The organism is Kribbella pratensis, from assembly GCF_004366075.1.
Classification (GTDB): Bacteria; Actinomycetota; Actinomycetes; order Propionibacteriales; family Kribbellaceae; genus Kribbella; species Kribbella pratensis.
Map to the genome: position 1 here is coordinate 1353091 of NZ_SODU01000003.1, position 57671 is coordinate 1410761.

47 protein-coding genes (2 of these 47 only partly in view) are annotated in these 57671 nt (G+C 68.1%); 20 read left to right on the plus strand and 27 right to left on the minus strand.

What is annotated here, in order from left to right:
- Nucleotides 1-1840, plus strand: partial view of a glycoside hydrolase family 3 N-terminal domain-containing protein gene (locus tag EV137_RS30760; RefSeq protein WP_238175652.1) — the 3' portion only. Its footprint begins 1280 nt before the window's first position; 1840 of the gene's 3120 nt are visible here — the last part of the coding sequence; its start codon lies beyond the left edge, outside the window; the stop codon is at nt 1838-1840.
- Between the two features lie 99 nt (nt 1841-1939).
- On the opposite strand, the gene EV137_RS30765 is transcribed toward EV137_RS30760, so the two are convergent.
- The 3 genes from EV137_RS30765 to EV137_RS30775 all read right to left on the minus strand — a co-directional run bounded on the left by EV137_RS30765 (nt 1940) and on the right by EV137_RS30775 (nt 4187).
- A complete protein-coding gene (locus tag EV137_RS30765; RefSeq protein WP_134131695.1) occupies nt 1940-2599 on the minus strand; it encodes a hypothetical protein in 660 nt (219 codons plus the stop codon).
- Between the two features lie 66 nt (nt 2600-2665).
- Nucleotides 2666-3583 (minus strand): GlxA family transcriptional regulator, encoded by a 918-nt coding sequence (locus EV137_RS30770; RefSeq protein ID WP_134131696.1) that lies wholly within the window; start codon nt 3581-3583, stop codon nt 2666-2668.
- 4 nt (nt 3584-3587) lie between these two features.
- Complete coding sequence (locus tag EV137_RS30775; protein WP_202871202.1) at nt 3588-4187, minus strand: isochorismatase family protein; 600 nt, start codon at nt 4185-4187, stop codon at nt 3588-3590.
- 191 nt (nt 4188-4378) lie between these two features.
- Between EV137_RS30775 and EV137_RS30780 the strand changes: the two genes are divergently transcribed.
- The 6 genes from EV137_RS30780 to EV137_RS30805 all read left to right on the plus strand — a co-directional run bounded on the left by EV137_RS30780 (nt 4379) and on the right by EV137_RS30805 (nt 11090).
- Nucleotides 4379-5611: an aldose epimerase family protein gene (locus EV137_RS30780; RefSeq protein WP_134131697.1), complete on the plus strand. Its 1233-nt coding sequence runs from the start codon at nt 4379-4381 to the stop codon at nt 5609-5611.
- Between the two features lie 154 nt (nt 5612-5765).
- Complete coding sequence (locus tag EV137_RS30785; RefSeq protein WP_134131698.1) at nt 5766-7502, plus strand: histidine kinase; 1737 nt, start codon at nt 5766-5768, stop codon at nt 7500-7502.
- Complete coding sequence (locus EV137_RS30790; RefSeq protein ID WP_134007971.1) at nt 7493-8137, plus strand: response regulator transcription factor; 645 nt, start codon at nt 7493-7495, stop codon at nt 8135-8137. Before EV137_RS30785 ends, EV137_RS30790 begins: the two co-directional genes overlap by 10 nt.
- 195 nt (nt 8138-8332) lie before the next feature.
- The gene (locus EV137_RS30795) at nt 8333-9115 is read left to right on the plus strand and encodes a CPBP family intramembrane glutamic endopeptidase (protein ID WP_134131699.1); all 783 of its coding nucleotides are present in this window, start codon (nt 8333-8335) and stop codon (nt 9113-9115) included.
- Nucleotides 9112-9819, plus strand: a complete 708-nt coding sequence (locus EV137_RS30800; protein ID WP_134131700.1) for a hypothetical protein — start codon at nt 9112-9114, stop codon at nt 9817-9819. Before EV137_RS30795 ends, EV137_RS30800 begins: the two co-directional genes overlap by 4 nt.
- Before the next feature lie 53 nt (nt 9820-9872).
- Nucleotides 9873-11090, plus strand: a complete 1218-nt coding sequence (locus EV137_RS30805) for a cytochrome P450 (protein ID WP_134131701.1) — start codon at nt 9873-9875, stop codon at nt 11088-11090.
- Here EV137_RS30805 and EV137_RS30810 read toward each other — a convergent pair whose 3' ends face one another.
- Nucleotides 11091-12479 (minus strand): hypothetical protein, encoded by a 1389-nt coding sequence (locus tag EV137_RS30810; RefSeq protein ID WP_134131702.1) that lies wholly within the window; start codon nt 12477-12479, stop codon nt 11091-11093. It abuts the gene before it with no gap.
- Between the two features lie 215 nt (nt 12480-12694).
- Between EV137_RS30810 and EV137_RS30815 the strand changes: the two genes are divergently transcribed.
- Both EV137_RS30815 and EV137_RS30820 read left to right on the plus strand, forming a co-directional pair.
- Nucleotides 12695-13615, plus strand: a complete 921-nt coding sequence (locus EV137_RS30815; RefSeq protein ID WP_134131703.1) for a phosphotransferase enzyme family protein — start codon at nt 12695-12697, stop codon at nt 13613-13615.
- 64 nt (nt 13616-13679) lie between these two features.
- Entirely contained in the window at nt 13680-15077 is a 1398-nt protein-coding gene (locus EV137_RS30820) for a sensor histidine kinase (protein ID WP_134131704.1), read from the plus strand.
- Nucleotides 15078-15302: 225 nt separating this feature from the next.
- Here EV137_RS30820 and EV137_RS30825 read toward each other — a convergent pair whose 3' ends face one another.
- From EV137_RS30825 to EV137_RS30845, 5 genes are read right to left on the minus strand one after another with little or no spacing between them, the layout of a single operon-like run.
- Nucleotides 15303-16214 carry a DUF6807 domain-containing protein gene (locus EV137_RS30825; protein ID WP_134131705.1) on the minus strand — a complete coding sequence of 304 codons (912 nt, stop codon included), beginning with the start codon at nt 16212-16214 and terminating at the stop codon, nt 15303-15305.
- Nucleotides 16214-17311 carry a Gfo/Idh/MocA family protein gene (locus tag EV137_RS30830; protein ID WP_238175653.1) on the minus strand — a complete coding sequence of 366 codons (1098 nt, stop codon included), beginning with the start codon at nt 17309-17311 and terminating at the stop codon, nt 16214-16216. The genes EV137_RS30825 and EV137_RS30830 overlap by 1 nt, the downstream gene beginning before the upstream one ends.
- 40 nt (nt 17312-17351) lie before the next feature.
- A complete protein-coding gene (locus EV137_RS30835) occupies nt 17352-18680 on the minus strand; it encodes an ABC transporter substrate-binding protein (protein ID WP_166680054.1) in 1329 nt (442 codons plus the stop codon).
- A 19-nt stretch (nt 18681-18699) separates the two neighbouring features.
- Nucleotides 18700-19584 carry a carbohydrate ABC transporter permease gene (locus tag EV137_RS30840; protein ID WP_134007953.1) on the minus strand — a complete coding sequence of 295 codons (885 nt, stop codon included), beginning with the start codon at nt 19582-19584 and terminating at the stop codon, nt 18700-18702.
- Entirely contained in the window at nt 19574-20497 is a 924-nt protein-coding gene (locus tag EV137_RS30845) for a carbohydrate ABC transporter permease (protein ID WP_134131707.1), read from the minus strand. Before EV137_RS30845 ends, EV137_RS30840 begins: the two co-directional genes overlap by 11 nt.
- A 214-nt stretch (nt 20498-20711) precedes the next feature.
- On the opposite strand from EV137_RS30845, the gene EV137_RS30850 reads away from it, so the two are divergent.
- Complete coding sequence (locus EV137_RS30850; protein WP_134131708.1) at nt 20712-22460, plus strand: hypothetical protein; 1749 nt, start codon at nt 20712-20714, stop codon at nt 22458-22460.
- On the opposite strand, the gene EV137_RS30855 is transcribed toward EV137_RS30850, so the two are convergent.
- From EV137_RS30855 to EV137_RS30865, 3 genes are read right to left on the minus strand one after another with little or no spacing between them, the layout of a single operon-like run.
- Nucleotides 22461-24335, minus strand: a complete 1875-nt coding sequence (locus EV137_RS30855) for a hypothetical protein (protein WP_134131709.1) — start codon at nt 24333-24335, stop codon at nt 22461-22463.
- 43 nt (nt 24336-24378) lie between these two features.
- Nucleotides 24379-25326: a glycoside hydrolase family 26 protein gene (locus EV137_RS30860; RefSeq protein WP_202871203.1), complete on the minus strand. Its 948-nt coding sequence runs from the start codon at nt 25324-25326 to the stop codon at nt 24379-24381.
- Nucleotides 25323-27458, minus strand: coding sequence for a glycosyl hydrolase family 28-related protein (locus EV137_RS30865; RefSeq protein ID WP_134131710.1), 2136 nt, complete (start codon nt 27456-27458; stop codon nt 25323-25325). Before EV137_RS30865 ends, EV137_RS30860 begins: the two co-directional genes overlap by 4 nt.
- 172 nt (nt 27459-27630) lie before the next feature.
- On the opposite strand from EV137_RS30865, the gene EV137_RS30870 reads away from it, so the two are divergent.
- The 3 genes from EV137_RS30870 to EV137_RS30880 are packed head-to-tail and all read left to right on the plus strand — an operon-like array spanning nt 27631 to nt 31523.
- On the plus strand, nt 27631-28659 hold the full coding sequence (locus EV137_RS30870; RefSeq protein ID WP_134007941.1) for a LacI family DNA-binding transcriptional regulator: 1029 nt from the start codon (nt 27631-27633) through the stop codon (nt 28657-28659).
- Nucleotides 28660-30255 (plus strand): FAD-dependent oxidoreductase, encoded by a 1596-nt coding sequence (locus EV137_RS30875; RefSeq protein WP_134131711.1) that lies wholly within the window; start codon nt 28660-28662, stop codon nt 30253-30255.
- A 14-nt stretch (nt 30256-30269) separates the two neighbouring features.
- Nucleotides 30270-31523, plus strand: coding sequence for an ABC transporter substrate-binding protein (locus EV137_RS30880; RefSeq protein WP_134131712.1), 1254 nt, complete (start codon nt 30270-30272; stop codon nt 31521-31523).
- 36 nt (nt 31524-31559) lie between these two features.
- Here the strand turns inward: EV137_RS30880 and EV137_RS30885 are convergent, their stop codons facing one another.
- Complete coding sequence (locus EV137_RS30885) at nt 31560-32756, minus strand: RNA-guided endonuclease InsQ/TnpB family protein (RefSeq protein ID WP_134131713.1); 1197 nt, start codon at nt 32754-32756, stop codon at nt 31560-31562.
- Between the two features lie 76 nt (nt 32757-32832).
- On the opposite strand from EV137_RS30885, the gene EV137_RS30890 reads away from it, so the two are divergent.
- Nucleotides 32833-33777 carry a carbohydrate ABC transporter permease gene (locus tag EV137_RS30890; RefSeq protein WP_134131714.1) on the plus strand — a complete coding sequence of 315 codons (945 nt, stop codon included), beginning with the start codon at nt 32833-32835 and terminating at the stop codon, nt 33775-33777.
- Nucleotides 33767-34591 carry a carbohydrate ABC transporter permease gene (locus EV137_RS30895; protein ID WP_134131715.1) on the plus strand — a complete coding sequence of 275 codons (825 nt, stop codon included), beginning with the start codon at nt 33767-33769 and terminating at the stop codon, nt 34589-34591. Before EV137_RS30890 ends, EV137_RS30895 begins: the two co-directional genes overlap by 11 nt.
- A gap of 16 nt (nt 34592-34607) precedes the next feature.
- Here the strand turns inward: EV137_RS30895 and EV137_RS40815 are convergent, their stop codons facing one another.
- The 6 genes from EV137_RS40815 to EV137_RS30925 all read right to left on the minus strand — a co-directional run bounded on the left by EV137_RS40815 (nt 34608) and on the right by EV137_RS30925 (nt 43344).
- Complete coding sequence (locus EV137_RS40815; RefSeq protein WP_166680055.1) at nt 34608-36614, minus strand: putative phage tail protein; 2007 nt, start codon at nt 36612-36614, stop codon at nt 34608-34610.
- 94 nt (nt 36615-36708) lie between these two features.
- Nucleotides 36709-37590, minus strand: coding sequence for a carbohydrate ABC transporter permease (locus tag EV137_RS30905; protein WP_134007929.1), 882 nt, complete (start codon nt 37588-37590; stop codon nt 36709-36711).
- The gene (locus EV137_RS30910; protein ID WP_238175654.1) at nt 37584-38546 is read right to left on the minus strand and encodes an ABC transporter permease; all 963 of its coding nucleotides are present in this window, start codon (nt 38544-38546) and stop codon (nt 37584-37586) included. Before EV137_RS30910 ends, EV137_RS30905 begins: the two co-directional genes overlap by 7 nt.
- Nucleotides 38543-40147 (minus strand): extracellular solute-binding protein, encoded by a 1605-nt coding sequence (locus tag EV137_RS30915; protein WP_134131716.1) that lies wholly within the window; start codon nt 40145-40147, stop codon nt 38543-38545. Before EV137_RS30915 ends, EV137_RS30910 begins: the two co-directional genes overlap by 4 nt.
- A gap of 10 nt (nt 40148-40157) precedes the next feature.
- A complete protein-coding gene (locus EV137_RS30920; protein ID WP_166680056.1) occupies nt 40158-41690 on the minus strand; it encodes an FAD-dependent oxidoreductase in 1533 nt (510 codons plus the stop codon).
- A 1-nt stretch (nt 41691) separates the two neighbouring features.
- Nucleotides 41692-43344 carry an FAD-dependent oxidoreductase gene (locus tag EV137_RS30925; RefSeq protein WP_202871204.1) on the minus strand — a complete coding sequence of 551 codons (1653 nt, stop codon included), beginning with the start codon at nt 43342-43344 and terminating at the stop codon, nt 41692-41694.
- Between the two features lie 164 nt (nt 43345-43508).
- On the opposite strand from EV137_RS30925, the gene EV137_RS30930 reads away from it, so the two are divergent.
- Genes EV137_RS30930 through EV137_RS30940 form a run of 3 tightly spaced genes read left to right on the plus strand, consistent with a single transcriptional unit; the run spans nt 43509 to nt 46640 of the window.
- Nucleotides 43509-45062: an FAD-dependent oxidoreductase gene (locus tag EV137_RS30930; RefSeq protein ID WP_134131718.1), complete on the plus strand. Its 1554-nt coding sequence runs from the start codon at nt 43509-43511 to the stop codon at nt 45060-45062.
- Nucleotides 45059-46093, plus strand: coding sequence for a LacI family DNA-binding transcriptional regulator (locus EV137_RS30935; RefSeq protein ID WP_134131719.1), 1035 nt, complete (start codon nt 45059-45061; stop codon nt 46091-46093). Before EV137_RS30930 ends, EV137_RS30935 begins: the two co-directional genes overlap by 4 nt.
- A 13-nt stretch (nt 46094-46106) precedes the next feature.
- A complete protein-coding gene (locus EV137_RS30940; RefSeq protein WP_238175655.1) occupies nt 46107-46640 on the plus strand; it encodes a dihydrofolate reductase family protein in 534 nt (177 codons plus the stop codon).
- Here the strand turns inward: EV137_RS30940 and hemB are convergent, their stop codons facing one another.
- From hemB to EV137_RS30975, 7 genes are all read right to left on the minus strand, one after another.
- Complete coding sequence (gene hemB / locus EV137_RS30945) at nt 46641-47624, minus strand: porphobilinogen synthase (protein ID WP_134131721.1); 984 nt, start codon at nt 47622-47624, stop codon at nt 46641-46643.
- 2 nt (nt 47625-47626) lie between these two features.
- Entirely contained in the window at nt 47627-49366 is a 1740-nt protein-coding gene (locus EV137_RS30950) for a bifunctional uroporphyrinogen-III C-methyltransferase/uroporphyrinogen-III synthase (RefSeq protein ID WP_134131722.1), read from the minus strand.
- A complete protein-coding gene (hemC, locus tag EV137_RS30955) occupies nt 49363-50244 on the minus strand; it encodes a hydroxymethylbilane synthase (RefSeq protein ID WP_134007913.1) in 882 nt (293 codons plus the stop codon). Before hemC ends, EV137_RS30950 begins: the two co-directional genes overlap by 4 nt.
- The gene (locus tag EV137_RS30960; RefSeq protein WP_134131723.1) at nt 50241-51563 is read right to left on the minus strand and encodes a glutamyl-tRNA reductase; all 1323 of its coding nucleotides are present in this window, start codon (nt 51561-51563) and stop codon (nt 50241-50243) included. The genes hemC and EV137_RS30960 overlap by 4 nt, the downstream gene beginning before the upstream one ends.
- Entirely contained in the window at nt 51560-52315 is a 756-nt protein-coding gene (locus tag EV137_RS30965) for a redox-sensing transcriptional repressor Rex (RefSeq protein ID WP_133789650.1), read from the minus strand. The genes EV137_RS30960 and EV137_RS30965 overlap by 4 nt, the downstream gene beginning before the upstream one ends.
- Before the next feature lie 100 nt (nt 52316-52415).
- A complete protein-coding gene (locus EV137_RS30970) occupies nt 52416-52694 on the minus strand; it encodes a glutaredoxin family protein (protein WP_311136388.1) in 279 nt (92 codons plus the stop codon).
- Entirely contained in the window at nt 52691-54139 is a 1449-nt protein-coding gene (locus EV137_RS30975) for a class I adenylate-forming enzyme family protein (protein WP_134131724.1), read from the minus strand. The genes EV137_RS30970 and EV137_RS30975 overlap by 4 nt, the downstream gene beginning before the upstream one ends.
- Nucleotides 54140-54532: 393 nt before the next feature.
- On the opposite strand from EV137_RS30975, the gene EV137_RS30980 reads away from it, so the two are divergent.
- Together EV137_RS30980 and EV137_RS30985 are read left to right on the plus strand one after the other, a co-directional pair.
- Nucleotides 54533-55075 (plus strand): sigma-70 family RNA polymerase sigma factor, encoded by a 543-nt coding sequence (locus EV137_RS30980; RefSeq protein WP_130384882.1) that lies wholly within the window; start codon nt 54533-54535, stop codon nt 55073-55075.
- A 217-nt stretch (nt 55076-55292) separates the two neighbouring features.
- A complete protein-coding gene (locus EV137_RS30985; protein WP_238175656.1) occupies nt 55293-56402 on the plus strand; it encodes a DUF5667 domain-containing protein in 1110 nt (369 codons plus the stop codon).
- Nucleotides 56403-57486: 1084 nt separating this feature from the next.
- On the opposite strand, the gene EV137_RS30995 is transcribed toward EV137_RS30985, so the two are convergent.
- A protein-coding gene (locus tag EV137_RS30995; protein WP_134131727.1) for a lysophospholipid acyltransferase family protein crosses the window boundary here: on the minus strand, nt 57487-57671 show its 3' portion. The gene runs 973 nt beyond the window's last position; 185 of the gene's 1158 nt are visible here — the last part of the coding sequence; the start codon falls outside the window, past its right edge; the stop codon is at nt 57487-57489.

Genomic DNA, 57671 nt, shown 5'->3' on the forward strand with positions numbered 1-57671 from the left:
CAACGTGATCGGCGCGACGATCCTGCCGCACAACATCGGGATCGGCGCCACCCGCGATCCGTCGATCGCGCACAAGACCGGTGAGGTGACCGCGACCGAGGTCCGCGCCACCGGCATCCCGTGGGACTTCGCGCCGTGCGTGTGCGTGGTCCGAGACGACCGGTGGGGCCGCGCGTACGAGGGGTACGGCGAGGATCCGGCGCTCGTGCAGTCGATGGCGACCGTGATCACCGGTCTGCAGGGCAAGGCCGACGGCAGTCAGCTCGCGCGCAACAACCACGTCCTCGCCACCGCGAAGCACTTCGCCGGCGACGGCGGTACGACGTACGGCAGCTCGACGACCGGCTCGTACAAGATCGACCAGGGCATCACGCAGGTGACCCGGCAGCAGCTGGAGACCATCCACCTCGCGCCGTTCAAGACGGCTGTCGACCTCGGCATCGGCACCGTGATGCCCTCGTACTCGAGCATGTCGGTCGACGGTGCCGCGCCGGTCAAGATGCACGGGGACGGTGAGCTGATCAACGGCGTGCTGAAGCAGCGGATGGGCTTCGACGGATTCGTGATCAGCGACTGGCAGGCGATCGACCAGTTGCCGGGCGACTACGCGAGCGACATCCGTACGTCGATCAACGCCGGCCTGGACATGATCATGGTGCCGACGAACTACCAGGGCTTCACCCAGGGCCTGACCGCGGAGATCGGCGGCGGCCGGATCCCGATGACCCGGATCGACGACGCGGTCCGCAGGATCCTGACGGAGAAGTTCAAGCTCGGCCTGTTCGAGCACCCGTACGCCGACACGACCAACGCCGCGACAGTCGGATCGGCCGCACACCGAGCCGTCGGTCGCCAGGCGGCGGCGAAATCCCAGGTGTTGCTGAAGAACGACGGCAATCTGTTGCCACTGGCATCGACTGCCAAGGTGTACGTCGCCGGAAGCAACGCGAACGACCTCGGCAACCAGATGGGCGGCTGGAGCATCAGCTGGCAAGGCGGATCCGGTGCGACGACAACGGGTACGACGATCCTCGACGGGATCAAGCAGGTGGCGCCGGATGCGACATTCAGCGCCGACGCGTCAGCACCGCTCGACGGTCACGACGTCGGCGTGGTCGTGGTCGGCGAACGCCCGTACGCCGAAGGAATCGGGGATGTCGGCAACGGTCACGACCTGCTGCTCTCGGCTGCCGACAAGGCCGCCGTGGACAAGGTCTGCGGCGCGATGAAGTGCGTCGTGCTGATCGTGTCCGGCCGCCCGCAGGTGATCGCGGACCAGCTCGGCAAGATCAACGCACTGGTCGCGTCATGGCTACCGGGGACCGAGGGTGCCGGCGTTGCGGATGTGCTGTTCGGCAAGGTCCCGTTCAGCGGCCGCCTGCCGGTCAGCTGGCCGCGCGCAGAGGACCAGCAGCCGTTGAACGTCGGCGATGCGTCCTACAACCCGCAGTACCCGTTCGGATGGGGCCTCACGACCCAAGCCGCAGCCCGTGCCGCACTGACAGAGACCCGCAACACCCTGCTGAGCAAGCACGATCCTTACGCGGTCGCGGCTGGGATCGCGGCGGGTGTCGCACTCCAGGTCCGCGACTGGTCAGGGCCGCAGGCAACCATCGCATTGGCCGCGGCCGCGCAGTCCGCCAAGTTCCTGGAGCGCACCAAGGCCGACACCTTCGCCGAGGACGATGCGGTCGTCGGCGTCGCGCGCTGGATCGCGCAGAACCACGTCGGCCAGAACCTGAACGAGCCGGCGTCGAAGCTCATCTCCGACGCCGACCACGCCCTCCTCAGCGGGCAGCTGAGCACCGCGGTCACGAAGCTGACTGCAGCTTCCAGGTAAGACAAGCGTTGGCCGGGACGGTGACCCCTCACCCGTCCCGGCCAACACCCCCCAGGCTCGCTCCCCCCGCACGCAGTCCCCGTGCCTCCTGCGCGACGTTCAGCGGCTGATCTTCGCCGCCGCCTGGCGCGCGAGCTTGTCGAAGTTCGGCGCGGGCATACCCGGACCCATCTCGCTGAACGCCAGCACCGAGACGTTGCGTCCCTTCAGCGTGACGGCGTACGGGAAGCCGCCCGCCTCGCTGCCCGGGTCGTTCGGCTTCGGGTAGTCGTACCAGCGGATCACCTGCGTGAGGTCGCCCGAGGCGCCCTTGACCATGCGGTTCTCAGTGATCTTCCGTGCGTGCGTCGGCGCCGGCTTGCTGTACGTGCAGCTCTTCAGCGTCGCGATGATCGAGTTGTACGCCGCCCGCGCGGTCGCCGCGTTCGCGTACTGGCTGACGTACTGCCCGCCGTACGCGTCCATCTCGTCGGTGAACCCGCGGGCCATCCGCGCGGAGACCCGCTTGCCCTCGGTCGACGCCGGGCCGCAGTAGGTCTTCGGCAGAATCCCCCTGTCGACCTGCCGGATCCAGTCCCGCCGTGCATCGGCCTTCTTCACCTCGCCGATCGTCAGCATCTGCGACCGGCTGAGCGCGGTGGCCGACGTCGTACCGGCGTCCGCGCCCTGCGTTGCCAGGGTGGTGAGTCCCACGGCCAGCACTCCTGTCGCCACACCCGTCGCAACCACACCTCGGCGCATGCCCCCAGCAAACTTCATGTTCCGTCCCCTCGTCGGTTGGTTGTACGAGTAGACGTGCGACCCGCGGGAAAGGTTGGTTCTGGTCTAGACGGAAGTTCGGCCGCGGAGGCGGCGGAGCATGCGGGCGTCCTCGAAGCCGACGGTGCGAGCGGCGGACTCGACCGTGGTGCCGTGGCCGATGAGGTGTTCGGCTCGTTCCAGGCGGAGGAGCTGCTGGTACCGGAGCGGGGTGAGGCCGGTGGCGGCCGTGAAGATGCGGGTGAGTGTGCGTTCGCTGACACCGACCTGCCCGGCCAGATCCGTCAGCGGCAACCGGTCGGCGTACCGCGCGTCGATGACGTCCTGGACGCGGTGCGCGAGGTCGTTGAGATGACCCCGGTGGCGGAGCATCGCGGACTCCTGCAGCTCGTCGCCGTTGCGGCGGGCGTAGACGACCATCTCGCGCGCCACCCGGGCCGCCGCCTCAGCGCCGCGGCCGACCGCGACGAGATGCAGCGCGAGGTCGATACCGCTCGCGATCCCGGCGGAGGTGATGACGCGATCGTCCTCGACGTACAACACGTCTCGCACGATGATCGCCCGCGGGTACCGGGTCGCCAGCTCGTCGGTCAGGTCGTGATGGGTCGTGAAGCGCCGCCCGTCGAGCAGGCCCGCCCACCCGAGGGCGTCGGCCCCCGAGCAGACACTCGCAACCGACCCACCGCGCGCGTGGTGGGCACGCAATCGCTCCCGGAAGTCCGGCCCGATCGGCGGCTCCGGCGACAATCGCGGCGACCGCCAGCCCGGTACGACGACCAGGTCCCCGGCATCGAGCTCCGGCCACTGCAGCTGGGCCCGCAACGGCACGCCCTGAGCGGTCGCGATCTCCTCGGATTCGGCGACGTACGACACCTCGTAGCCGTACCCGAAGTCGTTCGCCGTCGTGAACACCTGTGCCGGCCCGGCGAGATCCAGCAAATGGAGCCGCGGCACCAGTACGAAGACGACGCGAGTGGGACGCATCCGGTCAGGATGACACGGGTACGCCCGTGAACTCGTCGAGCGTCCGGATCGTGGCGAACCGGCCGGCCAGCGCGTACTCCGTGCGCTCGACGACCTGCTCCGCGGTCAGGGTCCGCGGGTCGGCGAGGATCTCATCGACTCCCGCCTCGTCGCGGATCGACCAGTGGGCCAACGCCATCGTTGCGGTCGCGTCGGCGACAAACACGACGTCGTACCCGAGATCGGACGCGACGCGTGCGGTGGTCTCGCAGCACTGCTCGGTACGGATGCCGGAGACAACGATCTCGCCGACGCCGTGCTGGGTCAGCAATTGCTGCAGATTCGTTGTGGTGAAAGCGTTGTGCGAGGTCTTGGTGAGGATCGGCTCACCCGGCAACGGTTCGAGACCGTCGATCAGCCGGACGTGGCCGTTGACCGGGTCGAACGCGCCACCGGTCCCCGGCTCGGTGTGCAGCACCCAGACGACGAGGTCGCCCTTGTCGCGGGCCGTGCGCACCAGTCGGTCCACGCGTTCGGCGATGTCGGGGTGGTTCACCAGCTGCCAGTTCGGGCGGACCCGGAACGATTCCTGGACGTCGATCACGATCAGTGCGGTTCGGCTCATGACCTCATCCTCGCCCGCGGTCGGCGTACCGCTGAAGGCTCGATCGGGCCCCGGACCGGACCGATCTGGTCACGAGGACGACCAGGTCGCAGAGATCGGACGAATTCACACCGTTCCGAACTGTTCCAAACACTGGTCCAGCGTGCTTATCGTGCCCAGGTCTGGTTTCTACAACGATTGAGGGAGTTGCGATGCCCGATCACCTGCCCCGCCGCCAGGTCCTGCGGACCGCCGGCGCACTGGGCCTCGGTGCCGCCGCCGCGGGCGCGCTCAGCACCACCGCTGACGCCAGTACCCAGGCCAGTTCGGCCGCTGGTACGCCGGATAAGTTGAGGACCATGGGCGCACACCACGGCAAGCTCGAGATCCGCAAGGACCCGTTCGGCACCACTCCGGACGGTCAGAAGGTGGACGTCTACACGTTCACCAACGGCCGGGTGACGATCTCGATGCTCACCTGGGGCGCGACCATCCAGAAGGTCGAGACGCCGGACCGCCGCGGCAGAACCACGAACATCAGCCTCGGCTTCGACAACCTGCCGGACTACGCCAAGCTCAGCCCGTACTTCGGCGCCACCATCGGGCGGTACGGGAACCGGATCGCCAAGGGCAAGTTCACGCTGGACGGGACGACGTACCAGATCCCGGTCAACAACGGTGAGAACGCGCTGCACGGCGGCCCCCTCGGCTTCGACAAGAAGGTCTGGAAGGCCAAGGTCGTCCAGACGGACAAGGCCGTTGGCGTCGCGTTCACCTACATCAGCCCGGACGGCGAGATGGGCTTCCCCGGTGAGCTCACCAGCACCGTCACGTACACGCTGGACAAGCGTGACGACCTGCGGATCGACTACCACGCGACCGTGGCCGGCAAGGCGACGATCGTGAACCTGACCAACCACGTGTACTTCAACCTGCTCGGCGAGGGCAACGGCACCATCTACGACCACGTGCTGGAGCTGAACGCGCCGAAGTACACGCCGGTCGACGCGACGCTGATCCCGACCGGCGAGATCGCCCCGGTCGCCGGTACGCCGTTCGACTTCAGCAAGCCGACCGCGATCGGCAAGCGGCTCCGTGGCGACCACGAGCAGTTGGTTTTCGGCCGCGGGTACGACCACAACTTCGTGCTCGGCGGGCAGCCGGACAGCAACGGCCTGCGGCTCGCGGGGCGCTTCTGGGAGCCGGAGCACGGCCGCACGATCGAGGTGCTCACCGACCAGCCGGGCGTCCAGTTCTACAGCGGCAACTTCCTCGACGGCACGTTCCTCGGCATCGGCAACAAGGCCTACCGCCAGGGCGACGCGTTCGCCTTCGAGACCCAGCACTTCCCCGACTCCCCCAACCACCCCAACTTCCCGTCCACGGTTCTGCGCCCCGACCAGACCTACAAGAGCACCACCATCTATTCCTTCGGCACCAAGTAGCGCCAAGGACAGGAGGTAGTCGGCCCGCACCGGGCCGGCCGAGCGTGCATACGGCGAGGTGGTCCCGTCCCGGCGGGACCACCTCCTGTCGTTCCGCGCCCTTGCCTGACCTTTGCAACGGGCGCACGCTGGGCAGGGGTGGGGGTGACAGGTGGTGGCACCGGCGATCGCACGCGCCCGCGGTCCCGGGCCGTGGGCGCTGTGGGCCGCCGTCGTACTGGGTCTGGGCACGCTGCTGGCCTCGATCGCGCTCGCGATGGCCGGCGACGAACTGGTCCGGCCCGGTCTGCAGGCGCTCCTGTTCAACTGGATCACCATCCCGTACCTGATCAGCGGAACGCTCGCGTGGTGGCGGCGGCCGGAGAGCCGCCTCGGTCCGCTGATGATCGCCGCCGCCTTCGTGATGGCCCTGACCGCTCTGCAATGGTCCTCGCTGCCCGCGTTGCACTCGCTCGGCAACCTCCTCGACATGGTGCCGTCCGCCATGTTCCTGCACGTATTCCTCGCCTATCCGACCGGACAGCTGGCGACCCGGCCGCGCCAGGTCGTCGTCATCGCCGGCTACGTGAACGTCGCGGTTCTCCAACTGGCGAAGATCCTGCTCGGCAGCAATCCGGACAGCCTGCTCGCAATCACCGCACAACCGGCGGTCGCGAGCCGCATCGAGCAGTTCCAGCTGATCGCGATGAGCGCCCTGCTGCTGATCGGCACCGCTCTGCTTCTGGTACGCCGGCCAAGCCCGAGCCGCGCGCAGCGACGCCCGGTGACGCTGCTGGTCGACACCTTCGGACTGGCGCTCGTCATGCTCGCCCTCCTGTACGTCGCAGGCCTGCGAGGCTGGCCGCAGATCGAGACGGTCCGGCACATCACGTTCGCCGCCCTCGGCCTCGCGCCGGCCGCCTTCCTGCTCGGCCTGCTGGACGCCCGGCTGGCCCGCACCGACGTCGGCACGCTGTTGATGGAGTTGCGCGCGCACCCGACCAGCGATCTGCGCGAACCCCTGGCGCGTGCCCTGCACGACCCGTCTCTGACCCTCGCCTATTGGCTACCGCAGTACGGCACCTGGGCCGATCCGGATGGTCGTGCCGTCACGCTGCGGGGCGCCGACGCGGGACGTGCGACCCGGGTCATCCACCGCGACCACGAACCGATCATCGCCCTGGAATTCGACCGATCGCTCGAGGACGAACGCGAACTGCTCGACGCCGTCGCAGCAGCGGCCGGAATCGCCTTGGAGAACAACCGGCTGCAGGTGGAGCTCCGCGCCCGTCTGCAGGAACTGCAAGGTTCGCGGGCCCGGGTCGTCGACGCCGAACAGAAGGAACGCCAGCGGCTCGAACGGAACCTGCACGACGGCGCGCAGCAACGCCTCGTGGCCTTGGCGCTCGAACTCGGACTGCTCGCCAACAGCTCCACGGACAGCAGCGAAACCGCGGCACGCCTGCTGCAGGCCAAGCGCGAGGTCGCCGTCTCTCTCGACGAGTTGCGGGATGTGGCGCGCGGCATCCACCCCGCGGTGCTCACCGGACACGGGCTGGCGGTCGCGCTCGAGTCCCTCGCCGTACAAGCCGGCGTACCCGTCGAGCTCGACGTCGCGATCGACGGACGGCTGCCCGAACGCGTCGAGGTCGCCGCGTACTACGTCGTCAGCGAGAGCCTGACGAACATCGGCAAGCACGCCGAGGCGACCACCGCCTCGGTCCGCGTCACCCGGTCGGCGGACGCGATCGTCGTCGCGGTCGTCGACAACGGAATCGGCGGCGCGGACACCGAGCGCGGGACCGGGCTGCGCGGTCTCGCCGACCGGGTCGAGGCCGTCGGCGGTCAGTTGCGAATCTGGAGTCCGGCGGGCCACGGGACCCGGCTGGAGGCGGAGTTCCCGTGCGAGTAGCGATCGCCGAGGACAGCGTCCTGCTGCGCGAGGGGCTCACCCGGATCCTCGCGAGCGCCGGCCTGGAAGTTGCTGCGGCGTACGACAACGCCGACGACCTGCTGCGGTACGTCCGCAGCTTCCCGCCGCAGGTCGCGATCCTCGACATCAGGTTGCCTCCGACCCACAACGACGAGGGCATGCGCGCCGCCCTACGGATCCGCGAGCAGCATCCGGACGTCGGCGTCCTGGTGCTGTCGCAGTACCTCGAACTCGGCCTGGCGATGCAACTGCTGTCGGAGTCCGCCGAAGGAGTCGGCTATCTGCTGAAGGACCGGATCAGCGACGTGGACGACTTCGTCGGCGCCGTACGGCGGGTGGCCGGTGGCGGCTCGGCCGTGGATCCGAAGATCGTCTCCACCTTGCTGAAACGACGGCGTGGCGACGATCCGCTCGCCGTACTGACTCCGCGCGAGCGGGAAGCCCTCGAACTGATGGCGACCGGCGCCTCCAACCAGGGCATCGCCGACGCGCTGACGATCACACTGCGGGCCGCGGAGAAGTACGTCTCCGGCATCTTCACCAAGCTCGGCATCCCGTCCACCCGCAGCGAATCCCGCCGGGTGCTGGCCGTGCTGCTGTACCTGCGCGCCTGACACACCAGAAACCCGAACCCTCCCTCCACCGGTCGCCCGGTCTCCCGAACGCGGCCGGGAACGCGAGTCTCGACGTAGACCCCGTCCCTGGAGGAACCAGTGCACAAGTCCCGCGTGATGCAGAACGAACCCGACCCGCCGCGGCCGGACCGTGCACCGAGTCCCCAGCCACCCGCGATTCCGAGGAGATCCGTCATGACCTTCGTCCGCAATCATCCCGTCGTCAGCTTCTTCGTCCTGGCCTATGCGCTGGCCTGGGCAGGCGTCCCGTTCGGGAGCTTCTACGCTCCCGGCGCCCTGGTCGCCGCACTCGTCGTCGTCTACCTGACCGAAGGCTTCGCCGGCCTGCGCTCCATGGGCGCCCGGCTGATCCGCTGGCGGGTCCGCTGGATCTGGTACGTCGCCGCGATCGCCGTGCCGCTGGCCGTGCACCTCGTGACGATGTCGCTCAACCAGGCCCTCGGCGCACCGGCTCCGAACACCGGGCAGTTCACGCCCTGGTACGGCCTAGCGGTCGTCGTCGGCATGATCATGATCGACCCGACCGGCGGCCCGTTCAGCGAGGAACCGAGCTTCCGCGGCTACGCACAGCCCAAGCTCCAGTCACGCCGTACTCCGCTCGTCTCGACCGCGATCCTGGCCGTGGCGATCACCGGCTGGCACCTGCCGCTGTTCTTCATCTCTTCGTTCGGCCTCCAGCCCTTCGAAGCGCTGACCACGGTCGGCGTCACCTTCTGGTACGCGTGGCTGTTCAACCACGCCTCCGGCAGCGTCCTCATCACTCTCATCGCGCATGCCACCGAAGGCAGCATCAACACGAGCGACCTCTGGCCCGCCGGTTCGGACCTCACCCGAGAGACCTGGCTGTACGTCGCGGTGTGGTGGGCGGTCGCCATCGGCCTACTGCTCGTCAACCGCCGCTTCTGGACCACCCCGACCGCACCCGCACCCATCAACGTCAAGGAGCCAGTCTCATGACCACCACCTCGATTCCCCCTCGTACTCCTCCCGTCAAGCGCAAGTGGAGCGGCTGGCGCACCGTGCTGGTCGTCCTGGGTGCCTTGCTGGCCCTGGTCGGCGTCACTCTGTTCGCTGTCGGAGGCGTCGGGCTGTGGGCACAGCATCAACGCGACGACGACGGCTACTTCACCGCCGGACCCGAGCGGGTCAGCACCAGCACGTACGCGTTGTCGGCGCCCGGGCTCGACATCGGCGGCGTCGGGCCGGATGCCTTCTACACCGACGATTTCCTCGGCAAGGTCCGGATCGACATCAAATCGACGTCCGGCACGCCGGTCTTCATCGGCATCGGTCCGGCCGCCGACGTCGCGGCGTACCTCAAGGGAGTGAGCCACGACGAGATCGCTGACTTCGACGTCGATCCCTTCCACCTGACGACCACTGCCAGGCCCGGTGACAAGCCGGCCGACTCGCCCGCCGACCAGTCGTTCTGGGTCGCCTCCGGCAACGACACCCTCAACTGGACCGCCCGCGGCGGCAACTGGTCCGTCGTGATCATGAACGCCGACGGATCACCGAAGCTCGACGCCGAGCTGAGCGTCGGCGGCACCCTGCCCGCCGTCGAGGGGATCACGATCGGCGCACTGATCGGCGCCGTCCTCCTGCTGCTGATCGGATCCGCCGTCGTCGTCTCCACAATCACCACCCGCCGCACCAACTAGCACCGACGCGCGGATCTGTAGGGCAATGTTCCTAAGTTGCCTAGAGTTGGGGCATGAGCGAACCGGTTCTGCAGATTCCGTTCGACGATGCGTTTCGGTTCGATCCGTCGCCGACGTTCGCCGAGCTGCGGGAGAACAGGCCGGTGGCGCGGGTGCGGACGCTGGCGGGGGCCGAGGTCTGGCTGGTGACGCGGTACGACGACGTGAAACTGGTGCTCGCGGATCCGCGGTTCTCCCGCGCCGCCGTGGTGAAGCAAGGAGCTCCGCGCGTCGCGCTGGCCAAACCGATGCCGAACAGCCTGACCACCACCGACCCGCCGGAGCACAGCAGGCTCCGACGGTTGGTGGTGCCAACGTTCGCGCACCGGAAGATCGAGCAGACCCGGCCGTGGGTCGCGGAGCTGTCCGCGCAGCTCGCCGAGGACGTCGCGCAGGCCGGCGACGGCGCGGACATCCGGCAACTGGTCGCCTTGCCGTTGCCGATCCAGGTGATCTGCCAGCTGCTCGGCGTACCGTACGCGGACCGCGCGCAGTTCCGGGAGTGGACCGAGCTCGGGTACAGCATGAAGATGGCCGAGAAGGATCTCGTCGAGGACGCGATGACCAACCTCACGGCGTACATCGAGGATCTGGTCACGAAGAAGCTCGCGAACACCTCGGGTCCCGCGGAGGATCTTCTGGACGAGCTGGTGCGCGCCCGCGAGCAGGGCGACCGGCTGAGCCAGGAGGAGCTGATCGCGTTCGGCGTGAACCTGCTGGTCGCCGGCCACGAGACGTCGGCGAACCAGATCTCCAGCTGTGTCGCCACACTGCTGCGCTGGCCGGAGAACTGGGCGCGGCTGGTCGAGGAGCCCGAGCTGATTCCGTCGGCGATCGAGGAGCTGCTGCGGTTCAACAGGTTCAGCGAGGTCGGGCAACTCCGGGTCGCGATCGAGGACGTCGAGCTGCACGGCGTGCAGATCAAGGCCGGTGAAGGGGTGATGGCCGCGCTCAACTCGGCGAACCGGGACCCGCGGGCGTACGACGCTCCGGACGAGCTGCGACTGGACCGTCGCGACAACAAGCACATGTCCTTCGGCTTCGGCCCGCACTTCTGCCTCGGCGCTCAACTGGCGCGGATCGAGCTACAGGAGTCGCTGGCGGCCCTCGTACGACGGTTCCCGCGGATGAGTCTCGCGAAGCCGGCCGAAGAGCTCGAGTGGCGTCGCGTGCTGGTCAGCGGTCTCGCAGAACTGCCGGTGAACCTGGGCGGTCCACCGGCAGCTGGATGATCAGTTCTGCGAGCTGAACACGAGACCGTGCTCGGCCTCGTACTGCTCGATGAAGCGCTTCGCCATCGGTTCGCTGCATCCCACCGAACGCGCCAGGTTCGCCGCAGTGCGCTCGTGCCCCTCCGGCCACTCGGTCAGCATGTTCCAGGCGCGCATGCGCCGCTTCTCCAGATCGGTCGGTTCGACCGCTTCTTCTTCTGCGGGCTTTGCCGCGACCACAGGTTCCGGGTCGGGCAGGACGGGCTCCACCTTCGGGGTGGTGATCAGCGCCGGCGGCTGCGGATCGGCAGGGCCCGCGAACGGTGACGGTGGCTTCGGCTTCTCCACCAGCGGTTCCGCCTTCGGCTGCGGGGCGAACGGCTTCAGGCTGCTCGCCGTACCGGTGACGACGTGCTGCGGCTCGCTCTCGTCCTCGACGACAACGGCCTCGGACACGTTCCCGCTGTCGGTCGGATCGGGCTGGTCGACGATCGCCATCAGCTCGCCGGTCCAGGCGTCGTCGTCCCGCAGTCCTACCCCGGTGCCGTCGGCACGCCGCGGCTGCCCGCCCTCGAGCACCCACACGGCGGCGGGTACGGCGGGACGGTCCTCGGGCTGCTCCGGCGGCGGTGAGATCGCCTTGGTCAGCTTGTTGGTGATGACCTCGTAGTTGATCCGCTCCTCGAGCATCCCGGCCAGCCGGTCGGGGTCGTACGTCGTCTCGGCGATCTTCGCCAGCCGCTCGTCCTGGTGCTCGGAACGGATGTACTCCGCGACGGTGCCGGCGATCGCGTCCCGGCGGCTCTTGTTCCGGATCTGGTGCTGGGCCGCACGGAGGCTCTCGTACAGCCCGTAGCCGTGCTCGATCGCCAGCGACCGCGCCAGCCAGGTGACCCGTGGCTCACGGGCCCACTGGACGATGCCGTACACCGGGCCGGTCTCGCGCATCTGGCCCGCACGACGGAGCGCGTCACGGCGACGGGCCGAGCTGTGGATCAGCCAGAGCACGTACGCGAACGCGGACAGACCGCCGAAGCCGAAGGCCAGGAACCGCTCCTCCGGCCGCCAGTGGCCGACCACGTTGAAGACGACCGCGACGAGCGCCGCGAAGAACGACATCGCGCGGTACGCGTAGGCCTGCTCGCCCTTGCGGCGGCGCAGGTCGGCGAGCGCCGCCGTGGCGACACCACCGAGCTCCAGCACCGCGACAGCGGGCGTGACGAGGACGATCTTGAGCAGCTGCGAGAAGCCGTCGTCCGGCCAGGGGATATGGGTCACGCCGGCCCAGACCTGGCCGACCAGCGCCGCGGCAGCCGCGGTCGCGTAGAAAGCGTAGGCGACTTTGTCCGCACCGGTGAGGGGTACGTTGACCAGTTCGCCAGTACTGGTTGTGCTGGTGTTCTCCTGCAAGACGTGCTCTCCTGACCGGTTTGGGCTCTCCGGCAGTTCGTCGGGTGGGTGGTACGGCGGCCCCATTTAGCGCGCTGCAAGAGGCTACCGGTTTCCGGCCCCGAACGGGGAGGCGAATCCGGAAACGTCTCGAACCTCCCCGCTCGGGCCCCGGTTCTAACCTGTCAATTCAAACGCGTTGTGGGGTCGGCTCCGAGATTCGTAGGGTCGGCTCCATGATCCCGACGCTCCGCTCACTCCCCGACCCCGAGGCCCTGGCCGCGGAGCTCGGCACGCGTTACCGCCTCGGCTTCACCAGTTGCACGCTGCTCCGTTCGCTCGTGAACGACGTCTACGAGCTGGCCACCGGGACCGCGCGGTACGTCCTCAAGCTCTATCGGTACGGCGGCCGCGGACCGGACGAAATCCGTTGGGAGACAGGGCTTTCGGAGCATCTGCGCGCATCCGGCGTACTCGCCCCACCGGTCGTTCCGCTGCCCGACGGGGAGACCGTCGGACTCCTCGAGACCCCCGAGGGTCCGCGGCCGTTCACCCTGCTCGGGTACGTCGAGGGCACCAAGCCGCGACCGCCGTTCACCGACGAGGTGTACGCCGACTTCGGCCGGCAACTCGCCGCATTTCACGATGCCGCCGACAACTACACGTCGCCGTACCATCGGCCGCCGGCCGATCTCGTTCACCGGCTCGACCGGCCGCTCGAAGAAATCCTCGCCGTGGACGACACGGAGGAAAACCTGCTCCGGTCTCTTGCGGGTGCTGTACGGAGCAACCTCGCGCAGTACTCAAAGGCAGGAACCTGCCACGGCGACGTCACGATGGACAATGTTTTGTTGACCGAGCAGGGACTTCTGCTGCTCGATTTCGATCTCGCCGCGGTCGGGCCGTTGGCAGCGGATTTCGGCGGCGTCGCGACGACACCGCACTGGGACGCTTTCAAGGCCGGGTACGCCGCGCGCCGGCCGATCACGCCCGAGGACGAGGCGGCGATCCCGTACCTGCAGGTCGCCGGCAGCATCTTCAACCTGTACTTCCACCTCGTCGACAAGCCGCGCTGGCGCGGCGCCGAGTCGCGGGACGAGGGCTGGGCCGCGGCCGAGCTCGACGGGCTGCGCGCGGCGGCCGCCGTACTTCTCTGACGTTCACAGGAACGTCCCAGGAAACACGAAGCAACCCACAGGGCCGGCCGCACATCCTGGGTGCATGAAGGTCGCGGCACGTTCCTTGAGTGTGCGGGTCGCGGCGGCGATGGTGGCGCTGGTCGCGGTGGTGAGTCTCGTGATCGGCGTGCTGACGACCGCCGCGATCGGCTCGTACCTGACCAGGCAACTGGACGGAAAGGTCGCCGCCACACAAGACCGCGCGATCGGTGCGCTCAAGAACGGCGGCCCGCCGCCGGACGCACCGCACGGACAGGACGCCGGCACGGTGACGGTCTACACGGGATCTTCCTCGGCCGTCGGCGACGTGATCACCGCCGACGGCAAGCTCAGCGAGCTGTCCGACCAGGCGGTCGACGTACTCGACGATCTGGCCGACGGTCAGAACAAGACCGTCGATCTCCCGGACCTCGGCGAGTACCGCGTGCACGCGACGAGCGTCGGACAGTTCACCGTGATCACCGGGCTCCCGACCAAGGACATCCAGAACACGATCAACAGTCTGATCGGGTGGGAGGCGCTGTTCGGCGGGATCGGGGTACTCACCGCGGGCGGCGTCGCGGTGTTCGTCGTACGGCGTCAACTGCGGCCGCTGCGCCGCGTCGCGCAGACCGCCCGCGAGGTGGCCGGCCTGCCGCTCGACACCGGCGAGATCGGGATGACCGCACGGGTGCCGGATCAGCTCACGGACGAACGGACCGAGGTCGGCCAGGTCGCCGTCGCGCTGAACACGCTGCTCGGTCACATGGAGAACGCCCTCGACGCGCGGCATCGCAGCGAGCAGCAGGTCCGGCAGTTCGTCGCGGACGCCTCGCACGAGCTGCGTACGCCGCTGACCACGATCCACGGGTATGCCCAGCTGAGCCTGCACCAGGGCGATCCCGAACTGTTCACGCACGCGATGGGCAAGGTGATGGTCGAGACCACCCGGATGGCGTCACTGGTCGAGGACCTCCTGCTCCTCGCCCGGCTGGACGCCGGCCGGCCGCTCGACAGCCGCCCGGTCGACCTGTCCCGGCTCGCCCTCGACTCGATCACCGACGCGCGAATCATTGCCCCCAGCCACCATTGGGAGCTCGATCTGCCGGCCGAACCGATCATCGTGATCGGCGACGAGCAGCGCCTGCATCAGGTGGTCGCCAACCTGCTCACCAACGCGCGCCGGCACACCCCGCCCGGCACCACAGTCACCGTCGCCGCCACCAGCAGCGACCGCTCCGCCCTGCTCACCATCCACGACGACGGCCCCGGCTTCCCCGCCGACCTGCTCCCCAACGTCTTCCAGCGCTTCACCCGAGCCGACACCGCCCGCAACCGCTCCACCGGCGGCGCCGGCCTGGGCCTCTCCCTGGCCCAATCCATAACCCAAGCCCACCAAGGCACCCTCACCCTCACCTCAACCCCCGGCAACACCACCTTCACCCTCACCCTCCCCCGCTGAGCCGCCATTTGCCTGGCTGGCCCACCAATTTGCCTGGCTCACCCATCAATTTGCTTGGCCCACCCACCAAGTTGGGGGTTCGCCACCCTGGTCGCGGGTGTGGAACCCCCCATTTGGTGGGTGGGCCAGGCAAATGCGGCCGGCGGGACTTGGCGGGCTGGCGGGTAGCGGGGCGCCGGTGGCGGTTTAGCGGGGTGGGATGGCGGGGTGGGATGGCGGGGCTGCTTAGGTGGCTAGGGCTTTTTGGGCTTGGGCTGCTAGGGACTTGGCGCGGTTGTCGTCGGTGAGGCCGTCGGCGACGAGTACGGCGTACCGGAGGCGGAGGGTGTCGTTGGCGGGGAAGGGGAGTTCTTCGGTGAAGAACGGGGCGGGGCAGACCGCGGCGAAGTCCTCCGAGCGGACGAACCACTCGGGTGGGTGGCGGACGTTGTCGGCGGCGTCGGCGACGATGATGGTCGACGCGGTGTCGGTCTCGTCCTGGCGGGCGGTGAAGCCCATCCACGGTGCGCGCTGCCCGCGCAACTCGTCCCCGCCCTTGCCCTGCGGCGCGAGGATCGTCCCGTTCGTGAAGGACCGCGGCCCACGCCAGAACAACCCGCCGTACCCAGCATTCGGCCGTCCCGCCGTAGTCGGGCTGCCGATCTGGATGAGTTCGCCGGAGACGTTCGTCATCGCGGTCTCGTAGACCAGCACCCATCCATCGTCTGCGAGCCGCACAGTGATCGTGCGGGCCTCGTCGACGACATGCTGACCGCCCTGCGTGTGCCAGGACAGGTGATGCGCGAACCGGACCTCGTCGTCGGACACGTCCAGCGCATGGACCCGGTCGTGGTCCTGCGAGCCGTTGTTGCCGAGCGGCTTGTACCCGTTCTCCTTGGTGTACGTCGGGCCACCCCAGAAATTGTCGTGCCCGAAGTGCGGCAACGACCAGGACATGCCCTTGTGCCACAGGTGGTCCCACGGGCGGTACACGCTGACCAGGTCGCCGGTCAGCGTCCGGATCGGGTGGAAGTACGGTCGCGGCGACTCGTACTGCGGGTCGTCCGCCTTGTACACATAGGTGAACAGCTCGCCGCCGCCCGCCGTGACCTGGATCGACCGGCCGACAGCGTGGTTGCAGCCGAGGTTCTGCGTCATCAGCTCTCCCGTTCCACTGGTTTCGTCCAGGGCGCCCCGATCTCGCTGAACAGCGCCAGCTCGTCCGAGGCCCGGTCGATCCAGTCCTCGACGTCGAGGACGATCGGCCGGCGCTCCAGTCCTTCGCCTTCCCAGCGCACCAGCTCGGGCGGGATCGCCACCGGGTCCGGCGCCGTCCGCACTGCCTCGACCACGCGGGTGAACCCGCCCGTGGCCTCCAGCGGCACGTACAGCGGGACCGACGGATCCGCCCGATGCGCGAGCAGGTTCTCCAAGAGATCAGCTCTGCCGTACTTCGTGTCACCGATCAGGTCCGACTGGTACGTCAGGACCGCGCGCCCCTCCGACCCGTGCACGATCACCGTCGCCTCGAGATGATCGACGGCGCACAACGTCACCGCGATCAGGATCGGCGTACCGCGGGTGGTCGTGATCCGCACCGCGGAGGTGTCGTCGGACTCGATCGGGTTCGCGCGGTACAACTCGGTCTCGATCGACCGTACGTCGTCCACACCGGTCGAACCGTCCAGCAGCAGGGCCGCCGCGGTCGCGTGGGCGAGCGGGTTCGTGACCGCGCCGTCGACGACATCGACACCGTCGAGCCGCCGTTTGCCGGACCATCGCGCGCGCTGGAAGTACCGGGCCTTGCGCACCCACTTCCCCACCGCGCTGATGCCCCGGATCTCGCCGAGCTGCCCTTCGGCGACCATCGCCGCCAGCTTCAGCGTGGCCTCCGACGCCTGCGCCTGGAAGCCCACCTGACACGCCCGCCCGGTCTCGGCCACCACCGCGGACAACTGCTCGAACTCGGCCATCGACGCCGTCGGCGGCTTCTCCAGCAGTACGTCGGCGCCCGCGCGCATCGCCAGCTCCGCCAGCGGGACGTGGGTCTGGATCGGCGTACAGATCACCACCACGTCGACCTCGGTTGCCGCGAGCAACTCGTCCAGGCCGCCGAAGACCTGGACGCTCGCGGGCAGGTCGCCGCCGCCTTGCGGATCAGCGACCGCGACCAGCTCGGCCCGGCCGGCCTCCGCCAGCCGGGCGACGTTGCGTACGTGGGAGGCTCCGTGGCCGTGGATTCCCACCACGGCCACGCGGGCCACCGTCATCGACAATCAGTTGCCGTCAGCAACACTATTTGAGCTCCCCGTTGACCTCGTCCAGGAAGGCCTTGGCGGCCGCGTCCGGTGTCTGCCGACCGAACAGTACCTCGGTCGTGTACCGCTGGATGATCTTCTCCACCTGACCGCCACCGACCGGCGGCGCCGGCGACGGGTCGCCGAGTTCCTTGCCGATGTCCTGGATGAACTTGGCGGACGCGGCGTCGGCCGGCTGCAGCTTCGGCGTCACCGCAGAGCGGATCTCGGTGTTCGGCGGCACGCCCCGCTCGGCCAGCAGGATGTTGCCGGCAGCGGTGTTGTTGGCGAGGAAGTTGACGAACTCGACCGCTTCCTTCTGGTGCTTGCTCCGCGACGAGATCGACCAGAACATGGATCCCTTGTAGTACGAGCCGTTCGCGCTGGCCTTGCCTTCGACGCTCGGGACGCGGAGCAACTTGAGCTCCGTGCCGGCCGCCTTGCTCATGGCGTTCAGCTGGTTGCTCCACATCCAATTCATCGCCAGCTTGCCGGTGGCCATCGCGGACTGGTCGAGTGCGGCGTTCATGTCCTGCGAGATGGCCTCCGCCGACGGGATGGCCTTCGCGTCCCTCATCTTCAGCACCTGCTGGTAGAACGCCGTCACCTGCTCCGGCGAGACGCCGACCTTGCCGTCCTGGGTCCACAGCGACTCGCCGTGCTGGCGGGCCCACAGGTTCAGCGCGGCCTCGTTCGTGCCGGGTGCACCGGTGCCGAACGCCTTGCCGTTCAGCTTGGTGGTGAGCTCGGCAGCGATCCGGGTGTAGTCGTCCCAGGTCCAGGTGGTGTCGTCGGGCATGGCGACACCGGCTGCTTTGAACAGCGCCGGGTTGGCCACGATCGCGAACGAGTTGATGCCGGCGTTCAGGCCGTACAGACCGCCGTCGAACTCACCGGCCTTGAGCGTGTCGTCCTCGAACTTGCCGGTGTCGAGGCCCTCGGACTTCTTCAGGTCCTGCAGCGCGCCGCGGTCGGCGTACTCGCGCAGGTACTTCTCGTCCATCTGGATGATGTCCGGGGCGTCGTTCGCCGCGACCTTGGTGGCGAGCTTGTCCCAGTACCCGGACCACTCGCCGAACTCACCCTTGATCTTGATGTTCGGATGGTCCTTCTGGAACGCGTCGATCGCCTGCTGGGTCAGCTTCGTGCGGGTATCGCCACCCCACCAGGTGAATCGGAGCGTGACGTCGCCGCCGCCGCCGGCGGACGATCCGCCACCGCCGGAGTCACCGCCACAGGCGCTCGCGGCCAGCAAGGTGGTGGCGACCGCCATGGCGGCCAGGGCGCGCAGGCGGCGGCCCGCGGTGCGTCGGATGTGCGGCCTCATGATGTGCACCTTTCAGGGGTTACTTGATACCGGTGGTCGCGATGCCCTTGATCAGGAATCGCTGGCCGACCAGGAATGCGAGGAAGACCGGGACCAGGGAAACGACCGACATCGCGAACATCGACCCCCACGACGATTCCGACGTGGCGTCGACGAACGACCGCAGTGCGACCGGGACGGTGTACATGTGCGGGTCGGTCAGGTAGATCAGCTGGCTGAAGAAGTCGTTCCAGGTCCAGATGAACGTGAAGATCGTCGTGGTGGCCAGCGCCGGCACCATCAGCGGGAGGATGATCCGGAGGAAGATCGAGGCCTTGCCGCAGCCGTCGATCCGGGCGGCCTCGTCCAGCTCGCGCGGGATACCGCGGATGAACTGCACCATCAGGAACACGAAGAACGCGTCCGTCGCGAGCAGCTTCGGCACGATCAGCGGAAGCACCGTGTTGATCCAGCCCAGGTTCGAGAACAGGATGTACTGCGGCACGATCACCACGTGGATCGGCAGCATGATGCTCAGCAGCATGATCGCGAACCAGAACTTCTTGCCCCTGAACTCCAGCCGGGCGAACGCGTACGCCGCCATCGAGCAGGACACCAGGTTGCCGATGATCGAGCCGAGCACCACGACCGCGGAGTTCAGCAGGTAGCGGGTGAACGGCTCGGTCAGCGCATGCCAGCCGACCCGGTAGTTCTCGATCCGCAGGTCCTTCACCAGGATCCCGGGATCGCGGAAGATCTCGTTGCCCGGTCGCAGCGAGCTGACCACCATCCAGATCACCGGGTACAGCATCACCAGCGCCGACCCGGCCAGCAGCACGTGAATCACCAGCGGCCGGATCCTCGCCCAGGTGATGACGCCGGTACGCCCGGCGGTGACTGTGGTGCGGAGCGTTTCAGTCGTCATAGAACACCCAGTACTTCGAGGCGAAGAAGTTCGCGGCGGTGAAGACCCCGATGATCACGAGCAGGAACCACGCCATCGCGGAGGCGTAGCCCATGTCGAAGTTCCCGAAGCCCCGGTCGTAGAGGTACAGCGTGAAGAACATCGTCGAGTCCGACGGTCCGCCGCTGCCCCCGGAGACGACGAACGCCTGGGTGAACGACTGGAACGCGTGGATGATCTGCAGCACCAGGTTGAAGAAGATGATCGGCGTCAGCAGCGGCAGCGTGATGCTGACGAACCGCCGCAGTACGCCGGCGCCGTCGACCGACGCCGCCTCGTAGTACATCGTGGGGATCTGTCTGAGTCCGGCCAGGAAGATCACCATCGGCGATCCGAACGTCCAGACGTTCAGTACGACGAGGGTGCCGAGCGCCGTGCTCGGGTCGGAGATCCAGCCCTTGCCGTGGATGCCGATCACGTCGAGGACCTGGTTGAGCAGGCCCGTGGTGCCGAACACCTGCCGCCAGAGGATCGCGATCGCGACACTCGAGCCGAGCAGCGACGGCAGGTAGAACACCGAGCGGTAGAAGGCCATGCCACGGACACCACGGTCGAGTACGACGGCCAGCAGCAGCGCGATGGTCAGCTGCAGCGGCACCGAGACGAACACGTACGTGAACGTCACCCGGAGCGAGTTGTGCAGCCGCTCGTCGGACAGCATCCGGCTGAAGTTCTCCAGGCCGATCCACTTCGGCGCCTGGATCAGGTTGTAGTCCGTGAAGGACAGGTACAGCGAGGCCACCATCGGCCCGATCGTGATCAGGAACAGCCCCAGCAACCACGGCGCCAGGAAGAGATATCCCGCGAGGTTGTCCTTCTTCTGACCTACCGGTTTCTTCCCGCGAAGACTGCCCAGCTCGCCCAGCGCACTCATGGTCACCTCTCTTCCATGGCCGTCGGCCTGCACCCCCAACGCTCGGAAAGCGCTTGCCTTGGCCGGTCAAACTAGTACAAGAAACCGGTTCCCGCAAGGGTTCATCGATGTAGGAAACGACCGGGATCCGGACCGGCTGCGAGGTATTGACAGGACATAGTTCCACCGCGACAGTTCTGAGCATTTGGCAACCGTTTACCGACGGGAGATCCCGATGCTGCGACGTACGTTTCTCACCGGTTCGCTGACCACTGTTGCGCTCGGCGCGCTGCATCCGACCGCGGCTCGTGCTGAGGTGGCAGCTGTGGACGAGGACTTCCTGACCCTGCTGACCGAAGCGAACCGGAAACAGATTCCGCTTGTGCTCGGCAACTTTCAGAACGTTTCCGACAGTGTCCGGACCGTGGCCCGAAAGGCCCGCCGGCTGGTTTCCGGCTACGTCTGGGGAAGGTCGTCGTACCACCACGACGCCACGCTCCTCGGACCGCTCGGCTGGCTGGTCGACCAGCTCGCCGCACGCCAGCACGAGGACGGCCTGTACGACGTCGGCAACCTGCACTCGCCGCCGGACAGCGCGTTCGCGATCCAGGACGTGTGCATGCTGTACGCGCTGCTCGACGCGGACGCCGCTACGGAAACCGTTTCGATGCGCGCGACGCTGGCCTCGGTGATCAAGAAGGCCGGGCCGGCGTTGGCGAGTGGCGGTGTACACACGCCGAACCACCGGTGGGAGGTGTCCGCGGCGCTGGCTCGGGCGAACCACCTGTTCCCGGACCGGCGGTACGCGGCGCGGATCGACGACTGGCTCGACGAGGGCATCGACGCGACCCCGGACGGGATCTACAGCGAGCGGAGTTCGACGTACGCCGCCGAGGTCACGAACCCGTGCCTGCTGACGATCGCGTGGCTGCGCGACAAGCCGGCACTGCTGGATTACGTACGGCGGAACCTCGACGTGACGCTGTACTTGCTGGAACCGAACGGCGAGGTCGACACGACCGCGTCCCGGCGGCAGGACCAGAAGGGCGTGCGCGAGGTCTGGTGGTACCTGACGCAGTTCCGCGAGCTGGCACTGCAGACGCACGACGGACGGTTCACGACCATTGCCAAGAGCATCGAGGCGCGCGGCACGGGCGAGCTCGGCGATTTCCTGGCGGAGGTGCTGGAGCGGCCCGAGCTGTCGGCTGTCCTTCCGACGGCAGCACCGGCTCCGACGAACTTCGTGCAGCGTTACCCGTCGCAGGCCTCGGTCCGGATCCGGCGGGAGGCTCGGACCGCGACGGTGTTCGGCGGCACCGACTTCCATGACCTCCCGGTGATCTCGTCTGGCCTCTCCACGAACCCGACCTTCTTCAAGCTCCGCAACGGTGCGGCGATCCTCGACTCGGTTCGCCTGTCGCCGCAGTTCTTCAGCACCGGGCATTTCCGCAGCAATGGACTCCGCAGGCTTGGAGAGAACTCGTTCCGTCTGTCCCAAGAGGTCAAGGTTCCGTACCACCTGCCGCTCCCCAAGCGCTACCGCCGGTCAGACGGCCAGTACGCGCTCACTCCGGACGGCCGCTTCTACGCGGCGATGGATTTCGGGCACCGGCCGAAGCAGTACCGGACGCTGACGACCGAGGTGACGGTGACCGAGGTCGGCGGCGGCTACGACCTGGCGTTCGAGTTCGCCGGCGACGAGACGGCGTACGCGATCGAGCTGTGTTTCCGGGCCGGCGGAACGCTTTCCGGCGTCGACGCATTGGATGCTGCGGGCAACTACCAACTGGCGTCCGGGACCGGGACCTACACGGTCGGCGCGGAACGGATCGAGTTCGGGCCGGGGAACGGCGCCGCCCGGGTCGCCATGGACCCGGGCGAGCGCTACACCTATCTGGGTGGCAGCCTCACCCCGGACGGCCTCCGCGTCTACCTGACGGGCCGTACGCCGGGGCGTCAGGTCTTGAGGCTGCGCACCTCCTGACTACCCGGCTGTCCGCACGACGGTCTCGAGCGAGCCGTCGTGCGGAATGCGGAGTACGTGGACCCGCCGCCGCTGTTCGCGCAGATACGTTCGCGACGAGGTGTTGAGCGTCGCCGTACGCCGTCCGGACCAGGTGATCGTGATCGTGGCCCGGCCACGACGGATCACGATGCTGTCGGCAGTGGCTGTCCGCGTCTCGCCGTACGGCACGACTGTCCCGTCCGAGAAGACCACCTCGTCGCCCGGTTGGAGCACCAGCGGGACCTGCTCGGTCGCGGCACTCGTCGCGGTCACCCGGCGGCTGACCGAATGCGAGCCGATCACGAGCTCGGTCGACACCGAGCCGTCGGGCGTGCGGTAGCGGACGCGATCCTTCGACGGGTACTCCGCGATCAGGTTGCTCTCGGCATCGGCCTTGCCCTCGAGGACCGTGCCCCAGCAGCCGGTCGCGGTTTGCTGCGCGTGGATCACGGTGCCGGCCGCCGGGTGCCAGAGGAATCCGGTCCCGGCCTTGACCGCGCTGCCCTGCCGCTCGCCGAAGAAGGCGCCGAGGTACAGGCCGGGACGGCGTACGTAGAGGTAGTCCTGGTTGCCGTAGTCGTCGTGGCGCCGCTCGGTGAAGTCGTCGCGGCGCAGGTACGGGAGGTTCGCGATCGCGGCACGCTTGGCACTCCGGGTCGGCAGCGTCTCGCCGTACGGCGCGTGCGCGATGATGCGCGGCGACGTGTCCTGCTTGGCGAGCGCAGGCACCGGAGCGGGGTCGGCGGCCCATGCCTGCCGGGTCGCCGCCTTGTCCTCGCGGGCCGTGAAGAAGGCTCCGAAGTCCGGTACGGCGGGGACGAAGTGTGATCCGAGGATGCTCCGGTCCGGATCCGGGATGACGTCGTCGTAGAACGCGACCGAGGTCCGGTCGGAGACGGCGTAGTACGTCAGCCAGCCGGAGCCGTCCGGTTCGCGGAGCAGGTTGTAGCCGAACCAGTCGGAGAACTTGCGCGTCATCGAGACCAGCAGCGGGTTCTTGGTCTGCAGGTAGAGCTCGGCCATCTCCGGGAGCATGACCTCGAAGTTGTAGTTGATGTCCATCCCGCGCGGATCGTAGAAGAATCCGGCCGGGCTCTGCGCCCATTTCGCGACGAAGCGGATGCGATCCTGCAGCTTGGTCCAGCGGGCCTGGTCGGGCAGCAGGCGGAGGGTGAGCGCCGAGCCCGCGACACCGGCGACGGCCTGATTCGTGTACTTGAACGGCTCGTCCCAGACGACCGAGTTGCCCGGGTCCAGATACCAGTCGACCCCCTTGCGGAGGACGCCTTCCAGGTGGGTCCTCCGGCTCGGCAACGCATTTGCCTGGCGAAGGTTCGCCAGCGTCTTGGCGAGGTAGCCGATGCCGAAACCGCTGGACGCCTTGCCGCGCTCGCCCGGGGAGTACTCGGGCCACGAGCCGTCTGGATTCTGCAGCGCCAGGTAGTGCTGCAGCGCTGCGTCGAGTCGGCCGAGCAGGGCGGTGTCGCGGTAGTAGGGGTTCCACGCGCGCTGGTTCGCGTAGAACCAGCTCAGCGTGAAAACGTGTTCCTGAACCCGCGAGTTGAACGGCTGCGACGGCGTCCGCCACCAACCGCCGCCCATGAAGCCGTACGGGTCCCCGCCCTCGATGTCACTGGTGACGATGTCGTTCGTCATCGGCGCGAGGATCACCAGGTACCCCGCGAACCGCTGTTCCCCGGGCGCGAACAGCCGTCGATCAGGTGCTCCGGCCGGCAGGTTCGCCAGCAGTGGAAGGCCGGCGGCACGAGCCGGCGCCGACATCATCCCGGGCGCAAGCCCGGCACCCGCGGCTGCGGCGGCGCCGAACAGGACGGTACGACGTTTGACGTGCATAACTGAACTCCTGAACTAGTTTCAGCGGATGTGAGAACGGCGCTCACGGGTTGAAGTACGGATCGAAGGCGAAGCCGCGCAGCGCGGTGAGGCCGGGATTGCCGGCGGGCAGGTCGACGCGCCAGTGGTTGTCGGACAGGTCGCCGTCCATGTGGAAGTAGAGGAAGGCCTTGAGATCGGGATAGGAGGTCTTGATCTTCGTGCGGGCAGCGTCCAGGTAGCCGGCCTGACGGGTCAGGTCCGTCTCGTCGCGATGGACGCCGGTCTCGCCGACCATGAAGGGTTTCTGATACCTGACCGCGAAGTCGTACGCCGGGCCGAACATCGACTCGAAGGACCGGTAGTTGTACGCCGGCTTGTCGGTTCTCGGACGGGAGTAACCGTCGGCCGCCACCCAGTCGACGTACTCGGCACCCGGCCAGAACTCGTCGGCCAGCCCGCTCTCGGTGTCGATGAACGCGCGCCACGTGGGGTTCCAGACGAAGGCGACGTTCGGCGCCCGCTCGGCGAAGATGTCGTGGAACAGCTTCCAGGCCTTCTTGAACAGCTCGGTGTCGGTGTAGCGAAGCTCGAACTCCCAGCTGTAGCGGAAGAAGATCGGTACGCAGAAGGCGGCCAGCGCGTCCGCCTCCTCGACGGCATCGGCTGCGAGTGTGCCGTTGGTCCACTTCGCGCGCAGCACCTCCTCGGGGCCTGCGGCGTAGGAGATCATCGGAATCCGCCCGGCCGCGATGTCGTCCGGAATCGGCTCCTCCTCGATGCCGGCGTGCTGGAAGTTGTGGTTGATGCCCAGTTTGTGGCTGAGCTTGGCCTCCAGAGCCGCCGGCTCGGACACACCGTCGAGATCTTCGTCGGCGAACGCCCCGAAGTGCGCCCCCTGTGCCGGGATCAGATCGTCGGCCGTTCCACAGGCCTCAGCCACGGCAGGCGTTGCCGACAGCGAGGACATCACCAGACCCGCCGCCAGCAGCGCTGCCACCCGGCGCATCATCGGATCTCCAGTACGGCGAACTCCGGCTCCGGCACAACGCGCCGCGATCGGACGTCGGCGACCGCGGCGCCCCACTGGGTGAACTCGGGGGTCTTGTCGCGGTAGCCGCGGGTGCCGCGGAAAACGATGTCGTGGCAGTCGCGGAGACCGACGCCGTACGGGGAAGGACCGAGGACCGTGGCGACGCGAAAGAGGACGGAGTTGCCGAACAGCAAGTGGTGGCAGCGGTCGAGTTCGACGGCCTGTGACTGCCAGCCGTAGATGTGGTCCTCGGTCTGCAGGCCGAAGAACTGCCAACCGGAGACCTGACGGAGGACCACCTCGCGATGCTGGTGGTGCTCGATCGAGAGCTCGTACGCCGAGGTCGGCACGGACGAGTGCTCGACGAGTAACCCGTTGTCGGCCCAGCCGTTCGAGCTCCAGATGTTCGACAGCACTCCCCCGCCACCGCGAACCCAGATGCCGTACTTGTGCTTCCCCCTGTACGTGTAGCCGGGGTCGCCGCCAGGTACGTCGTTCGGGTGCCACTTCACGAACTGAGTGGCGAGGTCGGCGAGGTACGACCCGCGTCCCGATCGCCAACTGATGTTCACCGCGCCGGGCGTGTTCCGAGCCGTGTCGAGACCGAGCCCGTGGACGATGTTCCGTCCGCCGAACGGCGTCTCGACCAGGGCCCGCGGACGGTCCGGATCTCCGAAGTACGGCGTGCCGTCCGGGGTGCGCAGCCAGGTCTGGCGAGGATGCAGACCGATCAGGTTCGTGTTCTGGCGGAGGCGAAGCGTCCCGGCGAGCACGTACTCGCCGATCGGCACGAAAACGTTTTCGTGCCGATCTACAGCTGCTTGGAAGACGGGAAGATCGTCACCGCCCGTGCCGATGGTCCGCCCCATCCGGACAGCCACGTCGGCGACGCTGACCCAGGTGGAGACGCTCGGCAACTCAGGCACATCGGTCGTCAGTACGTCGCGGTCGGGAGCACCCTGCACCATCACCACACCGTCGGCGCGAGCCTCGCGCGCCGACAGTCCATCGGTGATCCGCAGGCCGTAGCTGAGGTCGATGCCGCCGTCGCGGGCCGACGTACGGCGACCGCTCTGCGCAAGCGTGAGGACGGTCGGAGTGCGGCGTACGACGCTGTCGACCAGGTTGAGCTGGTTGCTGTTGCGGATCCGCGGATCGGTGGCCCCGGGCAACTGGTCGCTGTCGTTCATGACGATGCCCTCGGCAACGTCTTCGAGAACACACCCGTGCAGGTACAGATGCAGGAACTGGGCGGGGACACACTCGACGCCACGCGGCGTGCCGGCCAGGACAGTGCGGACGAGCACCAGCTTGGCGTCGTTGTTCGCACGGACCGCGGTCTCCCGTTGACCGGTGAAGCGACAGTCCAGCACCGTGGTCGGCCACCCGGCCGAGGCGGCGTACGCGTTGAGGCCGACCGCGCCGCCACGCACGCGGACCCGCTGGATCAGGTTCGCGTTGTGGTCGATGCCGGCCCAGCCGTCGCCCACGTCCAGGTCGAGATCCTGCAGCAGGCACAGTTGCGCGCCGCCGAACCGGACCGCGATCGCCTGCGGATTGCCCGAACCGATCGCGATGTCGACGTTGATCAGACCGGAGCCGAAGGTGTCGTTGTTCGCGTAGCTGACAGGACCCCCGACAGGACGACGCCGGAACGAGAAGACATCGCGCGGCACGGAACCGGCGTACCCGGGACTGTTCGGCGCGAGCACGAACCGCGGACGCCGGCGGCCGAAGCCGATGATCCGCACCGAGTCGTGGACGTCGATCGGCGCCGACAGGTTGTAGGTCCCGGGCGGCACGAACACCACGCCGCCCCCGTCGCCGAGCGGGAAGTCGCGGGCGCCTCCGAGGATGTCGCCGAGCTTGTTCGCGATGCCCCGGCGGGACGCCTCGTCGACCGCCGCCTGCAGGGCTTCCGTCGCGTCCGCGCCGACCTCGAAGCCCGGTGAACCGAGCACGACCCCGGTCGGATCCGGCGGGCGGGCGTCGTACGCCGACCCGAACCCGAGGGCCTCCGGATGGGCTGCCGCCGGCTGGATGCCGACGTTGACGAACGGCACGGCGACGGCGGCGGCAGCCAGGCCGGTGAAGTGGCGGCGACTCAGCATGAACGCTCTCCTCGCAACGATCGGAACTGCGGCGAGTTTTCTGCGCCGGACCGACCTTGGTCAAGACCTCGGCTTTAGTAATCCGGATTAGCAGCCGAACCGAGCCCTTGACGACGGTCCGGTGGCTGTTCTAATGTCCCCGGCAATCCGTATTACCGTGAAGGATCGATCGATGCCGGACAAGGCGACCACCCGACTCACCCAACGCGACATCGCGCGGCTGGCCAAGGTCAGCCAGACGACGGTGTCGCTGGTGCTGAACAACCGCAGCGACGCGATCGCGCGGATCCCGGCCGAGACCCGGGACCGCGTGCTCAAGGTGATCCGCGAGACCGGCTACCAGGCCGATCCGCTGGCCCGCCGGATGACGAACCAGCGCAACCAAATCCTCGGCGTCTTCACCTACGAGTCGGTGTTCCCGAGTGCGAGCGGCGACTTCTACCACCCGTTCCTGGCCGGGATCGAGGACCGCGCCGAGCGCCTCGGATGGGACCTGTTGCTGTTCACCAGCGCTCCGGTGACCGACGGGCATCGGCGGATCTTCCACGAGAACAACCGGCTCCGGATCGCCGACGGCTGCCTGCTGCTCGGGCGCGAGATCCCTTCCGACGAGCTGGCTCGGTTGATCGCCGAGGACTACCCGTTCGTCTCGGTCGGCCGCCGCGACGACGCCGGCGCCCCGGTGCCGTACGTCGGCGCCGACTACAGCACCGCCACGCGCACAGTCGCGGAACGGGCGCGAGACCTCGGTCACCGGCGGTTCGCCTTCGTCGGGCTGGGCGTCGGCGCCGAGTCGTCGGCCGACCGGCTCCGGGGCTTCCGCGAGGCCGCGGGACCGCGTGCACCGCACGTGCCGACGCTCGATCGTTCGCCCGGCGAGGTGCTCGACGATCTTCTGCAGCGGCGCATCACCGCGGCGTTCGTCGAGGAGCGGGCCGACGCGATCGCGTTGTACGCCGCGGCGGCCGAGCGCGGAGTCGACGTACCGGGCGACCTGTCCGTGATCGCGCTCGGTGACTCGACGCGGCCTGTTGCCAGCGATCTCGACTTCACGGGCTTCCACGTCCCGCGGCGAGCCATGGGCGTGCGCGCGGTCGAGCTGCTGGAGGCGGTCCTCAGCGGAACCTCCGCCGAGCGGCAACTGCTGCTCCCCTGCGACCTGACCGATGGAATCACACTCACTCCACCCAAAGGTGCCTGAATGCATACCGATGTACTTGTGATCGGCGGCGGACTCGGCGGCGTCGCCGCGGCTCTCGCCGCGCTACGTGCCGGTCGCTCGGTGATCCTGACCGAGGAGTTCGACTGGCTCGGCGGACAGCTGACCAGCCAGGCCGTCCCGCCGGACGAGCACACCTGGGTCGAACAGTTCGGCGTCACGGCGTCGTACCGGACGCTGCGCAACGGGATCCGTGACTACTACCGCCGCCACTACCCGCTGACGGCGGCGTCGCGCGCCGCGGCCAACCTCAATCCAGGCGCCGGGTACGTGTCCAAGCTCTGTCACGAGCCTCGCGTCGCGCTCGCCGTCATCGAGGCCGTGCTTGCCCCCTACCGAGCCAGTCGCAGGCTCCAGGTGCTGCAGCCGTACCGGCCCGTGGCCGCCGACACCGACGGCGATCGGGTCACCGCGGTCACCGTGCAGCAGCGCGACTCCGAGGAACGGTTGACGCTCACCGCGCCGTACATCCTGGATGCGACCGAGACGGGTGAGCTGCTGCCGTTGACCGGGACCGAGTACGTGACCGGATTCGAGGCGCAGGCCGAGACCGGCGAGCCTAGCGCCCCGGCCGAGGCGCAGCCGCTGAACATGCAGGCGGTGTCGTACTGCTTCGCGGTCGATCACGTGGACGGGGACCAGGTCGGGGACAAGCCTGCGAACTATGCGTTCTGGCGGAACTACCAGCCGTCGTTCTGGGGCGATCGGCTGCTGTCCTGGACCGCGCCCAACCCACGGACGCTGGAGAGCTCGCGGCGCACGTTCACGCCCAATCCCGACGACGACCCGCTCGCGGTGGTCGCGGACCAGCGACGGACGGGCGGCGACACGAACCTGTGGACGTTCCGCCGGATCGCGGCCCGCCGGCACTTCGTTCCGGGCGCCTACGAGAGCGACATCTGCCTGGTGAACTGGCCGATGATCGACTACTTCGAGGGCCCGGTCATCGACGTACCGGACGCGGCGAAGCATCTTGCGGCGGCTCGCGAACTGTCTCAATCCGTTCTGTACTGGCTGCAGACCGAAGCGCCGCGACCCGACGGCGGCACCGGCTTCTCCGGGCTGCGGCTGCGGGGCGACCTCGTCGGCTCCGCGGACGGTCTGGCCCAGGCGCCGTACATTCGCGAATCCCGTCGGATCAAGGCCGAGTACACCATCGTCGAGCAGGACCTCTCCGTTGCCGTGCGCGGTGACCATGGAGCGGTCGAGTACGACGACAGCGTCGGCATCGGCATGTACCGGATCGACCTGCATCCCTCGACCGGTGGCGACAACTACATCGACGTGGCCAGCAGTCCGTTCCGGATCCCGCTCGGCGCGCTGATCCCGCAGCGGGTGGAGAACCTGCTGCCGGCGAACAAGAACCTCGGCACCACGCACATCACCAACGGCTGCTACCGGCTGCATCCCGTCGAATGGAACATCGGCGAGTCCGCCGGCGCACTCGCGGCGTTCTGCCTCGACCGCGGCACCGCCCCACGTGCAGTCCGCAACACCCCTGCTCTGCTCGCCGAGTTCCAGGACCGCCTGGTTGCCCAGGGCATCGAACTCGCCTGGCCAAGCGTCACTGGCTACTGATGGAGGACTGACCGATGAAACTCCGTTCCCTGACAGCGGCCGGTGTGGCCGCCGCTCTGCTGGCCCTCGCGGGCTGCGGCGGCTCGTCCGACGGCGGCTCCGGCTCCTCGGGTCCGGTGGACCTGCGGATGACGATCTGGAGCGCCAACGCCAAGCATCTGGCGTTGTTCGACCAGATCGCCGCCGACTACAAGAAGGACCATCCCGAGATCGGCAAGATCACCTTCGAGTCGATCCCGTTCGACAGTTACACGACCACGCTGACCACGCAGATCGGCGGCGGCAACGTGCCCGACCTGGCGTGGATCCTGGAGAGCACCGCACCGGACTTCGTCAGCTCGGGCGCGCTCGAGCCGATCGACAAGGACGCCGATCTCGTGCCGAGCACGACGGCCAACTGGGAGAAGGACGGCAAGCTCTACGCGTACCCGTTCTCCACCTCGCCGCTGGGTGTGTTCGTGAACACCGACCTGGTGAAAGCGGCGGGGCGGCCGGCTCCGGCCCAGCAGATCGCGTCCGGGACCTGGACCTGGGAGGAGGCCGCCAAGACCGCCTCCGCCGTACAGGCCCGGGGGAAGGGCGGGCTCGTGGTCGGCGACTTCGACTACAAGGGTTGGGACACGCTGAACTCGATCTGGTCCGGCTGGGGCGCGCGGCCGTGGAGCGAGGACGGGAAGACCTGCGGCTTCGACCAGCCCGAGATGGTCGACGCGATGACCTTCATCCACAAGCTGATCTTCACCGACAAGGGGATGCCGGGACCGGGCGTGACGAAGGACTTCTACGCCGGTGACTCGGCGATGATCCTGACGCAGATCAGCCGCGCGGCGCTGCTGGAGAAGTCCAAGTTCAAGTGGGACCTGGTGCCGCTGCCCAAGGGCCCGTCCGGCGAGTACTCCGTCGTCGGTCAGGCCGGGATCGGTGTCTTCAAGCGCGGCAAGCACGCCGACGCGGCCAAGCAGTTCCTGGCGTACTTCAGCAACGCCGAGAACTCGGCCAAGCTCGCGCAGTTCTTCCCGCCGCCGCGCAAGTCGCAACTGAACGCCGCGACGCTCGCCAAGGCCAACCCGTTGCTCAAGCCGGCCCAGCTGCAGAGTGTCGTCATCGACGGCATCCGGCGCGGCGACATCAAGACCAGCCATACCGGGTACGCCGAGTTGCAGCAGACCGTCCGCGCCGCCCTCGACCCGCTGTGGAAGCCGGACGCCGACGTGAAAACGGTGATGTCCGGCGTCTGCTCGAAAATCAACCCCCTGCTGGCGAATTGACGTCCTCCCCGCTGGACAGGCCGGGGATTCCAACTACTACGCGGAGGTAGCGAGTTGAGGTTCACGCTTCGGCGAGACCAGTACGGGCGTCTCTCGGCGTGCACTGACGGCCCGTCCGGCCGCGATGTTGACTGCCGCGTTCACGTCCGCATGCGCCCGGTGTCCGCAGACGACGCACCTGAAGACCGTTTGGTTCTCGCGGTTCTCCGGTGCGCAGTGCCCACAGACGCTGCAAGTCTGCGACGTGTACGCGGGGTTGACTTTCTCGACCCGTCCCGGTGCTTTGTCCTCCAATCGCCGGACCAGGTCGCCCCAGCCGTTGGTCAGGATGCCGCGGTTGAGTCCCGCCTTGGCGCGACGCCGGTTCGGCAGGTAGCTGCCTGGTCGTTGTGCATCAGGTTTGGGTTTGGGACGTCTGGTCATCGAGGCGATGCGCAGTTCCTCGACACGGATCACGTCGAACCGGCGGGCAAGGTCGGTGCTGGTCTTCTCCACCCAGTCCTTTCGACGGTCGGCGGCTCGGGCGTGCAGCTTCGCGAGCGCAGCTTTCACTCGCCGACGGCGATTCGAGCCGCGCAGGCACCGGGCCAGTCGGCGCTGCAGATCCTTGAGCCGTTCCTGCTCGCACTTCGACCACCCGGGACAAGCCAGAAGGTCACTGGTACTCAACGCTGCCGAGACCGCGATGCCACGGTCCACGCCGACAACGTCGCCGGTGCCGGGGGCAGGGATCGGCTTCGGAATGACAGCGAAGGCGATGTGCCAGCGGCCCGCCCGGTCTCTGGTGACGCGATAGGACTTGGCATCGGGTACGGCGCGGGAACGCCGGAACCGCACCCAACCAACCTTGGGTACGAGCACCTGGGACCACTTTCGGTTCAGCTTGACGATCCGAGTCGCCGGCGGTCCGACGATGCGGAAGCCCTCGTGCAGGCCGGCCTTGCGCCAGGTCGGCCTCCGATGCGTCCCCGCGTGGAAGTTTCTGATCGCGTGGTCAAAGTCGCGCAGCGCCTGCTGCTGAACAGTTTGCGACCCAGCCCGCAGCCAGCCGAACGCTGCTCGCGCTTCGGTCAGTTGCCGCGACTGTTCGACGTACCCAGGCGTCGGGCCCTTGTCCCGGGTCCACATCGACCACTGCTCAAGGGCCAGGTTCCAGATGTGCCGGGCATGCGCGCAGTGGTGCAAGAGCGCGGCGTGCTGCGCGGGGGTCGGATATATCCGGAACCTGGACATGCCTCACACCTAAGCAGCAAGCACCGACAGTCTGAGATCCGAAGGGAGGCAGCCGCGGTCTGCCGCGCCTAGTCCAATGACTCTATTGCTCAAAGAGCTATCAGCTGGAGCGCCGGCGAATGCAGACAAGGCGCCGCCGTACTGGACGATGCGGCGGCGGGACACCTTGGCCGGATGGCTGATGGTGCTTCCGCAGCTTGCCGGGATTGTTGCCTTCGTCATCGTTCCGCTCGGGCTCGTGGTCTGGTACAGCGTGCACGAGTGGAACGTGCTGGGCGGGACGTTCGAGTTCGTCGGCGGCGACAACTACGCGGCGCTGGCCGACGACCAACGACTCGGCCCGGTGCTCAGGGCAACAGGTCTGTTCTCGTTCGGGCTGGTGGTGCTGAATCTCAGCCTGGCGCTGTTCCTCGCCGTGCTGCTGAACCAGAAGCTCCGCGGCACAGTGGTTTTCCGGACACTGTTCTTCTCGCCGGTCGTGGTGACGCTCGTCGCCTGGACGATCGTGTGGGGGTTCTTACTGCAGGACAACGGCGGCGTGAACGGGTTCCTGAACGTGCTCGGGATCGACGGGCCGAACTGGCTGCGATCCGGCGGTACGGCGATGGCGTCGGTGATCGTGGTCCAGCTGTTCAAGAACGCCGGCCTCAACATGGTGCTGTTCCTGGCCGCGCTACAAGGCGTTCCGGCCGAGCTCTACGAGGCGGCCCGGATCGACGGCGCGTCGGCGTGGGCCCGGTTCCGTCGGGTGACCGTGCCACTCATCAGTCCGACGATCCTGCTGACGATGATCCTGACCATCGTCGGGTCGCTGCAGGTCTTCGCGCAGATCGCCGTACTGACCCAAGGCGGACCTGAGACGTCGACGACCGTGCTCGTCTATTACCTGTACCAGCAGGCGTTCCAGTTCCATCACTTCGGGTACGGCTCGGCGCTGTCGCTGCTGCTGTTCTTCATCGTCCTGGTGCTGACTGTCGTCCAGTGGCGGATGCGTCGTAGGTGGGTGTTCCATGAGGCTTAAGCTGCTGATGTACGGCGTACTGCTGGTGTGCTGTGTGCCGTTCGTGTTCCCGATCTGGTGGATGGCGACGACGTCGCTGAAGCCGGTGGCCGAGATCTTCGCGTTCCCGCCGTCGTTGCTGCCGGGATCGCCGACGTTGGACGCCTATCGCCAGGTGTTCGAGTTGCAGCCGTTCGGCCGGCAGTACCTGAACAGCCTGTACATCGCTTTGGTCGTCACCATCGGGACGCTGGCGGTGTCGGCGCTGGCCGGGTATGCGTTCGCGCGGGTCAAGTTCCGCGGTGCCGGGGTTGTGTTCGTCGTCGTACTCAGCGGGCTGCTGGTGCCGAACGAGGTCACGATCATCCCGCTGTACCGGATGTTCGACGCGTTCGGGCTGGTGGACACGCATTGGCCGCTGATCCTGATCCCGATGCTCGGTGCGCCGAGCGTGCTGGCGACGTTCATCATGCGGCAGTTCTTCATCACGCTGCCCACCGAGCTCGAGGAAGCCGGGAGGGTCGACGGGCTGGGCCGCTTCGGCCTCTTCTGGCGCGTGTGCCTTCCGCTGGCGCGGCCGGCGATCGGTGCGGTGTCGATCTTCACCTTCCTGCACAGCTGGAACCTCTACCTCGAGCCGATCGTGTTCCTCTCCTCGAAGCAGAAGTTCACCGTGCCCCAGGCCCTCACCCAGTACGTCGACGCGTACGGCGGCCCCATGTGGAACACCCAACTCGCCGCCGCAACGCTCTCCGCCCTCCCCGTCCTCATCATCTTCATCCTGGCCCAACGCCAATTCGTCGAAGGCCTCGCCCAGACCGGTTTGAAGGGCTGAGCGAGGCCTCCGCAGGTCACGCCTGGATCTCGTAGCCGAACTGGGCGGTGAGGCCGGTGGCCGAGGTTGCGTTGGACACCCGGAGTTGGATGCGGACCGGTGCGTTGGTGCCGTCGATGGCGATGGGAGTGGCGAGTTTGGTGGACTGGGTTGTCGAGGTGGCGTCGATGGCGGCGGTGCCGGCTGGGGAGTTGCCGGCTTCGAGGCGGAGTTGGCAGGAGCCGGTGCTGAGTGCGCGGGCTACTCGGGTGACACGGATCGGACGGCCGTCGACGTACAGGAGGTCGCTGAAGTCGTACAGGCCGTCGGTCACCGTGCCCGGGAGCCGGAGGGTGAGCCATCCGTCGGTCTGCTCGACGCCCTTGTTGCCGGTGAACCGGGCGGCCGCGTAGGCGAGGTACGGGCCGGCGTTGTTACCGGTGAGCTCGTTGCTGGCAGCAAGTACGTCGGTACTGCGGTTGACGATCCCGTACTCCTGCCGGTTCACCCCGTCCGCGAGGCCGCCGATCGCGTTCCCGGTGAGCACGATCCGGTTCGCGGTCGATCGCAGATTGATTCCGGAACCGTTCCGGAACACGATTCCGCCCGAGGTCCAGGCCTGCGTCAGGGTCGCGCCGACCAGGTCGAACGATGTCGCACTGACGACGGCGATCGGCCAGGCCGCGTTCAGCCCCGTCGCGCCGCCGACGTCCTGCAGCGTGACCCGGTCGTCGGTCTCCCAGGTGTGCGGTGCGGCCGTCGTGATCCGGACACCGGCCGCGCTCGACGCCACACCGGTGATCTGCTGGGCGAACGACGGGTGCGCCATCCGCCCGTTGTTCCCGATCAGGCATCCGGTGACCGTGATCCGGGTCGACGCGATGTCGATCCCGTGCCGGCCGCAGCCGCGGATCACCGAGTTCGCGAACGTCGCCGTGCCGGTGAACCCCACGCCGATCCGAACCGCGTCCTCGGCGTTGTCGGCCGAGATGTAGGTGTTGATGAACTGCGCCTGAGCACCCGCCTCCAGCAACACCGGTACGCCGTGACCGTTCTCGAAGCCGCCGCCCTCGAAGTACAGGAACTTCGGCAGGCCCTCGGACGTGGTGTTCCGCATCCAGATGCCGTGGTGACCGAACAGGATCGCGGTCGCGATGAACTTGATCGATCCGCCCTGTCCGTCGATCACCACGTTGTCGACACCGGGGTTCGCGGTACCGGCGGCGATCGCGCACTGGACGAACTCGACCGGATCGGCGCGGGAGATGTTGTTCTGACCGTTCAGCAGGATCACCTGCTGCCCGGAGAAGCCGTTCCAGACACAGTTGCGGAAACGGACGGTGTTGGCACTGCGCAGGATGACGCCGTTGTAGCCGTCCATGAAGCGGCAGTCGGAAAACGAGATCAGGTAGTTTCCGAGACCGTTTTCCTGCTGGGTCCGGATCATTGCGCCGCCGGTCAGGCTCTCGCCGTGCATCTGCAGGTCACGGAAACCGCCCCCGTGCACACCGGACAGCACGAACCCGTCGGCGGTCCCAGTGGCGAGCACGATCTGCGTGCCGGAGGTGAACTCGTCGCTCGCACCGGCGCCCTGGAACACGACCGGCACACGTTTGACGGTGACCGTGTGCTCGAGCCGGATCGTGCCCGGGCCCATCGTGATCGTTCCACCGGCAGGCAGCGCGTTCACGGCGTTCTGCAGTCGACCCGAGTCGTCCGTCGTACCGGCGCCGGTCACGCCGTACCAGGACAGGTCGAGCTCGTTGGTGCGCGGGCGTTTCCAGCGGCCGGTCGCCGTACCTGTGACGGCGAAGATCATGCCCCCGTCGTCGGGGTCGGTCGCGGCGGCGTCCCAGTAGACGACACCTCCGCCGAGACCAGGTGCTGTGTAGCCGAGCAGGAGAAGTTGTTCGCCGTCCGACGTACCGGGCGTGGCTCGGAGGTCTGCGACGGTGCTCGCCACGCCGGTCGCCGCGGCCAGGGCAGACTTCTTGTCGGCGGCGTGAGCCGGCTGGGCGGCGACGGCGGTTGCGAGGCCGGTCACCCCGAGAACGGACAGGGTACGGCGACTCAGTCGGGCAGGGGGTTGTAATTCGTCGGAAGGCATGGCGGAACCTTTCTCGGACGGAAGGTGGGACTCAGCCCTTCACCGCCCCCAGCACAACGCCCTTCGCGAAGTGCTTCTGCAGGAACGGGTAGACCAGGCAGATCGGAACGAGGGAGACGACGAGGATTGCCATCTGCAACGACTGCTGCGGCGGCATCACCTCGCCGGGCAGATCGCCGCCGACCTGGGTGTTGTCGACGACATAGGTCCGCAGGACCAGCTGCAGCGGCCATTTCTCGGGTGAGTTGATGTAGAGGATCGCGTTGAAGTACGCGTTCCAGTAGCCGACCGCGCTGAACAGGCCGACCACGGCGACCACCGCCTTCGACAGCGGCAGCATCACCCTGGTGAGGATCTGCAGCTCGTTGGCGCCGTCGATCCGGGCCGCGTCGATGATCTCGGCCGGTACGTCGAGGAAGAACGCGCGGACGATGATGATCTGGAACGCACTGGTCAGCCCCGGCAGGATCAGTGCCCAGTAGGAGTCGATCAGCCCGAGCTCCTTGATCAGCAGGTAGTTCGGGATGATTCCGGCGCTGAAGAGAAGCGTGAACAAGACGATGAACAGCAGCGGCCGCTGTCCCCACGATCCGGGCCGGGACAGCGAGTAGGCGATCGAGACGACGACCACGATCGACAGCCCCGACCCGACCACGGTGAGCAGGACGGAAACGATCGTCGCCCGGGTGACGACACCGCCGCGGAAGATCGCTTCGTACGCCGCGAACGAGGGATCGTGCGGAAACAGCACGTACCCGCCGGAACTGGTGATCTGCTGCTGGTCGGCGAGCGAGGTCGAGAGGACGGCGAGGAACGGTACGAGTACGAGCGCGCAGGCGACGATCAGTACGACGCCTTTCAGCCCGCGGACCGGTGTGCTCGGCGGCGCCGTACCGCTGATCAGGTTCACCATTTCGAGTACACCCCGCGCTCACCGAACAGATGGGCGACCTTGTTGGCGCCCAGCACGAGGATCGTGCCGATCAGCCCCTTGACCAGGCCGACCGCGGCGGCCACACCCCAGTTGCCGCCGACGATGCCGTGGTTGTAGACGTAGGTGTCCAGGACTTCGGACGCGTCCAGCCCGACCGGTCCCTGCTGCAGGAAGATCTGCTCGAACCCGACCGAGAGCACGTCGCCGAGGCGGAGGATCAGCAGCAGGACGATCACCGGACGGATCGCCGGCAGCGTCACGTGCCAGAGCTGCCGCCAACGCCCGCCGCCGTCGACGGCGACCGATTCGTAGAGCTGCGTGTCGACGCGGGACATCGCGGCCAGGAAGATGATCGTGCTCCAGCCGGCGTCCTTCCAGATCACCTGCGAGGTGATCAGCGGGATGAACAGATCGGGATTACCGATGATCTTCAGCAGCGGCAGGTCGTGCGCGCGGGCCCAGGTGTTGTAAAGGCCGGCGTTGCCGAGCATGTGCTGGAAGATGGCGACGACGATCACCCAGGACATGAAATGCGGTAGGTACAGGATCGACTGAGCGACCCGCTTCAGGCGCTCACTGAGCAACGAGTTGAGCAGCAGCGCGAGCGCGATCGGCACCGGGAACACCAGCAGCAGTTGCACGCACGAGATCACCAGCGTGTTGACCAGCGCGTTGACGAAGTCCGGGTCGCCGTCGACGATCACCCGGAAGTTGTCCAGGCCGACCCAGGGCGCCTCGGTGATCCCCAGGTACGGCGCGTAGTCCTTGAACGCGATCACGTTCCCGAGCAGCGGCACATAGTGGAACAGGACCAGCAGCAGGACGCCCGGCAACCCGATCAGCAGCAGGAACCGGTCCCGCCGGAACCGCTGCCACCCGGTCAAGGTCTTCTGGTTGCTCCGCGCAACCAATCTCCGTTGCAGCACGAGAGTCACTGGTTGGAGTACTCGTCGCGGATCTTGTCGCCGCCGCGCTTCTTCCAGTTCGCGACGGCGTCGTCCCAGCTGCTGATCGGTTTCCGGCCAGAAATGATGTCCAGCTCGGCGGCGTTGATCAGCTTGTCGAGCTCGTCGGCCTTGCTGATCGAGGTGGCCGAGTACAGTCCGGCGCAGGGGTTCGCGAGCAGGTTCGGAACGATCTTTTCCTGGTACGCGCGTTGGGTACGGGCCCGCTGCTCGTTGGACGGCCCGAGGACGTGGGGCGCGTCCGCGACGTACTCGAGCGGCAGGCTCACCTGGGTCTTGCCCGCCGACGTGCGCTCCGGCTTGTCGCCCTTCCAGGTGTAGTGGATGCCCTCGAGACCGAACCGGCGGAACATGTACTCGCTGGTGCCGAGCGGCGCGGCCAGCCAGTCGCAGATCCGGAGCAGTTGCCTGACGCGGTCGTCGCCGGCCTTCTTGAACGCGGTCAGCGCGAAGATCGCGGCGCCTTCGCGTTGCACGGGCTTACCTTTTTGAGCACCGTCGTACCCCGGAACAGGCATTCCGCCGACGTCGACGCCGTACGTGTCGGCCATCAGGTCCCAGGCGGCGTACCCGTCCGCGTTCAGCGCGATCGTGCCGTTGCCGAACAGGTCGCGGAGCTGGAGTTTCCCGCCCAGGGCATCCGGGTGGAAAACGCCGGCCTTCACCAACTCGGCGGTCCGGGCGACTGCTTCCTTCCGCTCCGGAACCTCCAGCTCGGAAACGAACTTTCCGCCGTCCTGCTTCCAGACGTTCGGTACACCGAGCATGTTGCCGATGAACGTGGTCACGCCCTTCGACGCACCGAACGCCCACTTGTTCGCCTTCGCGTCGGTCAGGCCCTTCGCGGTCTCGACGAAGTCCGCGTAGCTGGCCGGCTCCGGGTTCAGCGACCGGGCCTTGATGAGATCCACCCGGCTGAACATGATCGTCCCGATCACCGACCGCGCGATCGGGATCGCGTGGATCCCGCCCTTGTACATCGTCGGCAACCAGGAGTCGGTCGGCAGGTTGGCCAGGAACGAGTAGTCCTTGACCGCCGATCCGGACAGGTGCGAGGTCAGGTCCGCGCAGAGCTTGGTGAGCATCTCGCCGCGGTTGGGGAACTTCGACGCGATCATCAGGATGTCCGGCAGGTCGCCGCCGGCGATCACGGTCGACAGCTTGCTCACGTAGTCCGCGGCGGGCGTCATCGTGATGTCGAGGTTCGCGCCGACCCGGTCGTTCAGCGCCTTCCAGTACGTGTTGCTGCCGGCCCCGGGTGGCGCCGGGTTGAACATGTTGGTGAGGATCTTGACGTCACCCGCGCCCGCACCCGGCTTGTCCTTGTACCCGTCGACCAACTGACGCGGATACTTGAAGAAGCCCGGCATCACGCCGTCGGCCGTGCCCGGCAGGTCCGGCTTCACCGACGTGTAGGGCAGGTACTCGGGTGGTGTCGCCTTCGCGGCCGCCTTCGCCGCGGTGCCCGATCCGTCGGACCCGCCACAGCCCGCCAGCACCGTGCCGGAGGTCGCCGCGAGCAACGAAACGCCACCGGTCAGTTTGAGGAAGTCCCGCCTGTTCGACTGCATGAGCACTCTCCTAGTTCTGGTGCAGCTCGGGCAGCGAGAGGATGCTGCCGTGCTCGGTGAGGGCGGCGGCGAGCGCCGGGTAGTCGTAGTCCTGGACGGCCTGGCCGGTCCGCAGCGATTGAGCCAGCAGCTCCCCCGCGGCCTCGCCGAGCATTCCGTAGTTCGGCTCCATCCGGGCCGACAGGTAGCCGACATGGCTGGCCGAGAAGCAGAGCGGTACGACGAGGTTGCCGATCCCGCCGCGGGCCGGGAACAGCACCTCGGCCGGCAGTTGGTAGAGGTCGACCGGACCGTTCTTCTCGGTCCCGGTAACGGTTCCCTCGCCGACGATCGTGTCGTCGCCTTCGGCGTAGTACTGGACGATGTGGCAGTCGATGCCGTAGTTCCAGCAGCAGACTGCGGTTTCCTTGGTGTTGCCCGGTCGCCGCAGGTCGTGCTGCGTGAGCACGGTCTGCCCGATCATCCGGCGCGCCTCGCGGATGTAGAGCGCGTGCGGAAACCCTTGTCCGTAAGGGCTGTCGGAAAACTCGTCCGGAGGCAGTCCGAACGTTCCGGCATCCTTTCGGAAACTTTCCGGAAGTGACGGATCGTTCGCCAGCCAGTACAGCATTCCGCGATGCCAGCGGACGTGCTCGGCGATCACCTCGTCGCGCCGCTGCCACGAGCCGTCCGGGTAGTCCCACGACGCGCCCGGAAGGTCGAACCCGATGAACAGCGCCTGGTTGGTCTGGTACTTGTCGTTCGGCAGCAGCGCCGTGTGCGTGACGATCGACGAGAGCCCGGTGACCCCGCGCTGCTCGAGGAGCTGGCCGAGGTACGTGTAGAGCTTCGGGTCGTAGTCGTCCGGCTTCTCGAACGGGATCCGGTCCGGCCCCTTGTCCAGTACGCCGCGAAAGTTGTACGCCTGCACCTTCGCGTCGCCGTCCCCGGGTGCCTCCGTCGGCACCGGCTTCACCGGGTAGAACGTGTTCGGCCGGAACGCCCGCCGACGGTACGCCCGGTCGGGCAGGAACCCACCGAGTGGTTCGTCGTACCGGCCGGCCGGCTCTCGACCGACGGCGTACGGGACGCCCGCGGCTGCCAGGAGGTCTCCTTCGTACGACGCGTCCACGAACGCCCGCGCCCGCCGCCAGCCGTGGCTGGTGCGAACGCCCTGGATCCGGTCGCCACGAACCTCGACATCGGCAGGCCCGTGGATACGTTCGTTGACCAGTACGTCGGCCTCGGCATCGTCGAGGAGCCCCTGCGCGACGCGCTCGGCGACCTTCGGCTCGAAGCGGTACCGCGGGCCGTCGGCCCGGTCGTCACTGCCGTACTCGGCCGCTATGCCGCCGAAGAAGCGGCTCTGCGTCCAGCCGGCCAGGGCGGAAAGCGTGTTCGGGGTATCGCTCTTCACCAGACCGCCGGCGACGATGCCGCCGACGTGGCCGGTCGGCTCGAGCACCAGGCTGCGATAGCCCCTGCCCCGCAGGCGCAGCGCGGCCATGATCCCGGCGAGTGTCGCGCCGTAGATGATGACGTCGTATTCCTGTGCGTCCGTCATGTCAGCTGGCCTTTGCGCGAGGTTGCGGCGCCGCATGCACCGGCGTCGGGTTGGCGGCCTGGGACGGACGCGTGCGAGCGATGCCGTCAGGCCATTTGACCGGCACTTTCAGTGTTCCGGTCAGCACCCGTTGCAGATCCTCGGTCAGTTGTGCGGAGTCGGCGACCGCGTGCGGTTCGGTGCCGCTGGTCAAGCACTGCGCTGCCAGGGCGCCGACGGCCTCGCCGATACTCCACTCGACCGGATGTAGCCGGTAGCAACCATTCGTCAGGTGCGTGGTGCCGATGTTCTTGTTCGCCGGCAGCAGGTTCCGCAGCCGTTGCGGGATCAGCGCGCCGAGCGGGATCTGGAACGGATACACCTCGAGGTTGACGTAGTTGATCCCGGCGGTGCTCGGATGCAGGTCGATGTTGTAATGCCCCACGCCGACACCGTCGGGGAAGAACTCCGCACCGGCCTCGGGACCGCGATCGGCGACAGCGACGTGCTGCTCGAGCACCGTGAACCGCGCCTTGATCCGCCGGGATTCCCGGATGTACGCCGACTTCGCGAGGCCGTCCGCCGTACCGGTGAGATCCGCGCGGAGCTTGAGGCCCGGGTAGCCGGTGCCGCCGTCATGGCGGGGTGCCTCGGTCTGCATCCAGTGCAGGTACGACAGGGACAGCTCGCGGCAACGCTGCAGAGCGCGGTCCTTGTCGGTGCCCGGACCGACCAGCGCCGCCTCCCAGTAGTCGACGTTCGGCCAGTTGACCAGCGAGATGTCGGTGTCGATCAGCGACCGGTCGAACTGGCTGCGCGCGCGGATCCGGCGGAAGTGCCAGAGGTCGGCAGCGTGCGGGACGTCCATGTCGACCTCGAAGATCCGATTCTCGCGGCCGCCCATCGTCTTGATGTCGATCTTCACCCAGGACAGCTGTGGCCCCGGCCAGAACGGATCCACATGCGTCTTCCAGTGGTCGTACGACGCCGGCCGCTCGATCGTGTGATCCTCGCCCGGACGGTACTCGAGCGGGAAGCACCAGGTGATCGCCTGCTGGTCGAGCGGGTCCGCGACCTCCGCGGCGTACTGTTCACCGGTCTCGCTCTGCGCCTCCGCGCCGATCACGTGCTCGACGCCGGCGAGTTCGAGCAGGTCGCCGAGCTCGGTCGCGTCGACGACCAGCGGCGCGGTCACGGTGACGTATCCGCCCGGACCGTGCAGCGTGACGGACGTGACGTGGTCTCCATCGGTCGTCGCAGCCGTCGGCACGTGGTTGTAGAGCACGGTGATCCGGCCGGCGGAGACGTACGGCGCCAGCAGCTCGTCGATCACGGCGACCGCGACGCGGGGCTCGTGACAGAGCCGGCTGACGTTGCCGAGACCTGGGTTGAGTGCGGGCTCCGCGAGCGCCTCGGCGGTCAGCGGGTAGTTGCGCCGGTAGTAGTCCCGGATCCGGGTCCGCAGCTCGCGGTACCCGGACGAGATGTGCGGGCTCTCGATCCACGGGTGCTCGTCGGACGGCACCGCCTGGGCGGTCAGCTGTCCACCCAGCCAGTCGGTCTCTTCGGTCAGCAGCACCTGGCACCCGAGCTTGGCGGCGGTCAGGGCCGCGGCCACACCACCCAGGCCACCGCCCACCACCAGCAGTCCGGCGCTCAGTTCTCGATCGGTCACGACCATCCTCATATCTGCTAATAGTTCAGCAAAATCTATTCTCCCGGGTTGCGGATCACCGTACGCTCGACCTCTCGTCCGCTGTCAATAGCTTGTTGCAGCCCGATTTCCGGGCCATGAAGTATTAGCTGATTATCAGCAGCAGAGCTGATACAACGGTCCACATGACGCTCGCACTCGAAGGTCTCCAGTACCACCGCCCACCGCTGGCGGCTGAGCCCGCGGGACCCACCGACGCCGACGTGGTGGTGTACGGCGCGACGTCCGGAGGGGTCACCGCCGCCGTCCGGGCGGCACGTTCCGGGCTCCGCGTCGTCCTGCTCGCGTTCGACGACCAGGTCGGCGGCATGACCGCGTCCGGTCTCGGCGAGACCGACGTCGGTGACGCGCGGACGGTCGGCGGGCTGGCGCGGGCCTTCTACGCCGAGGTCACGGCGGCGTACCACGCGCCGGATCCGCACTGGAAGGTCGAGGCGCACGTCGCCGAGGAGATCTTCCTGCGCTGGCTGGCCGACACAGGCGTCGTACTCCATCGACGCCGGCACCTGCTCGACGTGACGAAGACCGGCAACCGGATCACCGAGCTACGCACCGACGACGGCTCCAGCTACCGCGCGCAGGTGTACGTCGACGCGTCGTACGAAGGCGATCTCCTGGCCGCGGCCGGCGTCTCGTACACGGTCGGGCGCGAGTCGTCGGCGGTGTACGGCGAATCGATCGCCGGTGTGCAGCACAGCATCAACCACCAGTTCGAGCGGCCCGTCGATCCGTACGTCGTACCCGGCCAACCGTCCAGCGGCCTGCTCCCCGGCATCTCCGCGGAGCCGTACGGCGCGATCGGATCCGGAGACCGGCACGTGCAGGCGTACAACTTCCGGCTGCACGTGACCGACGGACCGCACCGGATCCCGTTCCCACGGCCGGAGGGCTACGACGCCTCGCGGTACGAGCTGCTGCGCCGGTACCTCGAGGCCGGAATCTACGAGCTGTACGGGCGGACCACGCGGGTGCATGGCAGGGTGTTCGACATGAACAACCACGGCGCGTTCTCCTCCGACCACATCGGGGCGAGCGACGAGTGGCCGGAGGCCGGCTACGCCCGCCGGGAGGAGATCTTCCAGGACCACGTTCGCTACCAGGCCGGGATGCTGCACTACCTGTCGACCTCGGCAGACCTGCCTGCCGACGTACGTGCGGCGACCCGGGCGTTCGGGCTCGCACCGGGCGAATTCAGGAAAACGTCGTACTGGCCGCACCAGCTGTATGTGCGGGAAGGTCGGCGGATGGTCGCGGAACACGTTGTCACGCAGCACGAGGCGACCGGACGGACCGTGGTGCCGGACCCGATCGCGGTGGCGTCGTACGTGATGGACTCGCACAACGCCCGGCGCGTGCTGGTCGACGGAAATCCGCGGAACGAGGGAAATGTGCAGGTTCCGCTGGTCCGCCCGTTCGGCATCTCGTACCGGTCGATCGTTCCGCGGATTTCCGAGTGCGCGAACCTGCTGGTCGCGGCGGCGGTGTCGGCGTCGCACGTGGCGTTCGCGTCGGTGCGGATGGAGCCTGTGTTCATGACGGTCGGCGAAGCCGCCGGTTGTGCTGCGTCGCTCGCGGTGTCCGCGCGGATCGCCGTACAGGATGTGGACTACGACGTACTGCGCCGGGACCTGACCGGGTCGGGTGGCATCGTGGGGTGGCCCAGAGGGGAGGCGGCATGAAGAAGACCGCATCGCGGCAGGCGGACGTGGCCAAAGCGGCCGGGGTTTCGCAATCGACCGTCTCGATGGTGATGAACGGTACGGCGGACCTCGGGCGGATCTCGGCCGGTACGCAGCGCCGCGTCATGGACGCGGCCCGGCGGCTCCAGTACGCGCCGGCCGGGCAACGGCGAGCGGTCGCCCGAGCCACGCCGCACCTGCTCGGCGTCCACACGTTCGAGCCGATCTTCCCGACGAGTTCCCGGGACTACTACTTCGAGTTCCTGCGCGGGATCGAGGAGCAGGCCGCGGCCGAGGGGTGCAACCTGGTGCTGTTCACGGCCGCCCCCGACGAGTCCGGCGTACGGCGGGTCTTCGCCGACGACACGAACGGGCTCCGGCAGGCGGCCGGCAGCCTGCTGCTCGGTCACCACGCGGACCGCGAGGACCTGGCCCGGTTGGCCTACGAGGGTTATCCGTTCGTGTACGTCGGTCATCGGGAGGTGCCCGGAGCGTCGATCAGCTACGTCGGCGGCGACTACCGGACCGCGACCGGCGAGATCGTCGACGATCTGGTCGCACTCGGCCACCGGACGTTCGCGTATCTCGGCGAGCAGTCGCGCGACGAGCCGCAGGAGGATCGGTGGACCGGATTCGCCGGGGCGCTGGAGCGGTTTGCGCTGCCGGTGCCGGAGCCGGTGTTCTCGGCTCCGTCCGGGCTGACGACCGGCTGGCTGGACCAGGCACTGGCGGCCGGGACGACCGCGATCCTGGTCGAGTCCGTCAATCTGCTGCGGGTCCTCGCGGCGATGCTGAACCTCCGCGGGCTGTCGGTGCCCGGCGACCTGTCCGTCGTACTGCTGGTCGATGACGAGACCGAGGTCGGCTCCTTGCCGTGGGCAACGTTGCGGGTGCCGCGGAACGCGATGGGGCGCCGCGCGGTCCGGCTGCTCACCAGTCTGCTGACCGAGCCGAACGGCGACTACGAGCGCCAGATCCTGCTTCCGTGCGAGCACACCCTGGAAGGGACGGTCGGGCCGTCGCCGCGTTGAGCGGTCGTGGAAAATGGTGGTTGTGAGTTTTCATGCCGCTGCGTTCATCGCCACCAGCCTCGACGGGTACATCGCGCGGGTCGACGGGTCCATCGACTGGTTGACCAGTCGTGCGGAGCATGCCGGGGAGACCGGGTACGACGAGTTCCTGGCGTCGGTGGACACCGTCGTACTCGGGCGCAAGACGTACCAACTGGCCCGCACGTTCGACAGCTGGCCGTACGAAGGCAAGCAGGTCGAGGTCCTGAGCACCACGCTCGACCCCGACATCGACGACCGCGTCCTCGTCCACCGCACCCTGGACGCCCTCGTCGAGACGCTCAACGACCGTGGCGCACAGCGCATCTACACCGACGGAGCCGCCACCATCCAGACCTTCCTCACGGCAGGCCTCCTCAACGAACTAACCATCACCACCGCCCCCGTCCTCCTAGGCGCCGGCATCCCCCTCTTCGGCCCCGTCCCCACCGACATCCCCCTGACCCACAACGCCACCCGCACCCTAAAAGCCGGCTTCACCCAATCCGACTACTCGGTCGCGCGCTGATCAGCGGTAGCTCAGGTGCTGGGCTACTTCGGTGGCCCAGTAGGTGAGGATGGTGTCGGCGCCGGCTCGGCGGATCGAGGTGAGGGTTTCGAGGATGGCCTTGTCGCGGTCGATCCAGCCGTTGGCGGCGGCGGCCTCGACCATCGCGTACTCGCCGGAGATGTTGTACGCCGCGACCGGGACGTTCACGTGGTCGCGGATCTGGCGGACGATGTCCAGGTACGGCAGCGCGGGCTTGACCATGACGATGTCGGCGCCCTCGGCGATGTCGAGGTCGACCTCGCGGATCGCGTCGCGGGCGTTCGCGTTGTCCTGCTGGTAGGTCTTGCGGTCACCGGTCAGCGACGAGTCGACGGCCTCCCGGAACGGCCCGAAGAACGCCGACGCGTACTTGACGGCGTACGCCAGGATCACCGTGTCGATGAATCCGGCCGCGTCCAGCGCCGTACGAATGACGCCGACCTGACCGTCCATCATCCCGGACGGGCCGACGACATGCGCGCCGGCAGTGGCCTGCGCGACACCCATCTCCGCGTAGATCTTCAGCGTCGCGTCGTTGTCCACGCGCCCGGAGGAGTCCAGTACGCCGCAGTGCCCGTGGGACGTGAACTCGTCCAGGCACAGGTCCGACATCACCAGCAAGGAGTCACCGGCCTCGGACACCGCGTCCCGGATCGCGACGTTCAGAATCCCGTCCGGGTCCAGCGCACCCGACCCGACCTCGTCCTTCTCAGCGGGTACGCCGAACAGCATCACGCCGCCGAGGCCCAACGAAGCCGCCTCGGCGACCGCCTTCCGCGCCGTGTCCCGGGTGTGCTGTACGACGCCCGGCATCGACTTGATCGCGATCGGCTCGCGGGCGCCTTCCCGGATGAACATCGGCAGGATCAGCTGCCGCGGCTCCAGCGAGGTCTCCGCGACCAGCCTGCGCACCGCCTCCGACGACCTCAGCCGCCGGGGCCTCACTTCCGGGAATCCAGGCACATTCAGCTCTTTCGACGAGAACCAGACCGACGTTCGGACGGGCGGGTGACCGGCTCGCCGGCCTCCACCATGGTGTCACGCCGATCCGCACCGAACCGGGCGAGGGCGTCGGCCAGCTCCTCGACGGACGGCGTCTCGGCCATCGCGTCGACCCGCAGGCCGTGCTCCTCGGCGGTCTTCAGCGTCGCCGGGCCGATCACGCCGATCACCGTCGACGCGTGCGGCTTGCCGGCGATGCCCACCAGGTTCCGCACGGTCGAGGACGAGGTGAACACGACCGCGTCGAACTTGCCGGACTTGATCGCCTCGCGGGTCGGCGCGGGCGGCGGAGCGGCCCGGACGGTCCGGTACGCCGTGACGTCGTCGACCTCCCAGCCGAGATCGGTCAGGCCCGCGACCAGCGTCTCGGTGGCGATGTCCGCGCGCGGCAGGAACACCCGGTTGATCGGGTCCAGCACCTCGTCGAACGGCGGCCAGTCCTCGACCAGCCCGGCGGCGGACTGCTCACCGGACGGGACCAGGTCCGGACGGATGCCCCAGGCCCCGATCGCCTCGGCGGTCTTGTCGCCGACCGCCGCGATCTTCAGCCCGGAGAACGCCCGCGCGTCCAGCCCGTACTCGTCGAACTTCTCCCGGACCGCCTTCACCGCGTTGACCGAGGTGAAAGCAACCCACTCGTAGCGACCCTCGACCAGACCGCGGATCGCCTTGTCCATCTGCTGCGGGTTTCGCGGCGGCTCGACCGAGATCGTCGGGACCTCTTCGGGCATCGCGCCGTACCGACGGAGCCGGTCCATCAGCGGGCCGGCCTGGTCCTTGGTCCGCGGGACCAGGATCCGCCAGCCGAACAGCGGCTTGGTCTCGAACCAGGACAGCGTCTCGCGCTGCTCGACGACCGAACCGACCACGATCACGGCCTCGCCGGTCACCTTCGCGGCCCGCAGGTCGGTGACGATCGTCTCGAGCGTCCCCACCACGCTGGTCTGCGAGGTCGTCGTACCGCAGACCGTCGCCGCGACCGGGGTGGACGCGTCGAAGCCGGCCTCCACCAGCGCCGCGACTGTCTCCTTCAGCACCTCGGAGGCGTTCAGCAGGACGAGTGTCTGCTTCGGCTGCAGGCGGCTCAGGTCGAGCTTGTTCTCGGCGAGGTCGACGACGGTGACCTCGCGGTCGCCCTTCATGGTCAGCGGGATCCCGGCGTACGTCGGAACCGCGCTCACCTCGCTCACCCCCGGCACCACGTTGAACCCGATGCCCGCCTTCTTGCACGCGGCCGCCTCCTCGGCGCCGCTGGAGAAGGTGAACGGGTCGCCGGTCAGCAGCCGGACCACGTTCGCCGCGGACTTGGCCGTCTTCACCACCAGGCGGGCCCGGGCGGCGACCCGCAGCGCCCGGCTGCCCTCGGCGCCGGACCCGTCCACGACCTCGACGCCCGGCCTGCAGTAGGTCAGGAACGCGTCGTGTTCGGGGCCCTCGACAACGACCGCGTCGGCGTTCGCGAGCACGTCCCGGCCCGCCAGTGTCAGCAGCGCCGGGTCACCAGGGCCGACGCCGACGAATGTGACATGGCCGAGCGGTTTGGTCTGCTTGGCGGTACTGGTCGCGGCCTTCTGAGGTGCCGCGGTTGCGGCTGTCTTCGCGCTCACGTCTGCCTTCGCCCTCGTCGTTTTCCTGCTCGTCCTGTGGGCCGTCTTCTTGCCCTGCTGATGGGCCGCAGTGCTCGTGCCCTGTGCCGGTGTCATGTTCGCTCCAGCAACTCGTTCGCCAGCGCCTTGCCGAGAGACACCGGGTCGTCCACCGGCCCGTTCGCGGAGAGCCGCCGTACGCCGTCGTCCTGGCCGAGCGCGCCCCGCAGCCAGAGCTCGGGACCGTCCTCACCCTCGACCACCTCGGCGAGGGCGCCGACCGGAGCCGTGCACCCTGCCTCCAGCGTGGCCATCAGTTGGCGTTCCGCCGTCACCGCCACGCGGGTCGCCGGGTCCTCCAGCGGGGCCAGCGCGGCCAGTACGCCGGTGTCGTCCGCGCGGCACTCGATGCCCAGGGCACCCTGTCCCGGCGCGGGCAGCATCTGGATCGGGTCCAGGGTCTCGGTCACCTCGGCGAGCCGGCCCAACCGGGACAAGCCTGCCCTCGCGAGCACCACGGCGTCCAACTTGCCGTCGGTGACCAAGCTGATCCGGGTGTCCACGTTGCCGCGGATGCCGGTGCACTCGATGCCGAGGCCGAGCGCGTCGAGCTGCGCGGCGCGCCGTGCAGCGCCGGTGCCGACCAGGGCACCGCGCGGCAGTTCGCCGAGCGTCAGGCCGTCGCGGGCGACGAGCACGTCGCGCGGGTCCTCGCGGACCGGGATGGCACCGAGCGTCAGGCCGTCGAGCGGCGTGGTCGGCAGATCCTTCAACGAGTGCACGGCGATGTCGATCTCGTGGGCCAGCAGCGCGTCGCGCAAGGCGCTGACGAAGATGCCGGTGCCGCCGATCTGCTCGACCGGTGCGCGGTTCACGTCGCCGGTGGTCGTGATCAGGACCAGCTCGACCTCGTGACCGAGCGCGCGCAGCTGGTCGGCCACGATCGTCGACTGCGCGGTCGCCAGCTTGGAGCGGCGGGTGCCGAGCCTGATCATGCCTGCTCACCTCCGGTCGCCTTCGAGTCGGCGCGGGTGTTGCTCGTCTCGGCCGGCGTCTTCGCGGCCGTGACCGCGTCCACGGTCGCCTGGTCGAGCGCGAACAGTTGCCGCAGCGCGTCGGCGTACGTCGGTCCGCCCGGATCGCCGCCGAGCTCCTTCACCCGGACCGTCGGGTTGTGCAGCACCTTGTCGACGACGCGGCGGATGGTCCGCTCGACCTCGTGCCGTTCGTGCTCGTCGAGCTCGGGCAGCCGGCGCTCCAGGCGGGCCAGCTCCGCGTCGACCAGCGAGCTCGCCATCGCCCGCAGCGCGACCACGGTCGGCGCCACCGAAGCAGCCCGGCGGGTCGCCTCGAACGAACCGGTCTCCTCGCCGACGATCCGGCGTACCTCGTCGATGTCGGCCTGGCTGCCGCCCGCCGTACCGATCAGGTCGGCCAGCGTGATCAGGGTGACGCCGGGGATCCGGGCCGCCTCGGGAGCGACGTCCCGCGGCAGCGCGATGTCCAGCACGCCGAGCGGCCGGCCGTCGGTCGCGCCGCGGATCGTCTCGGCGGTCAGTACGACGCCGCGCGCGCCGGTGCACGACACGACCAGGTCGGCGTCGCGCAAGGCTTCGGGCACGTCTGCCAGGCGGATCGCCGTACCGCCGATCCGGTCGGTCAGCGCGACCGCCCGGTCGTAGTTGCGGTTGGCAACCGTCACGGTCTTCGCGCCGCCGTTGAGCAGCGTCTGGGCGGCCAGCGAGGCCATCGAGCCGGCGCCGACGACCAGTGCACGCCGGCCCGCGAAGCCGCCGACCGCGTCCAGCCCGGCCGAGACGACCGAGCGGCCGGCCGAGTCGATCCCGGTTTCGGTGCGGGCCCGCTTGCCGACCCGCAACGCGTGCTGGAACAGGGCGTTCAGGTCGGTGCCGACAGTCTCCAGGTCCTGGCCGACGCGCAGCGTCTCCTTCACCTGGCCGAGGATCTGGCTCTCGCCGACGACCATCGAGTCCAGCCCGACCGCGACCTGGAACAGGTGCGCGACCGCGCCTTCCTCGAAGTGCACGTAGAGGTGCTCGGCCAGATCCAGCAGCGGTACGCCGGTGACGTCGGACAGGATCCCGGTGACCTCGTCCATCCCTGCGTGGAACCGGTCGACAGTCGCGTAGACCTCGGTGCGGTTGCAGGTGGCAAGGACAGCGGACTCCGCGACGGCCGCGGAGTCCCGCACCGCCAGGGCCACCTTGGTGGCCGCGTCCGCGTCGAGCGCGACCCGCTCCAGTACGTCGATGGCAGCAGAACGGTGACTGATGCCGACAACCAGGTAACTCATGCGCCGACACCTCCCCCGACACTCGGGAGATCCGGCATACCGTTCAGCGCTGGTAGTTCGGGCACCTGGGGGAGCGCCGCCTCTCCGGACTTTCGTTGTTCGTGGTACGCCAGGATCTGCAGCTCGATCGAGAGGTCCACCTTGCGGATGTCGACGCCGTCGGGCACGGACAGCACCACGGGCGCGAAGTTCAGGATGCTGGTCACGCCGGCGGCGACCAGCCGGTCGCAGACGTCCTGCGCGGGACCGGCGGGCGTGGTGATGACCCCGATCGAGACCCGGTCGGCCTTGACGATGTCCTCGAGTTCGGCGAAGTCGCGGACCTCCATCTCGCCGATCCGCTCGCCGACCAGGGTCGGATCGGCGTCCAGCAGGGCGACGATCCGGAAGCCGCGGGTGCCGAAGCCGGAGTAGTTCGCCAGCGCGTGGCCCAGGTTTCCGATCCCGACGATGACCACGGCCCAGTCCTGGGTGACGCCGATCTCGCGGGCGATCTGGTACCTCAGGTACTCCACGTCGTACCCGACGCCGCGGGTGCCGTAGGAGCCCAGGTAGGACAGGTCCTTGCGGAGCTTGGCCGAGTTGACGCCGGCCGCGGTCGCCAGGTCCTCGCTCGACGCGGTCGCGATGCCACTGTCCGAGAGCGCGGTCAGGGCCCGCAGGTAGACCGGCAAGCGCGCGACAGTCGCCTCGGGGATGCCGCGTTCGGTTCTCGTCGGCGGGCCGGGGCGACGGCTGCTGGCACGCGTCACAATTCTCCTGGGAGCGGTTGGTTCACCGCGGTCTGACGGCCGGCGGCTCTCTTACTCTAGGAGCTTGTGAACGTGAGAACAAAATCGGCGGAAGTGACCCCTACCTCATCAGGGCCTTTCGCAGTCTGGCGGGGTCCACGCGCCAGAAGTCGTGTTGCTTCCCGTCCACGAACGTGACCGGGATCTGTTCGCCGTACTGCGTGAACAACCGGTCGTCCTGCGTGATGTCCACCTCGGACCAGTCCGCGCCCACCTCGGCACAGACCGCGCGGATGACCTCCCGCGCGTCGTCGCACAGATGACAGCCGGGCTTCCCGTACATCACCACACGACTTGAGGGACGCTGTGTTGTCTTGGTGCCCTCGCTTCGCTCGGTCACCGGTCCGCCTCCCGGAGCCGGCCCTTCGCGACCTTGCCGGTGACCGAGTGCGGCAGGTTGTCCACCACCTCGATCTCGACCGGGCTCTTGAACCTCGCCAGCCGGCCCTCGGCGTACTGGCGGACCGCGGCGATGTCGACCGATGCGTCCGGCGACGGCACGACGAAGGCCTTGACCGCCTCGCCGGTCTCCTCGGACGGTACGCCGATGACCGCGGCCTCCCGTACGCCGGGAGCGGCGACCAGCACGTCCTCCACCTCGCTCGGGAAGACGTTGAACCCGGACACGATGATCAGCTCCCGCAGCCGGTCGACCAGGAACAGGTCGCCGTCCGCGTCCAGGAACCCGACGTCGCCGGTCCGGTACCAGCCCTCCGCGTCGGGGCCGTCGACGCCGTCCGGCCAGTAGCCGGAGAACAGGTTGCCGCCGCGGATCAGGATCTCGCCGGGGTCGTCGCCCTCGACGTCCTCGCCCTGCTCGTCGGCGATCCGGACCTCGACGTTCGGCAGCGGGCGGCCGACCGAGCCGGGCTTCGGCTCGGCCTCGCCCAGGGTCGTGGTGACACCCGGGGACGCCTCGGTCAGGCCGTACCCCTGGTGGACATGCAGCCCGGTGGCCCGCTCGAAGCGGTCCGCGAGCGCGCGATCCAGCGTGGACGCGCCGGTCAGCACGACCTTGACCGTCTTGAGCGCCTCCCGCAGATCGGAGCGGGCCAGCAGCGCGTTCAGTGCAGGCGGAGCGAGCGGCAGCCGTGTCACGCCGTACCGAGAGACCAGGTCGAGCGTTTCGTCGGGATCGAAGCGCTGCTCGACGACGAGCGCGGCGCCGGTGGCGACCGCCCAGCCGAGGACCGCGTTCAGGCCGAACGCGTGGAACATCGGGAGCACCCCGAGCACCACGTCCTCGGGCCCCATCCGGTCCTCGCCGAGCTCGCTGAGGTTCCGCACATTCGCCGCGAGGGCGCGATGGGTGAGCATCGCGGCGCGCGGATCTCCACTGGTTCCGGATGTGTAGAGCAGGACCGCGAGCGTCTCGGGATCTTTCGACGGCAGTAACGGAGCGTCACCCTGGAGCTCGTCGGGTGCCACCGTGCGGACGCCCTCGAACCGGTCCGCGAGCCCCGGTCCGGCGATCGCCAGCCGGGCTCCGGAGTGCGCCGTGACGGCCGCGAGCTCGGGTTTGGTGAGCCCGGTGTTCAGCGGTACGGCGACCAGCCCGGCCCGGAGAATGCCCAGGTAGGACGTGACGAACTCGATGCTGTTGGCAACCAGGAGCAGCACCCGGTACCCCGGCACCAGACCGGCCGCGGCGAGCCCCTGCGCGGTCCGGTCGACGGCCTGGTCGAGCTCGCTCCAGGTCAGCTGCCGATCCCCGTCGACCAGCGCGGGACGCTCGCCGTGCCGTTGCGCTGTGTTACGAAGAATGTCCGCGAAATTCACGTTCACCAGGCGAGTCTGTCACGGCCGGGATCCGCTGCGGGAGCAACCGTCTTTCACAGAACGGTTGCAGCGGAGCGTAACCACCGATATACAGGTGACTTCGCGAGCGCGCTTCTGCTGAACCTCACACTGCAGAAACCCGCCCGCGAGCGGGGACCTTCATGCGCAATGCACTACCCCCGACAGCAGGCTGCTCCGTCCCGCGGACGCAGTCCGCTGGCGCATTCGTGACCCATCGGACCGGACGGAAGGCGGCACGCCCCAGCCTGTTGACAGCACGTATCTGAGCAGTAACGTTCAGTGCTGTCCCAGTCGCTGTGGCCATTCGCGGATGTGTCGAACGACGTGTCAGTTGAACGGGGAGAACACTTGACCACGCCGGAGCCAAGCCCGGACGGGATGAGACGTGCGGAGCTCGTCGATCGCGCCCAGGCCGGGGACGTCGGTGCCTTCGGTGAGCTGTACGACGAGTACTCGCTCACCGTCTATCGCTACATCTACGCACGGGTGTCGTCCTCGGCACTCGCCGAGGACCTGACCAGCGAGACCTTCGTTCGGGCGCTCCGCGCGCTGGACTCGTTCCGTTGGCAGGGCCGGGACTTCGGAGCCTGGCTGGTGACGATCGCCCGGAACCTGATCACCGATCACTACAAGTCGGGCCGGGTCCGGCTCGAGGTGGTCACCGACGAGATCGAGACCCACGACCGGCAGACCGAAGGCCCGGAGATCGACGTGCTGGCCGCGGCCACCGCCGAGGTCCTCCGGGACGCGGTCGCCGGCCTGCCCGACGAGCAGCGCGACTGCTTGACGATGCGGTTCTTCGCCGGTCTGTCGATCGCCGAAACGGCCAAGGCGCTGGAGAAATCCGAAGGCGCCGTGAAGCAACTCCAGCTGAGGGCCGTACGGCACTTGGCGAAGGTTATCCCCAAGGACTTGAGATGAGGCGGATGACAACGAACGTCTTTCGTAACCCGTCAGGGAGTTACCTCGTTTGCCTGGTGAGGACCTGTCGGTGACCCCGACTGGCCATTGAGGAGAACGAGAACTCATGAGTGACCTACACAGGGCTCGAGCGCGCGCGGAGGCATTCGCGCATGCGGTCGATCACGGGCCCCGTCACTCCACGTGACTGGGCGATGACCCCGAGTTACTGGAAGCTGTGGAGCTCGTCGGACGGCTGAGGACCGCCGGCGCAGTTGCCCCGCGACCGGAGTTCAGTGCCGAGCTGCGGCACCGCCTGTTGGAGCAGGCGGCGGCGCGCGCGGCGACCACTGCGACTCCGTTGACGGTGCACACCGCACCAGACGACTCGGACGACCCGCCGGGTAGCGAGGACGTTGGCGCGTCCGTGACAGATATCCGTCGTCGCCAGGGCCGGAGGATCCGGCTCGTGGCCAGCACCGCCGCGCTGGTGCTGCTCGGAGGTGGCATCGGTTCCGCCGCCGCCGCTCAGCAGGCCATGCCCGGCGACACCTTGTACGGAATGAAGCGCAGCATCGAGAACGTGGCGACCAATGTCGGAGTCGGCGACGACTCCCGCGGCCGGCGCGATCTCGAGCACGCGATGACCCGATTGTCCGAAGTCCGGGAGCTGGCGAGCAACGGCGGCTCGGTGGGCACGATCAACGCGACACTGGACGACTTCTCGGCGCAGGCCCGCAAGGGCGTGTCCCGACTGGTCGCGTCGTACCAGCAGGACAACGACGAGAGTTCGATCACCGCGATCACGGCGTTCATCACCAGCGCCCGCCAGGCTTTGGTCGAGCTCGCGCCGAAACTCCCGCCGGAGTCGCTGAAGTCCGGGGTCGAGGCACTGGCCACGATCGAGCAGCTGGCGCAGCACACCTCGGCGGCATGCCCGAAGTGTGCGGCACCGAAGCCGTCGGGCGCGCCGAGCACCGGCACGAACAACCAGCCGAACCGCACCAGCCCCGGCACCGGCTCCGAGTCGAGCAACCCGGCCAAGGCGTCGTCGAGCCCCAAGGTGTCGTCGACGATCCCGACACCGGTCAACTCGATCTCTCAGCAGCCGACCACCGTGCCGACCAAGCTGCCGAACACCACCATCGTGCAGCAGTCCACCGCTCCGCCTCCGACCAGCCTGAAGACACCGCCCCGGCCGTCGTCGTCAAACTCGCCGATTGCGACGCCCACCGTGCTGCCTTCCACACTGCCCCCGGCCACACCGTCCTGGCCATGGCCGTTCCCGACAACACCACTGATCAACCTGCCCGGAATCATCCAAACCCTCTTCCCACCCTGGAAGTAGTCACCGAACCCGAGCACGCCAGCCCCCGGCACAAGCACCACGTGCCGGGGGCTGCGCCGTCCCCCTCCACGGCCCTCTTCCCCGGCGCCCACCACCTCCCCACCCTGCGCACACACCATCTCCCGCTCCGCGCGCACCATTTCCCCGCCTGCGCGTACCCCCCCCCGGGCGTACTCCGTTTCCCGCCCCGCACCCGGTTGCTCCCGTCGCCAACCGCGCCGACGGATGACATTCGAGGAGACATCCGGCTGTCCTGTCCGATGTGTGGGTGGTGATCAGCCCGATCCGGGGTCCTGCGACAGCCGGTGGTGGGACGGCTCCCGGTATTGCCTGTCCCCAGTGACCAGCGCCTGCCTCCACTCCCCGCCGCCCTTCCCGCCCCGCAAGACCGCCCAGTCATCCGCCCCTGCATCGAGCAGACGACGGGTTATCCCAGTGCCGTTCAGTGAAGGACGTGGTCCGGCCGTCAATCCCGGTGATGGGAAAGAAATCGTCGGCATTTGCACATTTGTTTCCCAACAGGAGGCCGTCACGCACTCCGCCTCAGGAGTTGACGGTCGTCGGAGTTGCCGAATCGGCCCGAAGCGGGGAGGCTCGTGTACCGGATCCGGCGGGTAATCCTCCCCGGTCCCGGAGCTCAGGCTGTGATGGGCTTCGTCGACAGCGGTCCTGCGTTGGCCGGGTTGCACCCTGTTGTGGTGGGATGCCCCCTCGGATTTTCGGTGGGCAACCCTGCAGTTGAGGAGGCAACCTCCGGTTTGAGGCGTGGCCGGGGCTGGCCGGTGTGACCACCGACGGGATTGCCGGCCGGCGCACTCCTTTGAGCTGAACGGCATCGGGGCGGTTATCCCCTCGCGTTGTGGGTTCTCTGCTGATACGCGAGGGGAGAACCCTGCATGCGAGGGGGGTAACCCTGGCTCTTCTGCCGGCGGCGGCCTCGACGGGGCGGGTCCTCCCGCACCCACCCGGTGGAACAGGAGGGAGGCGCGCGGAGCGGGGGCGGCGCGCGAAGCGAGAGATGGTGCGCGCGGGAGAGGCGGTGGCTGGGCGATCAGCCGTGCTCTGGGCGGGGCAGCGGGTGGGGTCAGAAGAAGACGCTGCGGCGTTGCATGAGGAGGGTGTAGAGGGTTTGCTGGATGGTTTCGCGGACCTGGTCGGTGACGTTGAAGACCAGCATCGGGTCGTCGGCGGCGCCGTCGGGGAAGTCGTCGGTGCGGATCGGTTCGCCGAACTCGATCAGCCACTTGGACGGCAGCGGGATCAGGCCGA

Coding starts and splice junctions, on each gene's coding strand:
- EV137_RS30765 (WP_134131695.1), bottom strand. CDS start 2,599: ATGAAGTTTGCTGGGGGCATGCGCCGAGGTGTGGTTGCGACGGGTGTG.
- EV137_RS30770 (WP_134131696.1), bottom strand. CDS start 3,583: ATGCGTCCCACTCGCGTCGTCTTCGTACTGGTGCCGCGGCTCCATTTG.
- EV137_RS30775 (WP_202871202.1), bottom strand. CDS start 4,187: ATGAGCCGAACCGCACTGATCGTGATCGACGTCCAGGAATCGTTCCGG.
- EV137_RS30780 (WP_134131697.1), top strand. CDS start 4,379: ATGCCCGATCACCTGCCCCGCCGCCAGGTCCTGCGGACCGCCGGCGCA.
- EV137_RS30795 (WP_134131699.1), top strand. CDS start 8,333: ATGACCTTCGTCCGCAATCATCCCGTCGTCAGCTTCTTCGTCCTGGCC.
- EV137_RS30800 (WP_134131700.1), top strand. CDS start 9,112: ATGACCACCACCTCGATTCCCCCTCGTACTCCTCCCGTCAAGCGCAAG.
- EV137_RS30805 (WP_134131701.1), top strand. CDS start 9,873: ATGAGCGAACCGGTTCTGCAGATTCCGTTCGACGATGCGTTTCGGTTC.
- EV137_RS30815 (WP_134131703.1), top strand. CDS start 12,695: ATGATCCCGACGCTCCGCTCACTCCCCGACCCCGAGGCCCTGGCCGCG.
- EV137_RS30820 (WP_134131704.1), top strand. CDS start 13,680: ATGAAGGTCGCGGCACGTTCCTTGAGTGTGCGGGTCGCGGCGGCGATG.
- EV137_RS30825 (WP_134131705.1), bottom strand. CDS start 16,214: ATGACGCAGAACCTCGGCTGCAACCACGCTGTCGGCCGGTCGATCCAG.
- EV137_RS30835 (WP_166680054.1), bottom strand. CDS start 18,680: ATGAGGCCGCACATCCGACGCACCGCGGGCCGCCGCCTGCGCGCCCTG.
- EV137_RS30840 (WP_134007953.1), bottom strand. CDS start 19,584: ATGACGACTGAAACGCTCCGCACCACAGTCACCGCCGGGCGTACCGGC.
- EV137_RS30845 (WP_134131707.1), bottom strand. CDS start 20,497: ATGAGTGCGCTGGGCGAGCTGGGCAGTCTTCGCGGGAAGAAACCGGTA.
- EV137_RS30850 (WP_134131708.1), top strand. CDS start 20,712: ATGCTGCGACGTACGTTTCTCACCGGTTCGCTGACCACTGTTGCGCTC.
- EV137_RS30855 (WP_134131709.1), bottom strand. CDS start 24,335: ATGCACGTCAAACGTCGTACCGTCCTGTTCGGCGCCGCCGCAGCCGCG.
- EV137_RS30860 (WP_202871203.1), bottom strand. CDS start 25,326: ATGATGCGCCGGGTGGCAGCGCTGCTGGCGGCGGGTCTGGTGATGTCC.
- EV137_RS30865 (WP_134131710.1), bottom strand. CDS start 27,458: ATGCTGAGTCGCCGCCACTTCACCGGCCTGGCTGCCGCCGCCGTCGCC.
- EV137_RS30870 (WP_134007941.1), top strand. CDS start 27,631: ATGCCGGACAAGGCGACCACCCGACTCACCCAACGCGACATCGCGCGG.
- EV137_RS30875 (WP_134131711.1), top strand. CDS start 28,660: ATGCATACCGATGTACTTGTGATCGGCGGCGGACTCGGCGGCGTCGCC.
- EV137_RS30880 (WP_134131712.1), top strand. CDS start 30,270: ATGAAACTCCGTTCCCTGACAGCGGCCGGTGTGGCCGCCGCTCTGCTG.
- EV137_RS30885 (WP_134131713.1), bottom strand. CDS start 32,756: ATGTCCAGGTTCCGGATATATCCGACCCCCGCGCAGCACGCCGCGCTC.
- EV137_RS30890 (WP_134131714.1), top strand. CDS start 32,833: ATGACTCTATTGCTCAAAGAGCTATCAGCTGGAGCGCCGGCGAATGCA.
- EV137_RS30895 (WP_134131715.1), top strand. CDS start 33,767: ATGAGGCTTAAGCTGCTGATGTACGGCGTACTGCTGGTGTGCTGTGTG.
- EV137_RS30905 (WP_134007929.1), bottom strand. CDS start 37,590: ATGGTGAACCTGATCAGCGGTACGGCGCCGCCGAGCACACCGGTCCGC.
- EV137_RS30915 (WP_134131716.1), bottom strand. CDS start 40,147: ATGCAGTCGAACAGGCGGGACTTCCTCAAACTGACCGGTGGCGTTTCG.
- EV137_RS30920 (WP_166680056.1), bottom strand. CDS start 41,690: ATGACGGACGCACAGGAATACGACGTCATCATCTACGGCGCGACACTC.
- EV137_RS30930 (WP_134131718.1), top strand. CDS start 43,509: ATGACGCTCGCACTCGAAGGTCTCCAGTACCACCGCCCACCGCTGGCG.
- EV137_RS30935 (WP_134131719.1), top strand. CDS start 45,059: ATGAAGAAGACCGCATCGCGGCAGGCGGACGTGGCCAAAGCGGCCGGG.
- EV137_RS30940 (WP_238175655.1), top strand. CDS start 46,107: ATGGTGGTTGTGAGTTTTCATGCCGCTGCGTTCATCGCCACCAGCCTC.
- EV137_RS30950 (WP_134131722.1), bottom strand. CDS start 49,366: ATGACACCGGCACAGGGCACGAGCACTGCGGCCCATCAGCAGGGCAAG.
- hemC (WP_134007913.1), bottom strand. CDS start 50,244: ATGATCAGGCTCGGCACCCGCCGCTCCAAGCTGGCGACCGCGCAGTCG.
- EV137_RS30960 (WP_134131723.1), bottom strand. CDS start 51,563: ATGAGTTACCTGGTTGTCGGCATCAGTCACCGTTCTGCTGCCATCGAC.
- EV137_RS30980 (WP_130384882.1), top strand. CDS start 54,533: ATGAGACGTGCGGAGCTCGTCGATCGCGCCCAGGCCGGGGACGTCGGT.